Annotated in this window: 39 protein-coding genes and 1 tRNA gene; 21 read left to right on the top strand and 19 right to left on the bottom strand. The window is 61.3% G+C overall.

The genetic code is table 11. From position 1 onward, the window contains the following. Window positions 1–141: 141 nt before the first annotated feature. The 5 genes from DW195_RS08275 to DW195_RS08295 all read right to left on the bottom strand — a co-directional run bounded on the left by DW195_RS08275 (window position 142) and on the right by DW195_RS08295 (window position 5769). A complete protein-coding gene (locus tag DW195_RS08275; protein WP_199576347.1) occupies window positions 142–2094 on the bottom strand; it encodes a heavy metal translocating P-type ATPase in 1953 nt (650 codons plus the stop codon). A 99-nt stretch (window positions 2095–2193) separates the two neighbouring features. Beyond that, the gene (locus DW195_RS08280) at window positions 2194–2412 is read right to left on the bottom strand and encodes a cation transporter (RefSeq protein WP_089572082.1); all 219 of its coding nucleotides are present in this window, start codon (window positions 2410–2412) and stop codon (window positions 2194–2196) included. A gap of 63 nt (window positions 2413–2475) precedes the next feature. Continuing rightward, window positions 2476–2841: a helix-turn-helix transcriptional regulator gene (locus DW195_RS08285; protein WP_117634970.1), complete on the bottom strand. Its 366-nt coding sequence runs from the start codon at window positions 2839–2841 to the stop codon at window positions 2476–2478. Window positions 2842–3260: 419 nt separating this feature from the next. Next, complete coding sequence (locus DW195_RS08290; RefSeq protein WP_118206433.1) at window positions 3261–4451, bottom strand: hypothetical protein; 1191 nt, start codon at window positions 4449–4451, stop codon at window positions 3261–3263. 349 nt (window positions 4452–4800) lie between these two features. Then, on the bottom strand, window positions 4801–5769 hold the full coding sequence (locus DW195_RS08295; RefSeq protein WP_118206434.1) for a 3'-5' exonuclease: 969 nt from the start codon (window positions 5767–5769) through the stop codon (window positions 4801–4803). A gap of 171 nt (window positions 5770–5940) precedes the next feature. Between DW195_RS08295 and DW195_RS08300 the strand changes: the two genes are divergently transcribed. Then, window positions 5941–7029, top strand: coding sequence for a putative manganese transporter (locus DW195_RS08300; protein ID WP_118206435.1), 1089 nt, complete (start codon window positions 5941–5943; stop codon window positions 7027–7029). A 106-nt stretch (window positions 7030–7135) separates the two neighbouring features. Here DW195_RS08300 and DW195_RS08305 read toward each other — a convergent pair whose 3' ends face one another. Then, complete coding sequence (locus tag DW195_RS08305) at window positions 7136–7618, bottom strand: DUF188 domain-containing protein (protein ID WP_118206436.1); 483 nt, start codon at window positions 7616–7618, stop codon at window positions 7136–7138. Next, window positions 7619–8221, bottom strand: coding sequence for an HdeD family acid-resistance protein (locus DW195_RS08310; protein ID WP_118206437.1), 603 nt, complete (start codon window positions 8219–8221; stop codon window positions 7619–7621). 235 nt (window positions 8222–8456) lie between these two features. Between DW195_RS08310 and DW195_RS08315 the strand changes: the two genes are divergently transcribed. The 3 genes from DW195_RS08315 (at window position 8457) to DW195_RS08325 (ending at window position 10406) form a co-directional block, all read left to right on the top strand. Then, window positions 8457–9128 carry a nitroreductase family protein gene (locus tag DW195_RS08315; protein WP_158567926.1) on the top strand — a complete coding sequence of 224 codons (672 nt, stop codon included), beginning with the start codon at window positions 8457–8459 and terminating at the stop codon, window positions 9126–9128. An 82-nt stretch (window positions 9129–9210) separates the two neighbouring features. After that, window positions 9211–9753, top strand: coding sequence for a histidine phosphatase family protein (locus tag DW195_RS08320; RefSeq protein WP_055252053.1), 543 nt, complete (start codon window positions 9211–9213; stop codon window positions 9751–9753). Window positions 9754–9770: 17 nt separating this feature from the next. Then, on the top strand, window positions 9771–10406 hold the full coding sequence (locus DW195_RS08325) for a histidine phosphatase family protein (protein ID WP_117862058.1): 636 nt from the start codon (window positions 9771–9773) through the stop codon (window positions 10404–10406). A gap of 131 nt (window positions 10407–10537) precedes the next feature. On the opposite strand, the gene DW195_RS08330 is transcribed toward DW195_RS08325, so the two are convergent. Continuing rightward, complete coding sequence (locus DW195_RS08330; RefSeq protein ID WP_117758349.1) at window positions 10538–11218, bottom strand: DUF1015 family protein; 681 nt, start codon at window positions 11216–11218, stop codon at window positions 10538–10540. A gap of 39 nt (window positions 11219–11257) precedes the next feature. After that, window positions 11258–12478: a M20 family metallopeptidase gene (locus DW195_RS08335; protein WP_118206439.1), complete on the bottom strand. Its 1221-nt coding sequence runs from the start codon at window positions 12476–12478 to the stop codon at window positions 11258–11260. Window positions 12479–12701: 223 nt separating this feature from the next. Here DW195_RS08335 and DW195_RS08340 point away from each other — a divergent pair, with 223 nt between their 5' ends. Beyond that, window positions 12702–13682 (top strand): hypothetical protein, encoded by a 981-nt coding sequence (locus DW195_RS08340; protein WP_147356504.1) that lies wholly within the window; start codon window positions 12702–12704, stop codon window positions 13680–13682. A gap of 350 nt (window positions 13683–14032) precedes the next feature. On the opposite strand, the gene DW195_RS08345 is transcribed toward DW195_RS08340, so the two are convergent. The 3 genes from DW195_RS08345 to DW195_RS08355 form a co-directional block, all read right to left on the bottom strand. Further along, window positions 14033–15196 carry a phosphoglycerate dehydrogenase gene (locus DW195_RS08345; RefSeq protein WP_118206441.1) on the bottom strand — a complete coding sequence of 388 codons (1164 nt, stop codon included), beginning with the start codon at window positions 15194–15196 and terminating at the stop codon, window positions 14033–14035. 72 nt (window positions 15197–15268) lie between these two features. Next, window positions 15269–16393: a 3-phosphoserine/phosphohydroxythreonine transaminase gene (gene serC, locus DW195_RS08350; protein ID WP_118206442.1), complete on the bottom strand. Its 1125-nt coding sequence runs from the start codon at window positions 16391–16393 to the stop codon at window positions 15269–15271. 227 nt (window positions 16394–16620) lie between these two features. Then, window positions 16621–18222, bottom strand: a complete 1602-nt coding sequence (locus tag DW195_RS08355; RefSeq protein WP_118206443.1) for a potassium/proton antiporter — start codon at window positions 18220–18222, stop codon at window positions 16621–16623. A 253-nt stretch (window positions 18223–18475) separates the two neighbouring features. Here DW195_RS08355 and DW195_RS08360 point away from each other — a divergent pair, with 253 nt between their 5' ends. Then, the gene (locus DW195_RS08360) at window positions 18476–19315 is read left to right on the top strand and encodes a metallophosphoesterase (RefSeq protein WP_117629084.1); all 840 of its coding nucleotides are present in this window, start codon (window positions 18476–18478) and stop codon (window positions 19313–19315) included. Window positions 19316–19510: 195 nt separating this feature from the next. Here DW195_RS08360 and DW195_RS08365 read toward each other — a convergent pair whose 3' ends face one another. Next, window positions 19511–21091 (bottom strand): lipopolysaccharide biosynthesis protein, encoded by a 1581-nt coding sequence (locus DW195_RS08365; RefSeq protein ID WP_233540849.1) that lies wholly within the window; start codon window positions 21089–21091, stop codon window positions 19511–19513. 352 nt (window positions 21092–21443) lie between these two features. Between DW195_RS08365 and pckA the strand changes: the two genes are divergently transcribed. From pckA to DW195_RS08390, 5 genes are all read left to right on the top strand, one after another. Then, window positions 21444–23114, top strand: a complete 1671-nt coding sequence (pckA, locus tag DW195_RS08370; RefSeq protein WP_199576348.1) for a phosphoenolpyruvate carboxykinase (ATP) — start codon at window positions 21444–21446, stop codon at window positions 23112–23114. 227 nt (window positions 23115–23341) lie between these two features. Then, a complete protein-coding gene (locus DW195_RS08375; RefSeq protein WP_117583756.1) occupies window positions 23342–24061 on the top strand; it encodes a B3/4 domain-containing protein in 720 nt (239 codons plus the stop codon). A gap of 173 nt (window positions 24062–24234) precedes the next feature. Next, entirely contained in the window at window positions 24235–24684 is a 450-nt protein-coding gene (locus DW195_RS08380) for a MarR family winged helix-turn-helix transcriptional regulator (protein WP_022093866.1), read from the top strand. 119 nt (window positions 24685–24803) lie between these two features. After that, a complete protein-coding gene (locus DW195_RS08385) occupies window positions 24804–25658 on the top strand; it encodes a DegV family protein (protein ID WP_117641033.1) in 855 nt (284 codons plus the stop codon). 79 nt (window positions 25659–25737) lie between these two features. Then, window positions 25738–26058: an MGMT family protein gene (locus DW195_RS08390; RefSeq protein WP_089572047.1), complete on the top strand. Its 321-nt coding sequence runs from the start codon at window positions 25738–25740 to the stop codon at window positions 26056–26058. Window positions 26059–26389: 331 nt separating this feature from the next. Here DW195_RS08390 and trpS read toward each other — a convergent pair whose 3' ends face one another. Together trpS and DW195_RS08400 are read right to left on the bottom strand one after the other, a co-directional pair. Further along, the gene (gene trpS, locus DW195_RS08395) at window positions 26390–27439 is read right to left on the bottom strand and encodes a tryptophan--tRNA ligase (RefSeq protein ID WP_089572045.1); all 1050 of its coding nucleotides are present in this window, start codon (window positions 27437–27439) and stop codon (window positions 26390–26392) included. Window positions 27440–27600: 161 nt separating this feature from the next. Then, window positions 27601–28800 carry an MraY family glycosyltransferase gene (locus DW195_RS08400; RefSeq protein ID WP_118206444.1) on the bottom strand — a complete coding sequence of 400 codons (1200 nt, stop codon included), beginning with the start codon at window positions 28798–28800 and terminating at the stop codon, window positions 27601–27603. Window positions 28801–29324: 524 nt separating this feature from the next. Here DW195_RS08400 and DW195_RS08405 point away from each other — a divergent pair. The 5 genes from DW195_RS08405 (at window position 29325) to proB (ending at window position 33789) form a co-directional block, all read left to right on the top strand. After that, entirely contained in the window at window positions 29325–30263 is a 939-nt protein-coding gene (locus DW195_RS08405; protein WP_117646361.1) for a radical SAM protein, read from the top strand. Between the two features lie 151 nt (window positions 30264–30414). Further along, window positions 30415–30487, top strand: a tRNA-Ala gene (locus DW195_RS08410). Between the two features lie 64 nt (window positions 30488–30551). Then, window positions 30552–30992, top strand: a complete 441-nt coding sequence (locus DW195_RS08415) for a hypothetical protein (protein ID WP_117646360.1) — start codon at window positions 30552–30554, stop codon at window positions 30990–30992. Between the two features lie 84 nt (window positions 30993–31076). Continuing rightward, on the top strand, window positions 31077–32582 hold the full coding sequence (locus DW195_RS08420) for a nicotinate phosphoribosyltransferase (protein ID WP_118206445.1): 1506 nt from the start codon (window positions 31077–31079) through the stop codon (window positions 32580–32582). A 79-nt stretch (window positions 32583–32661) separates the two neighbouring features. Then, window positions 32662–33789: a glutamate 5-kinase gene (gene proB, locus DW195_RS08425; protein WP_118206446.1), complete on the top strand. Its 1128-nt coding sequence runs from the start codon at window positions 32662–32664 to the stop codon at window positions 33787–33789. Between the two features lie 99 nt (window positions 33790–33888). On the opposite strand, the gene DW195_RS08430 is transcribed toward proB, so the two are convergent. Beyond that, window positions 33889–35307, bottom strand: coding sequence for an alpha/beta fold hydrolase (locus DW195_RS08430; RefSeq protein ID WP_118206447.1), 1419 nt, complete (start codon window positions 35305–35307; stop codon window positions 33889–33891). 112 nt (window positions 35308–35419) lie between these two features. On the opposite strand from DW195_RS08430, the gene DW195_RS08435 reads away from it, so the two are divergent. Continuing rightward, window positions 35420–36706 carry a glutamate-5-semialdehyde dehydrogenase gene (locus tag DW195_RS08435; RefSeq protein WP_118206448.1) on the top strand — a complete coding sequence of 429 codons (1287 nt, stop codon included), beginning with the start codon at window positions 35420–35422 and terminating at the stop codon, window positions 36704–36706. 70 nt (window positions 36707–36776) lie between these two features. On the opposite strand, the gene DW195_RS08440 is transcribed toward DW195_RS08435, so the two are convergent. Further along, window positions 36777–37376 (bottom strand): HD domain-containing protein, encoded by a 600-nt coding sequence (locus tag DW195_RS08440; protein WP_118206449.1) that lies wholly within the window; start codon window positions 37374–37376, stop codon window positions 36777–36779. Between the two features lie 108 nt (window positions 37377–37484). Then, window positions 37485–37970: a CarD family transcriptional regulator gene (locus tag DW195_RS08445; protein WP_006235480.1), complete on the bottom strand. Its 486-nt coding sequence runs from the start codon at window positions 37968–37970 to the stop codon at window positions 37485–37487. 342 nt (window positions 37971–38312) lie between these two features. On the opposite strand from DW195_RS08445, the gene argS reads away from it, so the two are divergent. The 4 genes from argS (at window position 38313) to DW195_RS08465 (ending at window position 45391) form a co-directional block, all read left to right on the top strand. Beyond that, entirely contained in the window at window positions 38313–40166 is a 1854-nt protein-coding gene (argS, locus tag DW195_RS08450; RefSeq protein ID WP_118206450.1) for an arginine--tRNA ligase, read from the top strand. A gap of 528 nt (window positions 40167–40694) precedes the next feature. Then, complete coding sequence (gene rho / locus DW195_RS08455; protein ID WP_233540850.1) at window positions 40695–43238, top strand: transcription termination factor Rho; 2544 nt, start codon at window positions 40695–40697, stop codon at window positions 43236–43238. A gap of 313 nt (window positions 43239–43551) precedes the next feature. Continuing rightward, entirely contained in the window at window positions 43552–44934 is a 1383-nt protein-coding gene (locus DW195_RS08460) for a hypothetical protein (protein ID WP_118206451.1), read from the top strand. 7 nt (window positions 44935–44941) lie between these two features. Further along, window positions 44942–45391, top strand: coding sequence for a VanZ family protein (locus tag DW195_RS08465; protein WP_006235485.1), 450 nt, complete (start codon window positions 44942–44944; stop codon window positions 45389–45391). Window positions 45392–45505: 114 nt separating this feature from the next. Here the strand turns inward: DW195_RS08465 and DW195_RS08470 are convergent, their stop codons facing one another. After that, window positions 45506–46396: an ROK family protein gene (locus DW195_RS08470; RefSeq protein WP_118206452.1), complete on the bottom strand. Its 891-nt coding sequence runs from the start codon at window positions 46394–46396 to the stop codon at window positions 45506–45508. Window positions 46397–46548 lie beyond the last annotated feature (152 nt).

Below are 46548 nucleotides of genomic sequence, written 5' to 3' on the forward strand. Positions count from 1 at the left end.
TCTAAAAAACACCTTGCCAAATAGGAGCGTCAGACCAGAATCGCCCCCGTTCGTAGCTCCGAAGGAGCAGAACGGGGGCGATTCATTGGTCGAGGACGTTTTCAAAACCAAGCCCGGCCCCGGCCGGTGGGACCACAGGCGCTACAGGTTCTTGACACCCATCGCGCGCATGGCGTTCAGGATGGCGATGATCGCCACGCCTACGTCGCCAAAGACGGCAAGCCACATATTGGCGATACCCAGCGCTGCCAGCACAAGGATCAGCAGCTTAATGCCCAGCGCAAAGATTATGTTCTGCCAAACAATCGACATGGTCTTGCGCGCCACGCGGATCGCGCGGGAAATGTTGGACGGCTTGTCGTCCATCAGCACCACGTCGGCGGCCTCGATCGCGGCGTCGGAGCCCATGGCGCCCATGGCAATGCCCACGTCGGCGCGCGTAAGCACAGGCGCGTCGTTGATGCCGTCACCGACAAAGGCGAGCTTGCCCTTGCCACTTTCGGCCGCGAGCAACGCCTCAACGCGCTCGACCTTGTCGCCCGGCAGGAGCTGCGCGTGGAACTCGTCGAGACCGAGTTGCTTGGCCACAGACGCTGCAACCTCCTCGCGGTCGCCCGTGAGCATGACGGTTCGGTTGATACCGGCGGCATGCAGGTCGCGAATCGTTTGCTCGGCATCGGCCTTAACGGTGTCTGCAATCACGATGTGGCCGACATACACGCCGTTCACGAGCACGTGGAGGATTGTGCCGGCAACCTCACAGTCCGGTGCTTCAACGCCGGCAGCGGCGAGCATCTTGGCGTTGCCGACGACGACGTGCTTGCCGTCGATGGTTGCCGTCACGCCGTGGCCCGCGTCGTTGGCGGAGTCGCTCACGCGCTTGGGGTCGACCTCGCCCTGGTAGGCGTCGCGCACGGACTGCGCGATGGGGTGATCAGAGAACGATTCAGCAAGGGCTGCGACTTCGAGCAGCGACTGCTCGGTATAGCCAGCCTCGGGGTGCACCGCGACGACTGAGAACGTGCCGTTGGTGAGGGTGCCCGTTTTGTCGAAGACGACGGTGTCCACGTCGGCGAGCGTCTCGAGGTAGTTGGAGCCCTTGATGAGAACGCCCAGCTTGGACGCGCCGCCGATGCCGCCAAAGAAACTCAACGGTACGCTGATCACGAGGGCGCACGGGCAGCTGACGACCAGGAAGGTCAGGCCGCGCAGGATCCAATCGGACCAAGCGCCAGTCACCAGGCCGCCGCCAAGCGCGAGCACCGCGGCAGCGCCAGTGACGGCGGGCGTGTAGACGCGGGCGAAGCGCGTGATGAAGTTCTCGGTGCGCGCCTTCTTTTCGCTGGCATTCTCTACGAGTTCCAGGACGCGCGCGACGGTGGATTCGCCAAACGGCTTGGTGGTGCGCACGTGGATGAGGCCCGTCATGTTGATGCAGCCGCTGATGATATCGTCGCCGGACTTGGCGGGGCGGGGGACTGACTCGCCCGTGAGTGCGGCGGTGTCGAGCTGCGTCTCGCCCTCGACGATGATGCCGTCGATAGGCACGCGCTCGCCGGGCTTGACCACGATCACGGTGCCGACGGCGATGTCATCGGGGAAGACCTGCTCGAGCGTGCCGTCGGGCTGCTCGACGTTAGCATAGTCGGGCGCGATGTCCATCATGGCACTGATCGACTTGCGGCTCTTGCCCACGGCGTATGCCTGGAACAGCTCGCCGACCTGGTAGAACAGCATGACGGCAGCGCCTTCGGCCATGTGCGGGTCGGTATCGGGGAAGAGCACCATGGCAAACGCGCCGATGGTCGCGACGGCCATGAGGAAGCTCTCGTCGAAGGCCTTGCCGCGTCGGATGTTATTGAATGCCTTTTGCAGTACGTCGTAGCCGGCAATCAAAAACGGCACGAGGAACAGCGCGAAGCTGGCGTAGATGTTGCCGGGCTCCCCAAATGCGATAGTGAGGGCGCCGAGCTCGTCGAGGGCATAAACAACGGCAAAAACGCCCAGTGCTACCAGGATGCGGTTGCGCTTGTGCTCAAGGGACTCTTTCTTCTTGCGCTTCTTCTTTTTCTTTTTGGGATCGGCGGCTGCCATGATTCAAACCTCCCATTTGAGTGTATGAACACTTGCTCATATAATTTCGCGAGCAAAGGCCGCGGCAAGCGCGGCCTTGCAGGTCAACGTATGCGCGGGTTAGAGAATGATTTCGCAGTCCGGCTCGGCGTCGGCGGTGAACTCAACGACGCGATCCAGGACCTCGTCGAACTTGGCGTCGTCGGCCTCGAGCGTCAGCTTCTGGGTCATAAAGTTGACCGAAACGGACTTGACGCCCTCGAGCTTGGCAAGTTCGTCCTGAAGCTCGCGCGCGCAGTTGGCGCAATCGATCTCGTCGAGCTTGAACTGCTTTTTCATGGTGGGTTCCTTTCCCTGTGTTAGCGGTCTGGGTGCCGGCCGCGCTGATACCGTGGTTGATTGCTATTCGCAGATATGGCTCATGCCCTGGTTAAGCATGGTGTAGACGTGATCGTCGGCGAGCGAGTAGAGAATGTTGCGGCCGTCGCGGCGGAACTTGACCAGGTGCGACTGCTTAAGCGTGCGCAGCTGGTGCGATACTGCCGACTGCGAGGTTGCGGTCGCTTCGGCGATGTCAGCCACGCAGAGCTCGCGGCCCATGAGGGCATAGAGGATCTTGATGCGTGTGGTGTCGCTGAAGACCTTGAACAGGTCGGCCAGGTCGTACAACAGCTCCTCGTCGGGAAGGTCCTCGGGCGAGCAGCTGGTGGGGATCACGGGCTCGGTGGCCTCGATGTCGGGTTTCGTTTCATCAACGCGGATGCTCATTGCAATATCCTTTCATATGAACATGCGCTCATATAATTTACTTCCGATTATATGAGCGCATGTTCATATGTCAATGACGTTCAGGTAATTCGTCGCACAAAATGATGGGGAATAGTGGACGAGATTCCGGACTGAGCGGTTTTGATAGCCGATGCCGGGGTGGGTGCCCCCGCGCCGTGCAAAAATTGGAGTATTCTGCAACTATAGGGGGTCCGTTAATCTATTCCAGGCCAAATAAAGCCGCTCAAGAGTTATCCAAGGGCGGTAGACAGACAAGGTCTTCCTCAAATGTTGCCTAACGTTCCCGTTCGATAGCGTTTTTGTTTCTCATTTGGATTAACTTGTGGGTGCTGGAAGGCCGACCCTGCTGAATACTCGCAATTTTGCACATCGCTAGGGTACCCACCTTGTTAGCCGGTCTAGCTTCCGGCCCCGAAGATTCTGCCCTCGGGCGTGAGGCTGCTTATTTGGGCAAATGATGGGCTGTCGGATTCGACAGTCTGCATGTCATCGATTGCCGGAACTTCATTTATTGTCGGGTCATCCAGCGTGATGCCTTCGAGTGTTGCTTTTTCGAGGTCGATTCGTTGACGATCTTCGGAATCCTGGCGAAGCTGCTTCTGAATTCGCTTTTTCTCTTCTATAAACCTTCTGAGCACAAACTGTCTCAGGTCCTCTTGCATGATTTGAAAGTCTTTTGGCAGACGCGAGGGGCGTATGCCCTCTTTCCGTTGGATCACCTCCATGACCCTAACGAAAGCGCTGGCATGCATAAAGGAATAACGACTGACGGTGATGATTCCGTATCCCATGGACGCAAGCGCATTCTTGCGCTCCTCATCGATGGCGCGGTCTTCTTCCGCGTCATGATAAAACCCGTTGTATTCAATGTCTGTGCGAGATTTCTTTAGATACGCATCCATAAAGAACTTTTTGCGTCTCGTGAGATTCTTTGCGGCAGCGGTGACCTGCACCTCGCAATCGGTCTCAATTCCCTTAATACCAAGCCCTCCTTCGCTTTTAGGCAGCGTTAGCATCATGACAAAGGCCGTTTCCATAGGAGACCGGCATCCGTCGCGCACACATTGGATCGCCTTTCGGGCAAGGGCCAGACCGTCGCATCTGGTAATGGAATTAAAGAACTGTTTTAACCTTTCGGTCGAGGTGAGCACGAAACGCTCGTTATACGAGGTGGCAGAGCCGGTTCCAAGGGAGTAAGCGCCGCACAATTCAAAGTAGTACTCCACCAGTTCGCGAAAAGGGAGATAGGTGGCGGCCTGAAGTGCGCAAAGCTCAACGCCAACAATGAAGATGCCATCTTTGAGCTCTATAAAGCGTGAGCTCGAGAATCGTTTTGACGAAACGTGGCATTGACAGTTCATTGCATAGCGCGCATTCCTGCGATCAAACACCATTACTTCGAGGCAATCATTTGCGTCAAGGGAAACATCGTGTTTGGTGAGCCATTCTGCGGCTGCGTCAAGGAGCGTTCCGGTGGGACATGATCCGTAAATCGCGGCAGGGTTACAGGGCTCGGTGTCTTTCGCAGACGCCGAATGCGCGGCCTGGTAGACCGCTTTTGCAGTGGTATGTGACAATACGATACTCATGGTATATATCGTGTCAGCTAATGCCGTGTTGATGGCGCTGAGTGGGAAAGCCGTTTTAGGGGCCTAACCAAATGCTGTCCAAAAGCTTGACGCGATTATGGGCTGGCACGCCTAAAATCAATGTTCTCGCAGCTTAGCTATAGCATATAAAAACTCAATTGCTGCACATTTGATATCGATGCATCACCATCCGACAACGAATTACGTGTCGGGAATTGGCCGAAATCGTTCAAAATGAGGGTTCAGTATTTGTGATGGCAGATCTATCTGTGGAACGTAGGGCGGCCCCGCTGCGGTGTTTCCCGCTGCGAGGCCGCTCGTGAGCAAGTAGTGTTTGTCGCAGGCGTTGCTATTTCGCGAATAGGTTCTTGAGGTTGAACTCGGCCTGTACCGTGCGGAGCATGAGGTCGGTGTCGTCGAGGCCCAGGTGCTGCTCGTTGGCGTCGGGCGCGAGGGTGCCGCGACGGCGTGCCCAGTTCTCGAGCGCGGCGGGGGCGGACTCGCGGGGGAGCGAGCGGACGTCGGCATCCAGGCTGCGGCAGATCTGGCGCGAGTCGATGACGATGATCTTACCGGCGCGGCGTGCCTCGGCGTAGCCGTCCAGGTGGATCTTGAACCAGCTGTCCTCAAACGCGGCGTTGTGTGCCATGTACGGGTACTTCTTCATGAGCTTGAGCAGCTGCTTCTGCAGCTCCTTGTTCTCGCGGAACGGCTTCTTGCCGTCGATGTCGTCCCAGGTGATGTGGTGGATATTCGACAGCGGTACATCCTCGCCGCGGTAGATGTCGGGCAGGCCGCAGTAGTGTGCCTCGGCGTCGTGCGGGACGGCGTCGCTGGTGAGCTCCATGATCTCCCAGCCCACGTTGATGATATAGCCGCGTTCGGGTGCACGGCCGGTGGTCTCGATGTCGACACCGAGCACGGTGCCCTGGATGGGCTTGCGGGCGTAGGCCACGCCGAGCGCGTCGCGGTCACCGCGGATCTCGCGCATAACGGACGCGGCGGTGCGCTTTTGCATTTTGCCGATGGCGGCGCAGGTGTCGGCGTCGGACAGGCCGCGCGAGAGCGTCGCGGGCGTCACATTGCGCAGGCGTGCCTCGCCAATCTGGTCGCAAAGGTCGCGGTTGCGGTCGGCCAGGTCGCGCACGGTGGCAAAGTCGAAGCCGGGGTCGTCCTCGGCAGTAAAATACTCGGTCTCGAGCACCTTGAGGGCCTCTTCGCCCTTCTGGCGCTCGGACTCCATGGCGCCGTGATCGCCATAGATAAACATAGGGATAAACGGTTGGCGTTCGTATTCGAGTGCTTGCGAAACGTTCATAGGCTGCTCCTTGGACGGGCCGCGTCGCGCGGCTCGGGGTTACTGAGTTGTGGCGAGATGATAGTTTACCATGGGCAACTATTGGCACCGCGCCCGGGACAACTACAATACCCTAGTTGACCGCTAGGACTTTTACAATGCTGCCGAAAGACACGAAAGGTTCCATCCTTCATGGATTTGCTGATTGATATTTTGCTCGACGCCGGCAAGGACACGCTGTCGCTGGTGCCGTTTTTGTTGGTGACGTATCTGGCCCTCGAGACCTTGGAGCACGTCGCGGGCGACCGCGTTAACGGGGCCATCAAGCGCGCCGGCGCCACGGGTCCCGTGGTTGGCTCGCTGCTGGGCATGGTGCCGCAGTGCGGCTTTTCGGCAATGGCGGCCACACTGTACGCCGGTCGTGTCGTGACCTTGGGCACGTTGGTGGCGGTGTTCCTTTCGACCTCCGATGAGATGCTGCCGCTGTTGCTCGCCGAGCAGGTGCCCGTGCAGACCATGGCGATGCTTTTGGCTTCGAAGGCACTGATCGCGCTGGTCACGGGCTTTATCGTGGACGCCGCCATTCGCGGCCTGCGTCGTAACGCTCGCGCGCATGCGGCGATTCGCCGCACCGTGCTGGGAACCGCGGCCAACCCGGCCCACGTGAATTGCGCGCACGACGACCACACTGGCGGTGACATCATCGACGAGGTGGCCGAGGCGGGCGTGAGCGCCGACCACATCCACGAGCTGTGCGAGCGCGACCATTGCGGTTGTGATGAAGACGAGGACGAGCACGAACACGGACATGGCCACGATCACGGTCATGAGGGCGAATATGAACACCATGATGGTCACGGTCACTCCCATTCCCACGAAGGGACGCCTGTCCTGTCGATTATCCGCAGCGCCATCTCCCACACCGTGCAGGTATCGGTATTCATTTTCCTGGTGACGCTGATTCTGGTTGCCGTGCTCGAGACGTTCGGCGAGTCCGCAATCGAGCAGTTCCTGCGCGGCAACGAGACGCTTGCGGTCCTGGGCTCGGCACTCGTCGGCCTGATCCCCAACTGCTCGGCCAGCGTCGTCATCACGCAACTGTACCTGGAAGGCGCGCTGCAGCTGGCCCCGATGCTCGCCGGCACGCTCATTTCCGCCGGCGTGGGTTATCTGGTGCTGTTCCGCACCAACCGCAGCGCCCGCGAAAATGCCGTGTTCCTGATCATGATGTACGTCATCGGCGCTGGCTGGGGCCTCATCCTCTCCGCCGTTGGCCTTTAAGTAGATTATTGGGACATGTCTTACGATCTACCTCTGTGACCAGGGCATTCCCCGCCGCCAAAACAAATAGGTAGATTTCCGGACATGTCCCAAAAACCTACCTTGGTTAGTGCAGCAACTCGGTGAGGTTGCGTTTAAAGCGGGCGCGGTCTTCGCTGGTAAATGCCGCCGGTCCGCGAGTGCGTCCGCCGGCGCGGCGCACCTTCTTTTCCTCGTGGCGAATAAACAGCTGCATGTCGATGGTTGCTTTGTCGTAGACGCGCCCGCGCACACCGATAGCGGCGGCATTGCGCCCGAGCACCATGCTCGCCAAGCCAATGTCCTGCGTCACGACCACGTCGCCCGCCTGCAGGCGTTCGACAATGGCAAAGTCGGCGCTGTCGGCGCCCACGCTCACGTCGAGCGTCGTGACCCAAAAGCCGCGTCGCGCGTGCTCGGCATCGCGCGGGTCGTCGCGGCGAATGTGCCGTTCCAGGTTTTGCGTGCTGTTGCCGGCGATAACAACGGCGACGCCCGCCCGCCGCGCGCAGTCAATCGACTCGCGCGTGACCGGGCAGGCGTCTGCATCAATAAAGAGCGTTCGTGGCATCTAGCGCACCAGTTTGCCAAATTGAATAGCGCGAACAATCAGCGTTACGCCAAACACCAGCAGCGCGGCGCCGCTAAAGATGACGAGCATCTTGGCCGACCACAGCGGATAGATAAACACGAACATGCCGGCGATGATGGAAAGTGCGCCGCTCAGGATGGCGAGGGCGCGGTTGGACGAAAGCTCGGACTCCAGAATGGACATGACACCTTCGACAATCCAGCCAAAGCCGGCCACGATAACCACCATCGTGGTGAGCGTCGCGGTCGAGAAGGCCTGGTTGCGCAGGATTATGACGCCGCCCAAGATAATGAGTAGGTTGGAGATGATGCTCGTCACGCGCCAGCCGGTGGGCAGCAGCGGCTCAAAAATGGCAGTGAACAGTCTGATGGCAGCAGTGATTACAAAGTAAAAACCCAGGACGGTCGTCAAAAAGACGAGGGACTTGGCGGGTGCAAAAAGCAGCACGATACCAGCAATGAGTGCTAAGACGCCCGTGATGGCGTAGATCCAGCGTACGGCCTTGACGGCTTTGCCCGCCATGCTTTTCTCGTCAAATCCAAACTGGCTCGATTTTTGGTCATCGTTCTTAAAGATGCCCATAATGTCTCCTTTCCGTGCGGCGTAAGCCTTGATCGTTACAACCAGTATCGCTTAAAGGCGCTGGCGTATGGGTCGGGGAGGGCGAAACGTAACCCAAAGGTCCCGAATTGTTTCCGTTGTTCCCCACGTCGCGATTTTCTATTCAACAGGTGTAGAACATTGCAGCCCTGTTCGTTATTGCCTACGTTTTAGGTTAGATTTTCCTAAAGACAATTGGCTTGAATTGGGGGTCCCTATGAACGAAGCAGTTCCCGCAGCGCCGGTAAGCGCAGAATCGATGGCAAAGCAGGGCTGCGAAAAGCTCGGTCTGGAAGCGTTTGATGCGCTGGTCCGTCGTGCCCGTACGTGCCGTCGCTTTGACGAGTCCATGCGCGTGCCGCGCGAGTTTTTGCTCGAGCTGGCGGAACTGGCGCACCTGGCTCCCTGCGGTGCCAATGCTCAGCGTCTGCGTTTTCATGTGGTAAGCGGTGCAGAGGACTGCGCGCGTGTATTTGACGAGCTTGCATGGGCCGGTGCGCTCAAGGATTGGCCGGGTCCTGCCGAGGGCGAGCGTCCGACCGGCTACATCGCGATTCTTGCCGAGCGCGCTGTTCCGGGTAAGCCCGCCGCGCCCATCACCGAGGTCGACACGGGCATTGCCGCGCAGACGATGATGCTCGCCGCTCGCAGCGCCACGCCCGAGGTGGCAGCCTGCATGTTCAAGGCCTTTACGCCCCACGCGATCGATGCTATGGGGCTCGATAACGACAAGTATGAGCTCAAGCTGATCATGGCTTTTGGCGTGCCGGCCGAGACGCAGATGATCGATGCGATCGATTCCAACCCCGACGGCTCAATTAATTACTGGCGTGACGATGCGCAGGTGCACCACGTACCCAAGCGCCCGCTCGCCGACGTGCTGGTGTAGCTGAGCGTCACCGCGGCGTGATCAGACGGTAAACCACCACAAAGGTGCCTGTCCCCTTTGTGGTGGTACGAGGGGAGAGCGTGTGGCAGATCTGTATTTGGTGCGGCATGGGCAGACTGAGCTCAATGTGCAGAGCATTTTGCAGGGCTGGCACGATTCGCCGCTTACGGCGCGCGGGCGCGAGCAGGCGCTGACGGCGCGTACGGCGTTTGCGGCGCGTGGCGTGGCCTTTGATCATGTGTATTCCTCGCCGTTGGGCCGGGCGCGGCATACGGCCGAGCTTATCGTTGGCGAGGGCCGTTCCATTGAGCTGGTCGATGACCTGCGTGAGTGGCATTTTGGCTCGCTGGAGGGCACATCAAATCGCGAGATGCCGCCGCAGCCCTGGGGCGATTATCCGGTGGCCTTTGGCGGCGAGTCGGAAGTGCAGCTTCAGTCGCGCATGGTCGCGGCGCTGTCCCGTATTATGGCCCGGCCGCAGCACGACTGCGTGCTGGCGGTTTCCCACGGCTCAGCCTGCCAGGAGTTTCTTGAGTATGTGACTGGCGGGGGAGAGCTACCCGACAACGGTGCCGTGCTTCATTTTGGCTATTGCGACGGGGCGTTTTCGCTCTTGGGTTGGTAACGAACGAAAGGACCCCTATGAATAAAGATCTGTATCTGGTCCGTCATGGACAGACGATATTCAACCTTAAGCGTATCATTCAGGGGTGGAGTGACTCGCCGCTTACGCAGTTGGGTTGCGACCAGGCGGCGCGCGCCGGCATGTTTTTACGTGCGCGCGGCATTGAGCCCGATCATGCCTACACCTCCACGCTTCATCGCACCGAGCAGACTATCGCCAACTTGTGGCCGGGCTTGGCGTACGAGCGCCTGGACGGCCTGCGTGAGTGGTTCTTTGGCGACTTTGAGGCCGAGCGCGTGATGCTTATGCCCGAGCGCCCGTGGCGCGATTTCTATCGTCAATTTGGCGGCGAGGGCCAGATCCAGGTGCGCGAGCGCATGGTGGCGACGCTGACCGAACTCATGCAGCGTCCGGACCATACGTGTGTGCTCGCGGTAAGCCATGGCTCGGCTATCAAGGAGTTTATGGATCACGTGAAGGGTGCGGCGGCCGACGAGCGCGATCGCGTGCCGGGCAACTGCTCGGTGCTGCACTTTGCGTTTGACGACGAATCCGACACGTTTGAGTTGGTCGAAGTCTTTACGCAGGAGGATTACGCGCGCGAGCTGGGGCTTGAACCGCTTGTAGCGGCAGTAGGCCCGCAGCGCGGGTAGCGCTGGCGTTGCGGCGCGGTTTGCCGGCGAAATTGTTTGATGCGAAAGGGGCGGGGATGCATGCACGGGCATTGCATCCCCGCCCCTTGTTTGTTTGGATGCTGGGTTTTCCAGCTTCGCGTTTGAGTCCGCTAGAACCGTGAGATCTGGTGAGTGAGCAGACCCGTCGGAACCTGCGGCGCGCCGCCGCTGACCTGCGCGGCGGGGAAGAGCGCAGCTACGGCAAAGTTGAACGGCTCTTTGCCGGTGTACGTTCCGGCGGCACGGGCCTCATCGGCCAGAATCTGCGATGCCCCAGCCAGTGCGGCGGCATAGGCGGAGTCACCGGCGAACACGGGGTCGGGTGCCTGATCGAGCATGGCACGGATGGCAGCAACGGCGTCCTCGCGCTTGACCTCCCACACACGGTGCGTAATGCCGGCGGGGTCGGTGACGGCATAGAGCGACGCGCCTTCTTTGGCGGCGCCGAGGATGATATCCATGACGGGCGAGGCTTCGTAGGCGAGCGTTACAGGGCGAGGCTGCACCTTAAGCTCGGCGATTGCGCGGGCGGCTGCGGCCGCATCTGCGGAGGACGCGTTGTCGTCCGTCAGTACACCAACCGGGCAAATTGCCACAACGCCCGTCACGCGTCCCAGCTCTCCCGAACACTCGTACACGTAATACGCCGCGCCTGGATCCTTGAGCATTAGGCCGTCAGCAATGGCGCCGCGCAGGGCGTCGTTGCCGCTCAGGATACCGCCCATCGCAGGCAGCGCCTCGAGCACGCGGTCCTGAGCTGGGCGGATGCAGGGAAACGGAAGTGCTTTCATGGGCGGTCCTAACGCGCGAGTCGGTTTGTTCGCGGCTTATTATGCCCCAACTTGGCCGCTTGCGTCCCAGAGCGTGTGATCGGCAAGCGCGATGAGCACGTTTTGGCAGCGAACGATATCGGCATGGGGCACATACTCGTTGGGCTTGTGCGCGAGCGCCAACGAGCCGGGGCCGTAGCTCATACAATTGCGGTTGCCTGTCTTGCCGGCAATGACGGCAGTGTCGGTGTAGCCGGTAAAGAAGCCGACGGTCGTGTCTGTGCCCGTCACGTCATCGGCGGCACGCTTGAGTGCAGCCAGAAGGGGAGAGCTTGGATCGCGCTCGATGGCGGGGCGGTCGCCTGTCACGGTATAGCTTCCATGGCAGCCGGGGACCGCGGCTTCGGCGCCGGCGATGGCCTGCTCTACCATGCGCGTCGCGGCGGCCGTATCAGTCGGCGGGGCCAGGCGCATATCGACCCAGACCTTGGCATGGTCGGGCACGACATAGGGGCGGTAGCCGCCCTCGATCTGTCCAAACGTGATGGTCGATGGCCCCAGCTCATCGTGTACGGGCAGCGCCATGAACGCGCGGCGCAACGCGCAGACGACCTCTGCCATGGCGGCGACGGCGTCGGCGCCCTTCCAAGGCTGGCTCGCGTGCGCCGTGACGCCTGCCATCTCAATCTCGAACCATGTGCGCCCCTTGTGCGCCACCTGGATCTGTCCGTCGGTGGGCTCGGTGTCCAGCACCCATTCGCGCGAACCGACCCAGCCGGCATCAATGGCCGCCTCGGAGCCACGCATAAAGTCTTCCTCGTCGACCGAGCAGATGAGCGAAAAGCCACGTCGGGGCAGCTCACCGCTTGCCGTCATGCGCTCGAGCGTATGGAACAGTGCGGAAATGGCGCAGGCCAGGCCACCCTTCATATCGCAGGCACCGCGGCCATAGAGTTTATCGTCACGCACGATTGCTCCGAGCGGCGGAATGCCTGTATCCCAGCCGTCGCCCAAGGTGACGGTATCCATGTGGCAGATATAGACCAGCCGCGGCTCGTCGCTCACGCCCGGTATGGTAATCATAAGGTTGCGGCGTCCGGGGAGCACCTCGAGTTCCTCAACCTGCACGGCATGGAGCACCGGATGACTCAACCGCTCCAGCTGAGCCTCAACCAGCGCTTTGATATACCGCTCAATTTCATCCTCATACGCGCCCGGGTCTGAGCTGTCGATCCGCACGAGCTCCTGCGCAAGCCGCCAGGCAAAGTCCTCATCAACCATATGCAACCTCACAATCAGTCTGCTTTCCAAACCGATTGTAAGCCTCTTGAGAGATCCGCGGCGTGCGCGCAGCGGTATTTACCGTTCGCAGGCCGAGCCAGCGCGTTTGCCGTCCAGGCGGGTTTACAAACGACGCGGTGGGTACGTACCCTTCATGGACGACATGCTGTGCGACATATCTGCCTTTCGGTATCACCGGATACCCCCACAGGTCTTGGCAATAATGCCGGACCTGCCCGATTCTGCGGACGATCCGCGCAGGGAGCACCTATGTGAGCATCCGCTCGTCAAGCATTTCCTGGGCACCCCGTTACACGTGTTGGCGCGGGGCGTCTGCGGGCGCAAGGGCGATCGCATTGTCAGGCATGTTTGGAACGGGGAGAGGCCGTTTGATTCCGTGCGGCAGACGGAGTTTGGCCTCGATGTCGCGTCCCCGCTCTTTACCCTGCTGACCCTGGCTTCCTCGGTCTCAAACGAGCGTCTAATCATGTGCATGTATGAGATGTGCGGCACCTTTGCCGTGTGCAAGATTGCGCCTCAGGTAAAGTCGGCACTTGAGCAGGCATATGGGAGCCGATGGAGTGACGCACGGTCGGGCTGGGAAAACGTAAAGGATGTCTCGGGGAATCCAACGGACTTGTGGAAACGACCTCCCTTGATCGAGCTCTCTGAGCTTACAGAGTTCGTCGATAAGGTCCGGGGGCTCCGCGGCGCTAAATCGTTCATACGAGCCGCGAAATGCATTACGGGGGTGGCAGCATCGCCGCTCGAGGTCCAGGCTTCGATGCTGTTTGGCCTTACGAGGTTGCGCGGCGGCGAAGGGCTGCGCCTTACCAATAACGTTGAGATTCGTATGACGCGCAGCGCCCGCCTGATTTCGGGGCTTGATAGGCGCTATGCCGATATCCTGCTGGCAAATAAGGACGGCAGCAGAGAGTGTCTGGTTGAATGCCAAGGTAAAGCCATTCACGGATCCATAGAATCCAAGATTTCGGACTCCGATCGAACGACGGCGCTGCAAGCGATGGGATATCCCGTCATTCTGATGACCTATGGTCAGCTGGCCGACTCCGATGCCTTCCGCGTGGTGATGGAGCTCATCATGGCCTATCTCGATGTGCCGCTGAAAGACAAGACGCCGCGACAGCAGGAGCTCGAACGGCGGCTTCGTGAGGAGATTTTTATCGATTGGGCAGGAATGTAGCCGCGCGGGTGGAAAACGGTCGCGCGGACTAGAGTTTTGGTCGCAAAAAAGGCTTCGATTTTGCCTTGGAGGGGCCTTAAAAATGCTATCTAGAATAAGTTGTTTCGGAAAATCGACAGTCAACTTACATTCGGCACATAGAGATCGATTTTTACCTACTAAAGTCCCTGATAAAGCTGTTTATCAAAGCGGGTGTGCTTAGCGACTGGAGCCTCACTATCGATTATCTGAAAAAACTTGTTCTGGGTATCATTTTAAAGTCGTCCGGAGCAACAAAATCGCCCCCCCGTTTCGTGAAAACGGGGGGGCGAATGGGCTTCGTGGTCTGTCTGGCAGGCTTGGCACCGGCGCTATTTAATCACGCGCACGCGATACATCGACGGAATCTGCTTGAGCGCCTCGATCGTGCTGCCGTTCAGGTGCTCATCGGTGTCGAACATGGTGTAGGCGTTCTCGCCAGCGGACTCGTTGGTCATGCGCTGCACATTGGCGTTGTCCTTGGCGAGAATGGCCGTGATCTGGCCGATCATGTTGGGCACGTTGGCATGCAGGCAGGCAATACGGCTTGCGGCGCGCGCCTTGCCCATGCTGCAGGCGGGGTAGTTGACGCTGTGCGCGATGTTGCCGTTTTCCAGGTAATCCTTGAGCTCGCTGATGGCCATGTCGGCGCAGTTGGCCTCGGCCTCGCCGGTGCCGGCGCCCGAATGCGTGGTGATAAACGTATTGGGCATCTTGACGGTCTTGGGCGTGGCAAAGTCGCAGCTAAACCAGCTGAGCTTGCCCTCGCGCAGGGCGGCGTCGACGGCGTCCTCGTCAATGATGGTCTCGCGCGCGTAGTTGATGAGCACGGCGTCGGGCGCTAGCAGGTTAATCTGCTCGGTGCTGATCATACCGATGGTGTCGGCCTTGCTGGGCACGTGCACGGTGAGGTAGTCGCAGCCGCGGCACAGATCCTCGAGCGTGCCCACGCGCTGCACCTCGCGGCTCAGCACCCACGCGTGCTCGACGGAAATGAACGGGTCGTAGCCGTAGACGTCCATGCCCAGATCGACACAGGCGTTGGCGACCTTGGAGCCCACGTTGCCCAGGCCGATGACGCCAATGCGCTTGCCCTTGAGCTCGCGACCCACAAAGGCCTTCTTGGCCTTCTCGGCGTCGACTTGGATATCGGGGTCGTCGGCGTTGTCGCGCACCCAGTTCATCGACTGCACGACGCCGCGGCTCGAAAGCACCAGCATGCCCAGGACGAGCTCCTTGACGGCGTTGCTGTTGGCACCGGGGGAGTTAAAGACGACGACGCCCTTCTTGGCGTACTCCTCGACGGGGATGTTGTTGACGCCGGCGCCGCAGCGGGCGATGGCGCGGATGCCCTCGGGCAGCTCGTAGCCGTGCAGGTCGGTGGAGCGCATCAGGATAGCGTCGGCCTCCTCGGCGGTGCCCACAAACTCGTAGCCCTCGCCAAACTCGACTTTGCCGTCTTTAGTGATGTCGTCGATGGTCTTAATCTTACGCATGGAAAAACTCCTTAGCAGGTTTTGATCTAAGCAGGGTGGTTTGAAGTGGCTGGTCGGCCCGCGGGTTGCGGGCTAGTTAGATCGCGGACTCAAACTATGCTGCGCTTCGAAGTCCTTCACGTACGTGGCCAGTGCCTGCACGTCTTCCATGGTGACGGCGTTGTACACGCTGGCGCGCATGCCGCCGACGAGGCGATGACCCTTGACGTTTTGGATCTGGTGCTCTGCCGCGCCCGCAACGAAGGCCGCGTCGAGTTCGGCATCGCCGGTACGGAAGGTGACGTTGGCGATGGAGCGGCTATCGGCCTGCGCGGTGCCATGGAACAGCTCGCTGAGCTCGAGTAGATCATAGAGCAGGTTGGCCTTGGCCCAGTTGCGCTCGGCCATGGCGGCAAGTCCGCCGGTCTCCTCGACCCAGTGGAACACCTTGCCGCACACGTAGATGCCAAAGGTGTTGGGCGTGTTGAGCATGGAGCCCTTGGCGGCTTGGGTCTTAAGGTCCATGTACTGCGGCGTCTGCGCATAGGCCGGGCCTTCGACGATAAGGTCGTCGCGCACGATGACCACGGTCACGCCCGCGGCGCCGGCGTTTTTCTGCGCGCCGGCGTAGATGAGCCCGTAGCGCTCAACGTCGAGCGGCTGCGACAGAAAGCAGCTCGAGACATCGGCGACCAGCGGCACGTCGCCGCAATTGGGCAGCTCGTGGTACATGGTGCCAAAGATGGTGTTGTTCTGGCAGATGTAGACGTAGTCGAGCCCGTCGCCCGCAGCCTCGGCGGCAATACGCGCGTTGATGTCGGCCATGTCGGGGATGCGGTCGAAGTTGGTGTCTTCGGAGCTCGCGAGCAGCACGGCCTCGCCGTACTTGGCGGCCTCCTTGTACGCCTTGTTGGCAAAGTTGCCGGTCACGACGTAGCCGGCGCGGCCGCGGCGCATGAGGTTCATGGGGATGCCCGCAAACTGCAGCGTGGCGCCGCCCTGCAAAAACAGGACGCGGTAGTTGTCGGGGATGCTCAGCAGACGGCGCAGGGTTGCCTCGGCGTCGTTGATAATCTGCTGGTACATGCTAGATCGATGGCTCATCTCGAGCACGGACATGCCGCAACCGCGGTAGTCCATCATCTCGTCGGCGATCTCGGCGAGCACGCTTGTAGGCAGCGCGGCCGGGCCAGCTGAGAAGTTGTGCACACGTGCCATCTTCTAGTTCCCCTCGTAGTCGTTTGAACGTTCGGGATACTTTAGCACAGTGGAGCGTCAGGCGCGACCGAATCACAGCAAAACCCGAGTGCGCCGCTATGATTTACAGGATGGTTATATGGGGGAGGGGTGCTTTACTCCTCGGGCAAATCCAAATCTGCGAGCGAAGGCATGAGGTTCTCTAGGCGCTTGATTTCTTCGTCGCAAATTAGCTACCCCCCTGGCCGCTACGACGCGAGCGTGGCGATGACGGCTTCGTCGCCGGCGTATATTAGGGTGTTGCCATCGGGAATGATCGTTTGGCCGTCGCGCTTGAGCATCACTACAATAAACGGATGCTTGCCTTGCGGCACATCGCGCAGGCGCTGACCGGCCAGGCGACCGTGGGGAGTCACGGTGACCTCGCGCAGGGTAACCTCGGCACGCTCTTCGAACGTTGGGGCGGCCATCACCAGCAGATCGCCTTCCTGGATCACGGTGTCGCCATTGGGCAGTACCGGATGCGCCCCGTCGCGCAGCACCAGGACCACGAGCATGTCCGTCGCGCTGCCAATGTCCGCGAGCGAGCGTCCGGCAAACGGATGGCCAGCGCCCACCTTGAGCTTTACAAACGACATGCCGTCCTCGTCGCGGTAGTCGTTAAAGGTGCGGCGCACGTCGCCGGTCGCATCGATCATATCGAGCTTCTTCGCCACCGCCGGCAGCAGCGAGCCCTGCACCACGATGCTCGACGCGGCAATCACAAACACCAGGTCAAATAGGTCGTGTCCGCCGGGAACGCCGGCCACCACGGCAAAGAGACTAAAGACGACCGAAGCTGCTCCGCGCAGGCCCGCCCAGCTTACGAGCGCGACCTGGCTGGGATTCGTCTTAAAGGGCGCTAGGAGCACGCCGACGGCGATGGGGCGGCTCACGAAGAGCATGAACGCCATGAGCGCCAGGCCCGGCAGCAGCATCTGCGGCAGGCGTGCGGGCGTTACGAGCAGGCCGAGCAAGAAGAAGATGGTCATCTCTGCCATCTCGGTGAGGGTGTCGAAGAAGTGCGCCATCTCGACCTTACCGGTGATGTCGCTTGCGCCCAGCACAATGCCTGCAAGGTATACGGCCAAAAAGCCGTTGCCGCCCAGGTAGCTCGGCAGCGCGTAGGCGACGATGGCCACGGCGAACAAGAAGATGGTCTGCGCGCCTTCGGCCGTTGCGTGTGCGCGCTCAATCAGACGGCTGGATGTCCAGCCGATGGCAAGGCCCAACCCCACGCCCAGGATGATCTGCTTGGTCAGCAGCACGGGAATGTCGATATTGCCGCCCGCCGCGAGGGTCGCGAGCACGGCGGTGAGCATGTAGGCGACGGGGTCGTTGGAGCCCGATTCGACCTCGAGCAGCGAGTCGGTGCCGCCCCTCAGCGAAAGGCTGTGCTCGCGCAGAACGCTAAAGACGCTGGCCGCGTCGGTGGACGCCACGACCGATCCCAGCAGCAGGCCGCCGATCCAGTCGAAGCCCAGCACAAAGTGGGCGAACACGCCGGTGATGCCTGCGGTGATGACGACGCCGAGCGTGCTCAGCAGCACCGCCGGCGCGGCGACGGGCTTGGCGCGGTCTATGTTGGTGTTAAAGCCGCCGTAGAACATGATGAACAATAGCGCCGTGCTGCAGACGGTTTCGGTGAGTGCGTAGTCGCTAAAGTCGATATGCGCCGGGCCGTTGACGCCCAACAGCATGCCGAGCGCGATAAAGATAAGCAGGGTGGGGAAGGGGAGCTTTTTGCCGACGGGTTTGATGGTCAGGCACAAAATGATGACGAGGCCGATAAAAAGAAGAATCTGGTTCATGGATGGTGTCCGCTCCTGGGTGGTTGGCGTGGCACGGTTAGTTGTCTGCGGTTATTTGTACCCAAAGATGGTGGGTTTATGGGGTTGGATTGCGGGCGTGCGCGATATCGTCATAGACGGCTGCCGTCTTTGCCTCTGCTCGGAAACCCTTTCCAGCTTTATTGCAACGGAGTACAATGGGTAACGTTTAAGTTCAACTTGAAGTTTTAGTTGCGGCGCCGGGCTTTGGCCGCAATGCAAGGAGAGGCGTACCATGGCGATCTATGTGACATCTGATGCTCACGGGCACGTGCGTGCGCTTGACGAGGCCCTGTCTAAGATTTCGCTGGCGTCCGACGACACGCTGTACGTGCTGGGCGACATGATCGATCGCGGGCCCGATCCGGTCGGCGTTATTAAGCTCGTGCGCTCGCTGCCCAACGCCCGCGTGCTCAAGGGCAATCACGAGCAGATCATGCTCGATGCCATCATTGGCCAGGATCCGCTCGATGCCGAGACCTGGGATATCAACGGTGGCTGGACGACGCGCGAGCAGCTCAACGACATGGAATTTGACGCATACGAGGAGCTCGTGCGATGGATGGCCGCGCTGCCGCTCTACGCGGTGGCCGAGACCGAGGAGCGCCCGTATCTGCTGGTACATGCTGGAATCGAGATGAAGGCGGCGCGCGCGTTTTTGCTTGAGCATGGCGTCGATTGTGCCGATGGCGTTGGAGCGGTGGGTGCCGATCGCGAGCTGCTGCAGCAGATGCTCGCGGTGCAGTCGGCCGATGACCTGCTGTGGATTCGTCACGGCTATTGGGATGCGCCGACCGGGCTGCTTTCTGCCGAGGGCAAGGGTCCGGTCGTGGTGAGCGGTCACACGCCAACGGTGTCGCTCGGGCGTTATTGCGAGGTCGGTGGTCTTGCGGGGCTCGATGAGGAGTCGGGCCGCGGGCAGATCGTGCGCCTGGGCGGCGAGGATGCCGCCGGTGTGCCCGATCGCATCGACATCGACTGCGCTGCCGCCACCGGCTCCGAGTTCGGTCGCGTGGGCATCCTGCGGCTCGATGATGGGGCGGAGTTCTACGCGAATATTCGCCCCGGGGAATAACTTTGTTCCGCCGTTCTACCGAACGGCGGCCACGTTGATGCTGCGCAGCCCCGAAGCACCCCATCTTGTCGCTCAAACCGTCGTTCGCGTACGGAAGTACGCGTCGCTCCTCTTTCGCGCCAACCTGGGGCACTTTGAGACTGCTCGCTGTCGGTGCCAAAACATCGACGTTTCTTTTCTTCAAATTGATTCGAATTAGGCGCCGTACGGGTTGCGGTCGCGTTCTATGCGCTGGCGAATGTGGGCGTATTCGACAATCAACAGCACCAGGAGTAGGGCCATGATGGCTAGGTAGCTCACCACAGCGCCCATCAGACCCAGTAGCTTAATCAGGATCACCGGCAGCACCACGCTTACGGCGAAGCAGATCAGGTAGATCTTGGTGACGTCTCCAGCGTGGCGCAGCACCGTGATAATGGCGTAGATAAAATCGATGGCCGCGGTTACGCCGCCGGCGACGACCATCAGCAGCGCCGGCGTACGGTAGCGTTCAAAGCTGAGGCCGTACATAAAGCTCATGAGGGGAATACCGGGACCTGCCATAAATGCGGCGCACACGCCGGTGATGACCACGATCAGCGCCATAACGGCAACAATAATCAGGTCAAAGCGACGACGCTTGCGAGGATTAGCCCAAATGCTCGACAAGCGCAGGAGCTGCGGTTTATAGATAAATCCAATGCTCAGCAAAATAGCCTGCGCCGGAAAGAACAGGGCATTAAAGTACAGCTGATATTTGTAGGCCAGCGTGCCTTCCATCACAAACTTGGGCATGCTCTCGATGAGGTTGAACAGGAACAGTGCGCCAAAGAGCGGAGCGCACTGGACAAACAGGTGACCGACCTCGCGTAGGCTCACGCGGCGCGATTTCTCGGTCTCGAGCAGGGCGAGCGGCGCGGTGACCAGCACGAGCGAGGCGATGGCGGTGACACCCATGGCCATGGCCGTGATGGGCATGCTGCGCGTGAGGAACAGCGCCGCGCTAAACACCACGATGACGCCGACGGAGCGTAGCGTTTGGCTCATGCCAGCCAGGTAGAGTTTATCGGCCTGCTGCAGGCGGCCCTCGTATACGTCCGCCACGCCGTCGATCACCTTATACAGGTAGACGCCCAGGCCGATCGTCGCCATCTGCGCGTCGTAGCCGCGGACGCTGCTGTACATGAGGCCGCATGCCAGCGCGAGCGCTCCGCAGATCCAGCGGTTGAGCTGGTAAGAGGCAAAGGACGTCTTTTCGTCGATGTCCGAGACCTGAAAGTTGCGCACGCCGTAGTTGCACGCGATCATGATGAGCGTGCCGGTGACAAAGGCGATGGAGAACTTGCCAGCCTCCTCGGCGCCCGCGAGCTGTGTGGACACGATGGTGAGCAGCGGAAACGCCATGCCCCACACGGCGGTGCCCAGGGTATTCCAAAGGTAGTCGCGACGGGTGGCGTGATCTTCGTACTCGGCTTCTTGCGTGGAGAAGCCGCCGCCGTAGACGGCTCCGAGCAGGCGGTTCCACCAGGCATTGACCATGCGGTGGATGGGGCCGGGCTGGCGATCGCGCTCGCGGCGACGGCGTGTGGCCTGGCTGCTGTCGGGACCGCCGGCGTTACGCTGGCTTAGCTCTTGGATTCGTGCGAGCTCCTCGGCGGTGTGCGATGCGGGGAACAGGCCGTTCTCGATGCGTCCGCCCTGGGCCCTTGCGGTGCCGCTGCCCGCTACGGCGGGGTCGGCGACGCCATTGCGGCGGGCGATGGCGCGGCGAATGCTATCGATGGGCGTGATGCTCAAAGCGGAGTCCTTTCTATTGCTGCGCTCTAGTATAGACGCGACGGTGTTCGTTCGTGTTTTTGAACAGGTTGTTCGATAATTTCGGCGGCGCCATTCAGTAGACGGCATTTGGGGACGTTCCTTATGTGCCGGCACTTTGGGAACGTCCCTAAGTGCCGGCATCCGGGGTCGCTCCTTGGTTGTTGCCTGTTCAAGAGTGTCCCTAACGACTAGGCCGCTTGCGTGCGATTTTTGACCGTTGGGCGGGCGCTTCGCCGTTGCCGCAAAAACGTTTTTGCATATCGGGTACAACGGGCTTTACGTGAGTAAAGTGCGCGCCTCGTCCACGTGTCGCGCTTTTAAAGGAGGCCCCATGCCAGGTGTTACCCCTGCAGAAGTTCTGTCCAACTTTGGCATTACGCTGGTCGAAGATCCTGCCGAGAACCAGCCCCGCCTGCTGGTCGACCTGCCGGCAGCCGAGCTCGTCGAGCACGCCATCCGTCGCAACGAAGGTCGTATGGCCTCCAACGGCGCGCTGGTGATCGAGACGGGGGAGCGCACTGGCCGCTCGCCCAACGACCGCTTTATCGTTGACACCCCCGATGTTCACGACAAGATTGCCTGGGGTGCCGTCAACCGCCCGCTGTCTGTCGAGAGCTACGAGGCCATCAAGGCCGGCATCGTCGACTATCTCAACGAGCGCGACGTGTTCGTCACTCGCGGTATGGCCGGTGCCGACCGCAACCATACGCGTCGTCTGCTTGTCGCCTGCGAGCGTGCCAGCCAGGCGCTCTTTATTAAGCAGATGCTCGCCCGCCCGCTTGCCCGTGAAATCGCACGCACCGGCGAGCCGGACTTCTGCGTGCTCGCCGCGCCGGGCTACCAGTGCGATCCCGCCATCAAGGGCCTCAACTCCAGCGCCGCCGTGGTCATTAACTTCCAGGAGCGCGTGATTCTGGTCGCCGGCACCGGCTACTCCGGCGAGATCAAAAAGTCCATTTTCAGCGTCATGAATTACCTGCTGCCCGTCGAGGACGACGTGCTGCCCATGCATTGCTCGGCCAGTATGGACCCCGTCACGCATGAGACCGCCGTGTTCTTTGGCCTCTCCGGCACCGGCAAGACCACGCTTTCGGCCAACCCCACGCGCCTGCTGATCGGCGACGACGAACACGGTTGGTCCGACATGGGCATCTTCAACATCGAGGGTGGCTGCTACGCCAAATGCGAGGGCCTGGACGCGTTCCACGAGCCTGAGATCTTCAACGCCGTCCGCTTTGGCGCGATCTGCGAAAACGTGGTGCTCGACGAGAACCGCAAGCCCAACTACGACGACATCTCGATCACGCACAACACGCGCGTGGCATACCCTGTGGAGCACATTCCCAACGCGTGGACCAAGGGCATGGGCACCACTCCAAGCGTCGTGCTCTTCCTGACCTGCGATGCCTTTGGCGTGCTGCCGCCCATCTCGCGCCTGACGGCCGACTCCGCCATGTATCACTTTGTGACGGGCTTTACGGCCAAGATCCCCGGCACCGAGGTCGGCGTCACCGAGCCCACGCCCACGTTCTCTTCGCTGTTTGGCGAGCCGTTTATGCCGCTCGACCCCATGGTCTATGCCAAGATGCTCGGTGAGCGCATCGCCGACGGCCGCACGCGTGTGTACCTGGTCAACACCGGCTGGATCGGCGGCGGCTACGGCGTGGGTCATCGCATCGAGCTTGCCTACACGCGCGCCCTGGTGGCCCGCGCCCTCGACGGTACCATCGAGGACAGCGAGTTCGTGCACGACGACATCTTTAACGTCGACATTCCCACCACGTGCCACGGCGTACCCGACGGCATCCTGGTGCCGCGCCAGTATTGGCAGAGCACCGCTCGCTACGACGAGGCCGCGCACAACTTGGCCGTGATGTTCGAGGAGAACTTCGAGAAGAAGTACTCGCACCTGCCCGAATCCGTCAAGGCCGCCGGTCCGCATGCTCAGGTGCACGCCGACGCCCGTCATCGCGGCCACGGCCTGCTGGGACTTCGCCACTAGCGTCGCCTCAGACCCAAAACCACCATAAAGGGGGCAGGCACCTTTGTGGTGGTTTTACTCGCGCGGATGACTCGGGTTACAATACGCCTGACATATCGCTCCCTTCTCCGGATGGGGGCAGCGTAAGCGCTCTTGTGGCGGCACCGTAGGACTTTGAAGGTGGCCGTCGTAAGGGCACTTTTTGTTTAGGCACCCGGGCTCGGGCGCATGCTATGAAGGGAGAGCACATGAAGAGCTTTATTGCCGAGGATTCGTTTTGGGAGCTGTTTCCGCAGGCGGCTGTCGGTGTTGTGGTCGTAAAGGGCATGAAGCCCGCGGCTCAGATTCCTCAAGAGGACGTGGACGCGATTGCGGCGTTGCTCGACCGCGCCAATATCGACGCGGAGCGTCATCTGACCAGCGATACTATCAGCGAGAACGCACCGGTCAAGGCATGGCGCGAGGCTTATCGGCTGTTCAAGACCAAAAAGGGCGCGCGTTGCTCAATTGAGAGCCTGCTCAAGCGCGTGCTCAAGGGCAAACCGGTGGGCCACATTACGCCCGCGGTGGACATCTACAACACGGTGTCGCTGACCTACGCGCTGCCCGTTGGCGGCGAGGACCTGCATGCGATTGAGGGGGATCTTCGCTTGAAGGTGACTGACGGCGGCGATGCGTTCCTGCCACTTGGCGAGGAAACGGATGACCCGACGCTGCCCGGCGAGCTCGCCTACATCGATGATGCGGGCGCCGTATGCCGCTGCTGGAACTGGCGCGATGGCGTTCGCACGGCGCTGTCCGACGATTCGGCCGATGCATTCCTGGCGATTGAGTGCGTGGAGCCCGAGCGGATGGGGGATTGCCAGGCTGCCGTTGATCGTCTCGCCGAGTTGCTCGAGCGCTATCTGGGAGCGACGGTTGTCGTTAAGACGCTTGTGACCCGCGACAATCCCTGCGTGGAACTGTAGCGACGCCTGCGGATCATGTTCGCCGGTCAAAACCACTACAAAGGTGCCTGTCCCCTTTGTGGTGGTTTTTATGTTGATGGGTTAACAAATGGGATATTTGGGTATGGGTGTTGCCTCGTGCGGCTAAGATGTTTACCCGTTAGCATCATGTAAGCGAAAGGCGGTCGTCTCCCATGCAGCAGAACGACGAGACACGTTTCGAGGACTTTGTCGGACTGATCAGCGGGCTCTACAAGGAGATCCAGCGCATTAAGACATCCGAGGGCGCAAGGCTGGGCCTCAAGGGCTCCGACGTTATGTGCCTGTACTATCTTGAGCGCAGCAAGGACGGCCTGACTGGCGCTGACCTGGCTCGCATGGCAGGCGTGACCCGTGCCGCCGTCTCGCGCACGCTCGCGCATCTGGAGGAGGGCGGCTACGTCGAGGTCGACGACTCGGGTGATGCGGCCGTTAAGTATCGTGCCCCGGTGCGCCTGACCGCTCTGGGCGGCGAGAGCATGAGCGAGGCGGACCGCATCATTCGCGAGGTGCTCGACACCACCGGTAAGGCTATGGGTGTGGAGCAGCGCGAGCAGATGTATGCGTCGCTGCGTACGATTCTCAACACCCTGCGTGAGATCTAAGGCCGCCAAGGCATTTGCTTCCCATTAAAAACTGCATAGTCCCGTTTGGGCGCGTATGCCGTGCCGGGGCATTGCTGTCAAAATTCCCCGCGCGGGACCTGCGCAAGAAAGGATTCGTTATGTCCGTCCGCATTATTACCGATTCCGCAAGCGATATGTCGCCGGCGGAGCACCCCGCTCTGCGTGTTCTGCCGCTGTCCGTCACCTTTGGCACCGATGTGTATATGGATGGCGTCGACATCGATCACCAGCGCTTTTACGAGATGCTTGTGGAGCGCGATGAGCTGCCCAAGACCGGTCAGGTCAACCCGTACGCCTTTTCGCAGGCGATTGCCGAAGCGCGTGAGGCCGGCGATGAGGCCGTGATTATTACCGTGGGCGCCAAGCTCTCGGGCACCAACCAGAGTGCTCGTACGGCACTTGCCGAGGCGCCGGGCGGCGACATGTTCGTCGTGGACAGCAATAACGTGACCTTGGGCGAGCGCGTGCTGGTCGAGTATGCGCTGCGCCTGGTGGACGAGGGCCAGGGCGCGGCTCAGGTTGCGGCGGCTGTCGAGGCCGTGCGCGACCGCGTGGTCGTCATCGGCCTGCTCGAGACGCTGGAGTACCTGGTGCGCGGCGGTCGCCTGTCTGCTGCGGCCGGTGCCGTGGGTACGCTGCTCAACGTAAAGCCCGTGGTGGCTGCCGAGGACGGTCTGATCGTGCAGCTGGGCAAGGCGCGCGGTTCCAAGAACGGACGTAACCTGCTCAACCAGAAGGTCGAAAAGGCGGGCGGCATCGACTTTTCCATGCCGCTGGCGCTCGGCTATACGGGCCTTTCGGATGCGGTGCTCAAGAAGTATATCGAGGACAGCGCGGCACTGTGGGCTGGCCACACCGAGGGCGAACTGCCCGTTCACACCATCGGCGCCACCATCGGCACCCATGTAGGCCCCGGCGCCGTAGCCGTAGCCTTCTTCCAGCCCGTTAACTAGCCCACCTGCCAAAACCACCACAAAGGGGACAGGCACCTTTGTGGTGGTTTATGCTATTCCGGGTGGAAGGGAGCGAGCAATGGCGTCTGAGGGCTTTTTTGAGCGGGTGTACGAGGTGGTCGAGCAGATTCCCGAGGGGATGGTCGCCACGTATGGTCAGGTGGCGCTGCTTGCTGGACGTCCACGAAGTGCGCGGTACGTGGGGTATGCCCTGCATGGCAATCCGCGCCCCGGCGAGATTCCCTGTCACCGCGTGGTGTTTGCCGATGGCCGCATATGCGATGGTTTTGCTTTTGGCGGTCCCGATGCTCAACGTGAGCTTTTGCTAGGGGAGGGTGTGGCGTTTAAGGACGACATGCACGTCGACTTGGCCGCCTGTCGCTGGCCTGCAGGGCTCTAGCGGCTCTGCCGTGGCTTAAACCACCACAAAGGTGCCTATCCCCTTTGTGGTGGTTTTGGCAGGTTTACCGAGGTTAACTTATGGAGAAGGTATGGCGGCGCGGTTTGTCGCAGCAAAGTAAACCACGGTGAACTATATTGTTTTCAGCAACGAAGCAGGCAATAGGCGATGAAAAAGCCTGCCCTGTTGAGTTTGATTCGCATTCCTCCCCTCTGTGCGATTCAACGGTGTACTTCGGGAACAGGCCCGCTGGCAACTATCTGCCAGCGGGCCTGTTCCTGTTTCGGTGAGGATTCAGCCTCACCGTCTATGTTGTGCGAAGGCGCTTTGCCTAGTACACCATGCCCATGGCGTCCTGAACCTCGGCCAGGGTCTGCTCGGCAATCTCGTTGGCGCGACGGTTGCCCTCGTGCAGCACGTCCTTCACATAGTCCAGATCGTTCTCATAGCGCTGACGACGCTCGCGGATCGGCGCGAAGTACTCGTTGACGGCCTCGGTCACGTACTTCTTGAGCTGGCCGGAGCCGCCCATGCCAATCTCCTCGGCAATCTCGACCTCGGAACGGCCGGTGCAGATGGCGGCGGTTGAAAGCAGGCCGGACACGCCGGGGCGATTCTCGGGATCGAACGTGATCATGCGCTCGGAGTCGGTCTGGCTCTTCTTGATGCGCTTGGCCGTCTCCTCGGCGGTCATCGAGATGTTAATGGCGTTGCCGTAGCTCTTGCTCATCTTGCGCCCGTCCAGGCCGGGCAGCAGCGGGGTCTCGGACAGCAGCGCGTCGACCTCGGGGAACACCTTGCCGTAACGGTTGTTAAAGCGGCGGGCGATGGTGCGGGTGAGCTCGATGTGCGGCAGCTGGTCGCGACCGACGGGCACCACATTGCCCTTGCAGAACAGGATGTCGCAGGCCTGGTGCACCGGGTAGGTGAGCAGAAGGCCGGTGAGCTCGTGGCCCGAGGCCTCCATCTCGGCCTTGACCGTGGGGTTGCGCGCCAGCTCGGCCTCGGAGACCAGCGACAGGAACGGCAGCATGAGCTGGTTTGCGGCGGGTACGGCGGAGTGCGCGTAGATCATGGTCTTGTCGGGGTCGATGCCGCAGGCAAGGTAGTCCATGACCATGTTGTACACGTTGTCCTGGATGTGCTCGGTCGTATCGCGGTCAGTGATGACTTGGTAGTCGGCGATGAGCACGTTGGTCTTGGCGCCCATGTTCTGCAGCTCAACACGGCCCTTGAGGGTGCCGAAGTAGTGACCCAGGTGCAGACGGCCGGTGGGGCGGTCGCCGGTGAGCATGGTGAACTTCTCGGGCGTTTTGGCCAGGCCCTCGCGAATGGCGTTGCTCTTTTGCAGCGCGACTTCGTAGCTGTTCTCGTTTGGCATGATTGCTCCTAACGTATGTTCATGGGTCAAGATGATAACGCGTTTATTGGAGGGTCGGGGCGTAAGTACGCGAGGGGCGGGAGAGCGGCGGCATGTGCGATGGGCGCGGCGTGGCTGCGCGTTTGGCCGGCGGCGCCTGGGCGCAGCCTCGGCAGCTTACCCTAGCGCCTGTGGTGGCGCTCCTCCCTGCGTTCTTCTGCCGCCTGCTCCTCCTGCTTAAAGGCGGGATCGTCGGGGGTGACGAGCTCGTTCTCGTGCGTGCGCTTGTTGTAATGGTGGCGCAGCACGGGCTCAAACAGGTGCAGGTGCTTGGCAAAGGCCGCCGAGCCAATGGCGAGTACGGTAAAGATGAGCACGCGCATGGGCACCTCGACCTGGTTAATCGCGGCGGCGCCGGCCGAAAGCATGATGCACCAGGCGTAGATGAGGAGCACTGCCTGCTTTTGGTTGTAGCCCTCTTGGATCAGGCGGTGGTGGATGTGGCCCTTGTCGGCCTGCCCGATGCTAATGTGGGCGCGCTTGCGGCGCACGATGGCGCTAAACGTGTCGATGATGGGCACGCCGGCAACGATGAGCGGGATGATAAGCGAGGTGAGCGCGGCGGTGCGGCTCACGTTGAGCAGCGAGATGGAGCCCAGTGCAAAGCCCAGAAGCAACGACCCCGAGTCGCCCAAGAAGATGCTTGCGGGGTTGAAGTTGTAGCGCAAAAAGGCCAGGCAAGCGCCAAAGAGCGCAATGGAGAGCGCGGCGGCGTCGATGCGGCCCGAGAGAACGGCCATCGAAAACATGGTGAACGACGCGATGCCGCAGATGCCCGTGGCCAAGCCGTCGAGGCCGTCGATGAGGTTAATGATGTTGGTGAATGCCACCAGATAGATCACGGTGATGGGGTAGGCGAGCCATCCGAGCATGATCTCGCCGGGGGCAAACGGGTTGACGATGACGCCGATCCGCAGGCCGCCGATACAGGCGATAAGCGCGGCGAGGACCTGTCCGGCTAGCTTTTGCTTGGGCTTGAGCTGGAAGACGTCGTCGATAGCGCCGGTCGCAAAGATGACGGTAAAAGAAAGCGCAAGTATGGGGTAGCTGATGTGCAGACGGGGGTGGGGCACCAAAACGGGCGGCCAACCCAGGTACCAGGTGCCTAGGATTTGCACAATACAGGCAACGACCAGGCCCAAAAACACCGCCGTTCCGCCCAAACGCGGGATGGGCTTGGTGTTGATGCGGCGCTTAGAAGGATAGTCGACGGCGTCGAGCTTAATTGCCAAGCGCTTGACCAGGGGCACCGTGAGGAAGGTCGTGATAAAGGCCGCCGCTGCCACGCATAGATACGGTATGTAGCTCGGGGATGAAGCCATGAATCTAAAAACCGCCAAGCGTCGAAGGAAAAGGTCAAAGGTTGCTAAGCGCAAAGGGCATAGCCGAACCATGATACTCGACCAAGGGGGGTGCATGGAATTGCACGCAGCGATAATCACGCGCTTACCAGATATTGGGATGTTGTCGATGGATTGTCGGGATACCGGCGGGGATCCATATGGGCTGTAATGGTGGTTTTCGGCAAATAAAAACCACCCCCCACGTTACGAAAATGAACCCACCTAAAACAGGTGGGTGCCCTCATCGACTGTTCCAGCGTCCTTAACAACGAAGGATACCTGTACTAGGTACGACTGTGTGGGCTCCCTAAATAAACGCGACGGTTCACCCAGTTGCTCCGCGGGGGGCGGAATACCTACATCATAAAGCGGCACTTTATCGATTCCAGTCTTGACATTACAAAAATCGTGTCGGACGATTACGGCGCCTTGGGCTCGAGCCGTCTGTGCGGTTGGTCCCTTTACGTTTGAGCTGCTGAATCGTTGTTTTGGAGCATGTTTTTATGCCGACGCCGTTGACCGAACTTTTTTCGCCCGCCTGCCATTTGTGTCCGCGCCGTTGCGGTGCGGTGCGCGACGAGGGTGCGCACGGCGTATGCGGTGCCGATGACACGCTCAAGGTGGCCCGCGCGGCGCTTCATATGTGGGAGGAGCCGCCTATCTCGGGCGAGGCCGGTTCGGGCACGATCTTCTTTAGCGGCTGCTCGCTCAAATGTATCTATTGCCAGAACCACGAGATCTCGACGGGCAATTTTGGGCTTGAGATTTCGCCCGAGCGCCTGGTCGAGATTATGCTGGAGCTGCAGGACCAAGGTGCCAATAACATCAATCTGGTGACGGCGACGCATTATGCTCACCTGCTGCCGGCCGCGATTGCCGCAGCTCGGGAGCGCGGACTGGTCATCCCAATTGTCTACAACACGAGTGGTTACGAGCGCGCGAGTGCCGTGGCAGCGCTGGGCGACCTGGTCGACGTGTGGCTTACGGACTTTAAATATGCCGATGCCGGGCTTGCGCAGTCGCTTTCTCATATTAAGGACTACCCGCGCGTGGCCGTGTCGGGTCTGGCCCAGATGGCGCGCGAGATTGAGCGCCGCGGGGGAGAGCTGGTAGACAAGGACGGGCTCATGAGGCGCGGCATAATCGTGCGTCATCTGGTGCTGCCGGGGCATGCGGACGATTCGTGCCGCGTGTTGGACCTGGTGTGGCAGACGGTGGGCGACGTGCCGATCTCGGTCATGAACCAGTACACGCCCAATGCCCTCATGTGCGAACAAGGCGGCGACCTGGCGCGCGCCGTGACGCGCGAGGAGTACGAGCAGGTGCTCGACCATGCCGACGACCTGGGCTTTACGACGATGTTTTGGCAAGAAGGCGGAGCGGTAGACGAGAGCTTCACCCCGGCGTTCGACACCACCGGCGTCCTCACCAGCGCAAAGTAGTGCGCTCGCCGATGATTTTTCTGGGACGGGGATTAAAAAATCATCGAGAGGATCGCCTGCTCGAAAAGTTGTCAAAATAGCCGCGTCCCAAAAAGACTGGGTATTGGGCGTTGACAGTTGGCGAGCCGTAGGTAAAATATCAACTTGTCTTGGGGACGTAGCTCAGTTGGGAGAGCGCTGCCGTCGCATGGCAGAGGCCGAGGGTTCGACTCCCTTCGTCTCCACCCTTGGATTTGATAAGCCGCTGACATTGTGTCGGCGGCTTTTTTTAAAAGAAAGGGCTGTACCATGGCCAAGCTTGAGTCCCAACCACTGTCTGCCGAGGAACGCGCCGAGTTGGAAGAGCTCCGCGCCGAGAAAGCTCGTCGCGAGGCCCAGGAAGAGGCACGCCGCGAGCGTGAGGAGCTGGCCGCCCTGCGTGCCGAGCGTGCGAAGGCCGAGGAGGCCGCCGCGAACGTCGCCCCCGCGCCCAAGCCCGCCGCCGCGAAGCCCGCGCCCACCGCACCTAAACCTCAGCCTAAAAAGGTCGCTCGTTCCAAGTCCGTCGAGCCCAAGCCGAGCCGTGACGAGATGACCTTTGCCAAGCGCATGGTTACCTCCAAGGAGCCTACGGGCGAGAACGAGATCCCTGGCATGGCGCCGGCTCAAAAAATCATCATTGTCCTTGCCCTCATCGCGTTTGTCATCTTTATGGGCTACACGATCCTGACCAGCATGGGCCTGCTCTAGCCCATTCGCGCTGGGTGCCATGCCCGAACACTCTGCCCTTTTCCAACCCTCAACCTCTGCACAACGCATCCGAAAGGTCGCCCCATGGCTTTGACCGACATCTCGCATCCCACCGACATTGCAATGCTCACCGATCTGTACGAGCTCACTATGGCCCAGGGCCTGTGGGAGAGCGGCAAGGCCAATGAGCAGGGTTGTTTTACCGCGTTTTACCGCGACCATCCTTTTGGCAGCGCCTATGCCGTCATGTGCGGCACCGCCGAACTGCCCGAGCTGGTCGAGAATCTGCGCTTTACGCCCGAGGATATCGACTACCTCGCCTCGCTCCAGGCCCCGGCCGGCGGCGCGATGTTCAAGCCTGGATTCCTCGACTACCTGCGCGATTTTCGTGCGCATGTAAACATCGACGCCGTGCCCGAGGGCGAGCTCGTCTTTTCGCGCGAGCCCATGGTTCGCGTCACCGGCCCCGCGCTGGAGTGCCAGCTGCTTGAGACGGCGCTGCTCAACATCGTTGGGTTCCAGACGCTTGTCGCCACCAAGACGGCGCGCGTGGTGCTGGCGGCGGACGGCCGTCCCGTTGCCGAGTTTGGCCTGCGCCGCGCTCAGGGTCCCGATGGCGGCTTGGCCGTCGCGCGCGCGAGCTACGTTGCCGGCTGCTCCTCTACGTCCAATGTGCTCGCCGGCCGCCGCTACGGTATTCCCGTCTTTGGCACGCATGCGCACAGCTGGGTGATGAGCTTCGATTCCGAGCTCGAGGCCTTCCGCGCCTTTGCCAAGTCGAGCCCCAAGAACTGTACGCTGCTCATCGACACCTATGACGTGCGCGAGGGCTGTGAACATGCCATTACGGTTGCCAAGGAGATGGAGGCGGTGGGCGAGCGCCTGTCGGCCATTCGCATCGACTCCGGCGACCTCGCCAAGCTCTCCAAGTATGTGCGCGGCCGTTTTGATGCCGAGGACCTGCCCTATGTGGGGATTTCGGTTTCCAACGATCTGGATGAGTACACGATTCAGTCGCTGCTCGACCAGGGCGCGCCCATCGACAGCTTTGGCGTGGGTACCAAGCTTGCGACCTGTTACGACCAGCCGGCGCTGGGCGGCGTGTACAAGCTTTCCGCCCGCCGTGCGAGCGAGGCAGATCCATGGACGCCGGTTGTCAAGCTCTCCGAGCAGCCCTACAAGCGCACGATCCCGGGTGTGCAACGCGTGCGCCGTTATTACGACGGCTTTGGCGGCCCGGTCTGCGACATGATCTACGACGAGGACCATCTGGCGGGGGAGGGCGCCGCGCGCGGCAATACCCTCGTGGCCGTGAACGATGCCGCCCTGGTGACCGACGTGTCCGAACTTGAGTATCGCGAGCTGTTGGTGCCGATCGTGCGCGATGGCAGTGCGGTGGCTCCGCGTGAGAGCATCCAGGACGCGCGCGAGCGCTGTGCTTGGGCGCTCGATCATCTGGACGCAGCTTTCAAGCGCTTCCTGTACCCGCAGACCTATGTGGTGGGCATGGAGCAGGGCCTGGCTCAGGTGCGCGACGAGCTCGTGCGTAAGAACATGGCCGCGGCTTCTGCCTTTCCCTGGGCTCACTAATTCCTTGGGCGGTAGGGGCGAGTCACGCTCCCTTGGCCGCCAGCTCGGCCGTTCGCTGAACAGTTGATTGGTTTGACGTATGACGACTTCTTATAAAACGATGGTGGTAAAGATCGGTTCGTCCACGGTGGTGGGCGCCGACGGCAAGGTCAACCGCGCCTTTATCGGCGGACTTGCCGACCAGGCCGCAGCGCTGCGCGAGCTTGGCTGGCGCCTGGTCGTGGTGAGCTCGGGCGCTATCGCCTGTGGCTATCCCGTGTTGGGCTTCGGCCGCAAGCCGGTCGGCGACCTGCCGAGCCTGCAGGCCTGCGCCTCGGCTGGTCAGTGCATCATCTCGTCGGCCTACGACGAGGAGTTTCATGCGCGTGACCTGCTCACCTCGCTCGTACTGCTCACGCGCCACGACACGGCCCGTCGCACGTCCTACCTGCATGCGCGCGACGCCCTGTTGCGCCTCGTGGAGCTTGGCGTGGTGCCGGTCGTCAACGAGAACGATACCGTTACCGTCGATGAGATCAAGTTTGGCGACAACGACACACTGGCGGCGCTTGTGAGCTGCCTGGTTTCTGCCGATCTGTGCGTGACGCTCTCGGACATCGATGGCCTTTATACTGCCAATCCGCATGAGGACCCCACGGCCGAGTTTGTTCCTGTCGTGCATAAGATCGATGCCAAGATTATCGCCTCGGCGGGCGATTCTTCGACCTCGGTGGGCACGGGCGGCATGATCACCAAGATTCGCGCGAGCCGCATCCTGATGACGGCGGGCATTCAGAGCGTGATTTGCTCGGGTGAGGAGCCCGATGCACTCGTGCGCCTCGCCCGCGGCGAGAGCGTGGGCACGCTGTTCGATCCGCCGGCGGAGCGCCTGGACATTGCGCCGCGCAAGCTGTGGATTGCGCTGGGTGACAAGGCACATGGCTCGGTGACGGTCGATGATGGTGCTGCGAAGGCGCTGGTAAGCCGTGGCTCTTCCTTGCTTACGGTGGGTATTCACGAGGTCGATGGCGTGTTTTCCGAGGGCGATGTGCTCGACGTGTGCGACCCGAGCGGTATGGTCGTCGCCCGCGGTATCGCCGAGGCCGATTCGGACGTGCTGGAGCTTGCCGCCGGCCGCCGCCAGGACCAGATCGCCAGCAACCGCCTGCTCGCTAACCTGGCCGAGAAGCCGGCGATACACAGGGATAACTTGATCGTATTTGCATAAAGAAAGACAGCGCTGCGGATCGTTTCCCGCAGCGCTGTCTTTCTCGTGCCGGCACTTGGGGACGTTCCTTATGTGCCGGCAGGTGGGGACACTCCTTTGCTAGAAGATCTGGCGCAGGTCTCCGCGGTCGAGGGCTTCGTCGAAGAGGTGCTTGAACACCACGCTGCCGTGCAGGCCATCGTGCTCAAACTCGTTGGTCACCCAGGCATGCGAGTTGCCCACGCGGCTGAGCGTGTCGAGCTGCATGCCCGAGTCCACGTACATGTCGTCGAAGTACGCTGCGGCCTGGAGTGGCACCTCGTTGCATGCTAGGCGCTGCGGGTCGTAGATCTTGTCCCAGCTGGTGTCCTCCATCAGCAGGTCCATCGCGGGCTTGAAGGGCTTGAGCTCGGGCATCTGCTCGAACATCCACGGGAACATGGCCTCGCCGGTAAACATGAGCGGGCGCGCGAGTGTGTCGAACTCGGCACGATGGGCCTTCTCCTCTGCGGCCGCCCAGTGAATGGGCATGGTGTCGCCGTCGGCGTAGATGAACTCCTGCAGCGTCCAGTACAGCGGGTTTGTACGCGTGTTGGTGCGCTCGAAGGCGCGCATCAAAAAGCCGTCGGATACCGAGGAGCCACAGCTCAGCGTACCGTCGCCATCAACAAACGCGTGGTCGATAATCCAGTGCATGCGCTCAAAGCTCGGCTTCATGCCAAAGTCGCTGCCCATGAGCTGCAGGCGTTCGACCGTCATCGGCGAGCCGTCGGGCAGTGCGGGCTTTTGCTCCTCGAGGGCATCTGCCAGGGCCGCCACGCGCTCGACATCGGCGGGGTAGCGGTCGTAATACTGCTGGGTCTTGGCCGCCATGCGCGGGAAGGTGTGCGCGTAGACCTCGCTGGCGCTCGCCGGCACGTGTGGAATGCCGCCGCAGGTAAAGCTTGCCGCCACGCCTTCGGGGAAGAGCGACAGATAGCTCAGCGTCAAAAAGCCGCCGTAGCTCTGCCCGAGTGTGGCCCAGGGCTTGCCGCCAAAGCCCACCAGGCGCAGGTACTCAAAATCGCGCACGATGGAGCTGGCGAGGTGGCGCTTGAGGAAGTCCGCCTGCGAGCGGGCCGCATCGGCGCCGGCGGCCGTTGCGCGATCACCCAGTGCCTTGATCGTGCGTCCGTCCACGCAGCTGCTGCGTCCGGTGCCGCGCTGGTCGGGAAGGACCACGCGGAAGTGCTTGACGGCCTCCTCGATCCAGCCGTCGCTTGTGGGCGACAGCGGACGCGGGCTCTCGCCGCCGGGGCCGCCCTGCAAAAACAGGAGCAGTGGCAGATCGTCGTTGATGCGGTCGGGCGCGCAAACCACGCGGTAGAAGAGCTTGATGCTCTCGGGCGCGCCGGCGATGGGTGCCGGCATAGCGCCGCGGCGCATGGTGCTGCCGACGGCCAGGAGCATCGGCTCCAGGCCGCGCCAGTCAAGGGGGACGTCGATGCTGTGGTCCTCGACGTAAAGGCCGGGGACGTGGTACGAAGTGATGAGGGCCATGTGAGTCTTCCGTTCGTTGCGGTGTTTCGGGTTGACCAATTCTACCGCCGCGGGCGAGGCCATGCGCAAATCGGCTACCATGGTTGCAAACTTCTAGGAGAAAGGGCCGCCCATGTCGGTCGATATAGTCACGTATGTCCACGATCTTGCCGTTGCCGCCAAGGCAGCGTCGGCCTCGCTTGCTACGGCGAGCGATGAGCAGCGCCAGGAGGCCGCGCGCGCGATGGCCGCAGCACTGCGCAACGGTGTCGACTCCATCGTCGCCGCCAACGAGCTCGATATGTCCGCTGCGCGCGATGCGGGTACCTCGGCCGGACTGCTCGATCGCCTGCTGCTGACGCCCGAGCGCGTCGAGGGCATGGCCGCCGGCCTGGAAAAGCTCGCCGAGCTGCCCGATCCCGTGGGCCGCGTGCTCGACCACCGCGTGCTTGCAAGCGGCGTGGACCTGACCCGTGTGAGTGTGCCGCTGGGCCTGGTCGCTATGGTCTACGAGGCGCGCCCCAACGTGACGGCCGACGCCGCGGGCATCTGCATCCGCACCGGCAACGCCTGCATTCTGCGCGGCGGCTCGCTGGCCTATCACTCGTGTGCCATGATCGCCGAGCTGCTGGCCGATGCGCTCGAGGCCAAGGGCTTCCCGCGCGAGGCCGTGTCGATGATCGAGTCCACCGACCGCGAGGCCACTGGCGAGCTCATGAAGCTCCGCGGTATTGTCGACGTACTCATTCCGCGCGGCGGTGCAGGCCTGATCCAGCGCTGCGTGCGCGAGTCGCTTGTGCCGGTGATCGAGACGGGCACGGGCAACTGCCACATCTACGTGCATGAATCCGCCGACTTTGATAAGGCGCTCAACATTATCGTTAATGCCAAGACCCAGCGCGTAGGCGTGTGCAATGCCGCCGAGTCGCTGCTGGTCGACCGTGCTGTGGCCGATGCGTTTTTGCCCGCAGTCGTGGCCGTGCTGCATGACCACGGCGTGCTCATTCACGGCGACGAGGCAACCTGCGCCGCATGCGCCGATGCCGGGCTTGCCGAGGGTGATGACTACGTCGCCGCGACTGAGGAGGACTGGGGTCGCGAGTACCTGGCGCTCGAGATGAGCGTGAAGGTCGTGGCAAGCGAGGACGAGGCCATCGCACACATCAACCGCTACGGCACGATGCACTCCGAGGCCATCGTTGCCGAGGACACGGATGCTTGCGAGCGCTTCCTGGATGCGGTCGATGCCTCGGCCGTGTACGCCAACGCCAGCACGCGCTTCACCGACGGCGGCGAGTTTGGCCTGGGCGCCGAGATCGGCATCTCGACCCAAAAGCTCCACGCCCGCGGCCCCTTCGCCGCCGAGGCCCTCACCACTTACAAATACAAGCTCCGAGGCACCGGCCAGGTCCGCCCCTAACGCCCGCGCAAACAAAAACCACCACAAAGGTGCCTGTCCCCTTTGTGGTGGTTTTAGGTGGCGTGGGCGATTAAGCCTGGAAGGTATCGCGGTCGGGGGCGAAGGACTGCATGGCCGCGATGGTGCGGTCAAAGAGCTCGGGGAGCTCCCAGCCCAACATCTCGGCGCCCTGCGAAATCACGTCGCGCGAGCAGCCGGCGGCAAAGCGCTTGTCCTTGAACTTCTTCTTGAGCGACTTGGTCGTAAAGTCCATAACGCTCTTGCTCGGGCGCATGATGACTGCAGCGCCGATCAGGCCGGTGAGCTCATCGCAGGCAAACAGGATCTTTTCCATCTGCAGCTCGGGCTCGGGCAGCGAGGTGTTGAAGTCGGAGGTGTGCGTCTGGATGGCGCGAATGAGCTCGGGAGACGCACCTTCGCCCTCAAGAATCTCGGCAGCATAGATGGTGTGGTTCATGGGGTCGTCCTCATGCTCCTCCCAATCCAGGTCGTGCAGCAGACCGACGATGCCCCAAAACTCCTCGTTCTCGGGGTCGAACTCGCGCGCAAAGTAGCGCATAGTGCCCTCGACCGTCTCGCCATGGGTGATGTGGAACGGGTCCTTGTTGTGCTCGTTGAGCAGTTCGAACGCGCGGTCGCGGGTGATTCCGGCGGTAAGCGGCTCTGCCATAGGAGACTCCTTGTGCTCGTGGGTATCGATAAGAATGAATACTACTAGAACAAGAAAACCACCACAAAGGTGCCTGTTCCCTTTGTGGTGGTTTTTGGCGCGGATTGGTTAGTTGAGGGCGGCTTGGGCTAGGCGGGCTTCGGCGGCCTCCTCGGTGACGCCCAAGGCCACAGCGAACTCCTCGATGGAGCGGCGCTTGGCTTCCTTGAGTACGCGCATGTAGTAGGAGCTGGGTTTTTTATCAGCTTCTTCGGCCTGGCGAATGCGGTGCATCATGGTTTTTGCCACGCGGACCGTCTCGGGCGCGCCCAGCTTGAGCTGCTGCTTAAAGTGCGTCTCCTCAAGTGAGCTGTTGCGCTCGGTAAAAGTGTCGCACTCCAGCTCGTCATAGTGGCTCAGCAGGTGCTCGGCATCTTGCTGCGAGATGGCGGCGTGCAAACGGTCGGCCTGCGCCACGGGGTACATGAGGATCGTCTGCGCATGTCCCTGCTTGGTCTCGAGCAGTAGCATGGGCTGCGGTGTGTCGTCCCTAAAACCGACGACGGTGCAGACTCCCTGACCCGGATGAATGACGTGTTGACCGATTGAGAACATGCTACCTCCAACTTATACGAATTTACGTATGTCTAGAATAACACGCTGACGTGCGCAAACCCTTACTTTATGCAGGAAAAGCACACAACTCTGATAGGTAAGAGTATTCGATAACAGACGCAGCTCATTCACACCTTTATGCATTTTCAACGCGTGCATAATTTGCAGGCAGACTGGCATCTTTGAGTGACACCATACAAGCTGTAGTCAATTTTGTGCATATGCAATATCTATTAGCTTTACCCTGCGACAGTAGCTACCGCTTGTGATAGAGTGCTACAAACTCTGGCTTTTGCCCTACGAGTGACCAAGAGCTCGGGGGCTTTAACACAAGGAGGACCTATGCCCGAGAAGATTGAAGAGCTGGTACGCGCTGCGCTTGCTGCGGCCCAGGAGGCCGGCGACCTTTCCGCATTTGAACTTGACGATTGCGCCATCGAGCGACCGGCTGACACTTCTCATGGCGAGTGGACCTCTACCATGGCCCTGAAGTCCGCCAAGCTGGCCCATTGCGCCCCGCGCAAGATCGCCGAGGCCATCGTTGCCCATATGCCCGAGGACCCCGCGATCGAGAAGGTCGAGATCGCAGGCCCCGGCTTCATCAACTTCTACCTCTCCGTTGCCGTCAAGAATGCCATCTTTGGCGAGGCTCGCGAGAAGGGCATGGACTTCGCTAAGTCCAACGTCGGTGGTGGCCTGAAGACCCAGGTCGAGTTCGTTTCCGCTAACCCTGTTGGCCCCATGCACATCGGCCACGGCCGCTGGGCCGCTCTGGGCGACTCGCTCTGCCGCGTCATGGACCACGCCGGTTACGACATCCAGCGTGAGTTCTACATCAACGACCACGGCTCTCAGATGAACACCTTCGGCAACTCCATCAGCACGCGCTATATGCAGCTTGCCGACATCATCGCCAAGCAGGGCGTGGATATCGACGAGGCTCACAAGCTGCTGATCGCCGACCGCGACGCCTTTGTTGCCGACGAGAACGACGAGCACCCCGAGACCCATCCGTATCAGGACAACTTTGCCGAGACCCTGGGCAAGGATTCCTACGGCGGCGACTACATCATCGACGAGGCTGCCGAGTTCTGGCGCACCGACGGCGACAAGTGGGTCGAGGCCGATCCGCAGGAGCGCATGGAGAGCTTCCGTGAGCGCGGCTACGTGAAGATGGTCGACAACATGCGCGACCTCTGCCATGCCGTCAACTGCGACTTCGATCGTTGGTACTCCGAGCGTTCGCTGTACGTGAAGGACACCGAGGGCGAGACCGCCGGCACCTCCGCCGTCGACCGCGCTTTTGAGAAGCTCGACAAGATGGGCTATCTCTACACCAAGGACGGCGCTCTGTGGTTCCGTTCCACCGATCTGGGCGACGACAAGGACCGCGTGCTGATCAAGTCCGACGGCGAGTACACCTACTTTGCCTCCGACGTCGCCTATCACTGGGATAAGTTCCAGCGCGTCGACCACGTCATCGACATCTGGGGTGCCGACCACCACGGTTACATCGAGCGCGTCCGCTGCGTCTGCGACGCTCTTGGTTACCCCGGCAAGTTTGAGGTTCTGCTGGGCCAGCTCGTCAACCTGCTGCGCAACGGCAAGCCCGTCCGTATGTCCAAGCGCAAGGGCACCATGGTGACCCTGCAGGAGCTCGTCGACGAGGTTGGCTCCGACGCCGCTCGTTACACGCTCATCTCCAAGAGCTCCAACCAGATGGTCGACTTCGATATCGAGGCTGTTAAGAAGCGCGACAACTCCAACCCGGTCTATTACGTGCAGTATGCTCACGCCCGCGTGTGCTCCATCCTGCGCCGTGCCGCTGACGTTACGCCCGAGCAGGCTGACGAGATGGGCATGAAGGCCGTTGCCGCCAAGGCCATCGGTGAGAACGTTGATTACTCGCTGCTGACCGACCCGACCGAGCTCGCTCTTTCGCGTAAGCTCAACGAGCTCACCGACCTCATCGCCAGCTGCGCTCGCGATCGCGCCCCGTTCCGCCTGACGCACTTTGCCGAGGAGCTCGCCGGCGACTTCCACAGCTTCTACGCCGCCTGCCAGGTCCTGCCGAGCGAGGGCCGTCCCGTCGACCCCGAGCTCTCGCGCGCCCGTCTGGCCGCTTGCGACGCCGTCCGCGTGACGCTCGCCCTGGTGCTCACCCTCGTTGGCGTTTCTGCGCCCGAGCAGATGTAGTCTGCGAGTCATTTGACCGTACAGACTTGGTTTAACTAAGCCTTGAAAGCCCGATCTCCTACGGAGGTCGGGCTTTTTTGCAAACGCCGACGTGTTGACGAATTTGGAACTGCTGGAAATACGAAACTATGCCGGTTTACTACGATGAATTGAGATATTCCAACCACGCCGGCTTTTCACTAAAAAATGCAAGGCATCTACCTGCGGTTTTAGTTCAACAAGTTTCGGAGTGGTCGCGGTTGAGCGATTCATCGTAGTAAACCGCCATAGTTTTGGCGGAGGCAGTCAGATTTGTGGGTGTTAAACCAAAGAGTGTCCCTTTTGACTAGTCGTTTAAGAACGTCCCCAATGACTAAGTTGCAGGTGGCGGCGGTTGTGTTACACTAACGCTGCGTATATGACGCAATCATCTCGATACAGATCAATGATGTCCGTCGTTTTGAACGGAACTAGACTGTTTAGCCGCCCTGAAGGTTTATGCAGGGAGCATGTGATCACAGGGCTTGAAAAGAAAGTTGAGCAAACACTGTGTCTGATCAACAGCAAGAAAACGAAATAACGACGACGCAGACCGCTCCCGCTGCACCGGTTGCGTCGGACCAGGTCGCGGCGCCCGCGCAAGCCTCGGCTCCTGAGACGCCTAAGGCTGCTTCGACGCCTACGCCTGCAGCGGCTGAGAAGGCCGTGCCTGCAACTGGTGAGGAGGCTGCTCCGGCAAAGCCCAAGCGTACGCGCCGCACGACCAAGCCTGCTGCTGACGGCGAGGAGGTCACCAAGCCCAAGCGCCGTACCACGCGCACGACGCGCGCCAAGCGCACCGTTGCAGCTGACTCCTCGGCGCCGATTTCCGATAAGGTCGCGCAGGCACGTGCGTTGGCGCAGATTAGCGAGGCTCAGGTGGTGCGCGCCCGCCGTCGTGCTGCTGAGCGCGAGGCCGCGGCTCTGACCGAGTTTGCAGCCCCGTCTGTGCCCGAGACCCCTGCCGCCGACCAACCGACCGAGAAGCCGGCACCGCGCACACGCCGTCGCACGGCTGCTAAGGCCGAGCAGGTTGCTGAACAGGTAACCCCCGAGCTCACTGAGGCTTCGGTCCGTTCCGCGGCAGGGGAGGGCGCATCGCCAACTGAGCCCGCTGCGCCTGTCGAGGCCAGCGAAGTTCCCGTTGTCGATCCGGCTTTGCGCCCGCACCGTCGCGGTCGCAAGCCCAAGGCCTTCGTCGAGGCAGAGAAGGCCGCAGCCGCAGCCGCAGCTGCTCGGGATGCTGCGGCGACCGCCGAGTCTGCAACCGCTGCCGATGCACCCGTTCAGGATGCTGCGACTTCCGAGGCCGCTCCCGCCGATGCCGAGCCCGCCGACGTCCGCCCCGGTCGCAGCCGTCGCACTGCTGTTAAGCGCACGTCCAAGGCTAAGGCTGCCAAGAAGGGTGCGTCCGAGGATTCCGACGAGACGACCGCCGATGCATCGACTGATGCCGCCGAGCCCCAAGACGTCGAACAGCCTGCGTCCGAGAAGCCCAAGCGCGGTCGTAAGAAGTCCGCTAAGGCCAAGGCGTCCGAGCATCAGGCTGATGTCGAAGCGCAGGTCGATTCTGGCGCCGAGGCCAATGAAGCCGCTGCGGTCAATGCCGACGCCGCCGCAACCGATGCTGCCGCGCCCGCCGAGGCCGAAGACGGCACTCGTTCCAACCGTCGCCAGCACAAGCGCAACGAGGAACGCAACGAGCGCAACAACGACCGTCGCAACCGTCAGCGCGACCGCAAACAGCGCAATAAGGAGCGCAATGCCGCTCCGACTGAGCCCACGCTTTCGCGCGAGGAGCTCGCGGCCATGAAGGTCGCCGAGCTGCGCGAGAAGGCCAAGGAGTTCGAGATTGAGACGACCGGCAAGAAGAAGGCCGAACTCGTCGAAGAGATCTACACCACCGCCGCGAAGGCCGAGGGCTTCCGCGACATCAAGGGCATTCTGCAGATTCGCCCGGACAGCTCCGGCATCATCCACGCCCATGGCTACATGAAGTCCAACGACGACGCCTTCGTGCCCGCCTACCTCATCCGCTCCGCGCGCCTGCGCACGGGCGACGTCATCGAGGGCTCGCTGCGTCCTTCGCGCGGCGGCGACAAGCGCGCCGGCCTCGCCAAAATCACGACCGTCAACGGTCTGGACCCCGAGCAGATTCGCAACCGTCCCAAGTTCGGCGACCTCACCCCGGTCTATCCCAACGAGCCGCTGCGCATGGAGCACGGCAAAGACTCCATTACCGGTCGCGCCATCGACATCGTGTCGCCGATCGGCAAGGGTCAGCGTGGCCTGATCGTGTCCCCGCCCAAGGCCGGCAAGACCACGATCCTCAAGAAGATCTGCCAGTCTATCTCGATTAACAACCCCGAGGTGCACCTCATCTGCCTGCTCGTCGACGAGCGCCCCGAAGAGGTCACCGATATGCAGCGTTCCATCAAGGGTGAGGTTGTGGCGTCGACCTTCGATATGCCCGCCGACAACCACACTCGCGTGGCAGAGCTCGTCATCGAGCGCGCCAAGCGCATCGTGGAGCTGGGCGGCGATGTCGTGGTGGTGCTCGACTCCATTACGCGTCTTGCCCGCGCCTACAACTTGGCGGCGCCCGCCTCGGGCCGCATCCTTTCGGGCGGCGTCGATTCGGCGGCCCTGTATCCTCCCAAGCGCTTCCTGGGCGCAGCCCGTAATATCGAGAACGGTGGCTCGCTCACCATCCTGGCCTCTGCCCTCATCGACACCGGTTCCAAGATGGACGAGGTCATCTTCGAGGAGTTCAAGGGTACCGGCAACATGGAGCTTAAGCTCGACCGCGACCTGGCCGACCGCCGCATCTTCCCGGCTATCGACCCCGTTGCCTCCGGTACGCGCAACGAAGACCTGTTGGTCGACGAGCAGATGCGTCCGTTTGTCTTTGGTCTGCGTCGCATTCTTGCCGGCATGAACAACACCGAGCGCGCAGCCGCGTCGTTTATCAAGGGTCTTAAGGGCACCAACACCAACCAGGAGTTCCTGGTGCGTTCGGCCAAAAAGCACAGCGACTACGAGCAGACGTTCTAGGTTGTCATCCACGCGCAGCGATAGTCATCAATGCGATAAAGGGTCGGGGCTTTGAGCCTCGGCCCTTTTCCATATCGCCGCTCCGCGCTTATTTTTGACCATAAGACTGGCAAGCAGCAGGTTTCCCGTTTCAATCCGACATCGTCGCTTGCAATCGACAGGGCGGTTTCGCATAATAGCTTTTAAGCTTCGCGACGGAAAACGCAGATGAAACGAACCATATACCGTTGCTTTGGGGCATAGCCCCGCTTCATCTTCTCTCGCGCAGCCAACTGAATGATGCGATTTGGGTGCTGGAAGATGGGGAGAGCTCATGGCTTCTTCTGATGCAACACAACGAGCAGTCCTTGCCGGACTTTCGTGCGGGATCGGCCTTGCCGCTCCCGTGGTTATGTATGCCGCGACGCTGCCGTTTTCGTCGGTGAACGAGACGGTCGTGGCGGGTGCGGTTCCCTTCGCCGTGGGCGCGGTGGCGGGCGTGGGTATCTATGCCGCCTCGCTGGGTATCTCCGAGTACCGTGCGCAGCGTGAAGAGCGTCTGTTCCAGCCTGATGCCATGGGCGGTGCCGCCAATCTCAATCAGCATCAAAGCGAGTTCAAGACCGCCTCGATTCCAGCTCAGCAGCAGGATGCGACTCCTTACGCTGCGGCTTTTGCTTCTCAGGCTCAGGCGGAGCAGTCTACCTCGGCATTCCTTTCCGGCCTGACTGGTGCGTTCCAGCGCCGTCATGCCGATGATGGTGTCCCTACCATCGCTCGAGCCGCAGATGCTATGGACGAGGACGAGGCTTGGTCCATGATCGACAGTATGCTCGACGACGATTCGCCGGTGAGCTGCGACCCTGCACACTCGCGCGACGTCTATCAAGTCGCCATCGACGAGCTCACCAACGGCGGGCAGACCGGCTCCTTCAATCGCGACGACATCGCCGCCGCGGCACGCGCCGTGTCTGGCTCCCAGGCCGCCCCTGCGGGCAGTACGGCGGCTTTCGTGGCACTCGTCGCCAACGCGGCAGCCAATAACGCCTACAGCGCTACCTCGGCTGACGCGAACGCTTCTGCCGATAATTCGTACGTTGATGAAGCCATGACCGCGGACGAGGAGGCCGTTGCCGCCCGCCGTGCCGCCGAAAGCTCGCTTTGGGGCGCTCCTGCCCAGCAGCAGGCGGCTGAGGCTGCGCCGTATAACGCAAACCTCGCCAGCATGCCTATCATCTCCGGTGCCGCGGACATTGATCTCGATGACCTCGATGAGCCTGCAGCCATCACCGCATCGTTTGATGCCCAAGCTCGCATCGACACCGGCGACCTTCCGGACGCCTCGCTCGAGGTTGATGTCCCCATGGCCGATTACTCGGGCCACGAGGACATGTGGGCCGCCGCCACCGCGATTCTGGATGAGATTGACGAGCCCGCTCCCGTCGCTGCCCCTCAGCCTGCTGCCCCCGCCTATGTCGGCCGTCACAGCGCTGTATTCCCCGAGGATACCGCCCGTATCTCGCGCGAGAGCATCGAGCGAGCCGAGGCTATTGCCGCCGGCATTATGGAAAATCGTCGTCACGAGCGCGTCAATCAGATCCTCGAAGAAGAGATCGAGCGCTTGCAGTCCTCTACCGCCAAGCGTACGGGCCGTGCCTATCTGAGCGTTATCGAGGGCGGTACCGCCAGCTTCGCGCCGCTCCGCGCGGAGGCATAACTTCTGCATGGTTAAGATCAATCGAAAATGGGCGGTCGTGACCTGCCTGATGGCGCTCTTGATCTGGGGCAATTCGCTGGTTCCCGGCTCGGGGTCGGGCTCGCTGAGCTTAACGGTCATGGAAGCTATCCGCGGTTTCCTGCACGGCGTGGGACTTCCATATGAATGGGTGACCAACTTTGTTGTTCGCAAGTGTGCGCATTTTACCGAGTATATGGTGCTCGGCATCCTGGCAACGCACGCTTTTGATTTTGAGGGCCGGCGCACCTTTGACGTGCTGCTGCCCACGGCGGTGTTCCTGCTGCTGATTCCCTCGATCGACGAGACGATTCAGCTCTTTGTGCCGGGACGCGCCGGCATGATCACCGATGTGATGATCGACTGCTGTGGAGCGGCAACGGGCGTTGTGCTCCGATATCTCTTACGGTCGCTGATGTGCGCCAAAAAGGCCGCCTAGGACGTATTGTTTGGTCCTAGGCGGCCTTTTTTATTTGAGGGCTTATATGAGGCGTGGTGGCGTCGTTCCATTGGTCGGATTTGCCGGGCGCGCCACGCCCCGTGGGTGCGTCTGTTACTGAAGCGCTTGTGCGCCCAGGGCAAGGCAACCCATGATGCCCTGCTTGCCCTCGAGGCTGTTGTTGACAATGTAGGTATCGATGTCGTTAACCTCGGGCGTGACGATATAGCCGTTGAGCATTTCGGCACACTTCTTGCGTGCGAGCGGCACGATGGGGGTGTGGTCGGCCACGCCGCCGCCGATGATGATCTTTTGCGGCGCGTAGCACAGCGTGTAGGTCATGAGCGCCTGCGCCAGATAGCCGGCGAGCAGGTCCATGGCCTCCGGGTCATCGGCCATCTCTCCGGCGCTCTTGCCACCCCAGCGCTTTTTGACGCCGGGACCGGCGATGAGGCCTTCAAGGCAGTTGTCGTGGAAGGGGCAGGCGCTGTGCTCGCCAATGGTGTCGCGCGGGTCGCGCGTGACCAGGATGTGGCCAGCCTCGGGATGCATCATGCCGTGCACGAGCTTACCGCCCGAGAGCACGCCGGCGCCCACGCCGGTACCGATGGTCAGGTAGACCACGTCGGTGAGGCCCTTGGCGCAACCAAACGTGACCTCGCCCAGGCAGGCGACGTTGACGTCGGTATCGTAGCCGCAGGGGATATTGAGCTCGTTTTGGATAGTGCCCAGCAGGTCAAAGTAGCGCCATGCCGTTTTGGGCGTCTCCAGGATCTTGCCGTATTGGGGCGAGGCGGGGTTGACTGCGGTGGGGCCAAAGGCGCCGATGCCCAGTGCGGCGATGCCCTTGTCGGCAAACCATGCGTTGACGGCTTCAACGGTCTCCTGCGGGGTCGTGGTCGCGATCTGCTCACGCTCCAGGACCGTACCGTCTGCATAGCCCGTGGCGCAGACCATCTTGGTGCCGCCGGCCTCGAGCGCTCCGATAAGCTGCTGCTCTGCCATAATATTCCTCTCACTGGGACGAGTTGCTCCATGACTAAAGTATAGAGCTCTAAATCATTTAAGAAAGCGCTATAAAAAGAAGCCTCGCAACGCGGCGGGTGAACTGCGCCCCAATTCTTGGACGGGCTAATAAGCGGCCTACGCCGCACATA

The sequence above is a fragment of the Collinsella sp. AM17-1 genome (assembly GCF_003470665.1).
In the GTDB taxonomy this organism is placed as follows: domain Bacteria; phylum Actinomycetota; class Coriobacteriia; order Coriobacteriales; family Coriobacteriaceae; genus Collinsella.

Bases quoted from the DNA above. Each gene is read 5' to 3' on its own strand.
- DW195_RS08275 (WP_199576347.1), bottom strand. From the start codon at position 2,094: ATGGCAGCCGCCGATCCCAAAAAGAAAAAGAAGAAGCGCAAGAAGAAA.
- DW195_RS08280 (WP_089572082.1), bottom strand. From the start codon at position 2,412: ATGAAAAAGCAGTTCAAGCTCGACGAGATCGATTGCGCCAACTGCGCG.
- DW195_RS08285 (WP_117634970.1), bottom strand. From the start codon at position 2,841: ATGAGCATCCGCGTTGATGAAACGAAACCCGACATCGAGGCCACCGAG.
- DW195_RS08290 (WP_118206433.1), bottom strand. From the start codon at position 4,451: ATGAGTATCGTATTGTCACATACCACTGCAAAAGCGGTCTACCAGGCC.
- DW195_RS08295 (WP_118206434.1), bottom strand. From the start codon at position 5,769: ATGAACGTTTCGCAAGCACTCGAATACGAACGCCAACCGTTTATCCCT.
- DW195_RS08300 (WP_118206435.1), top strand. From the start codon at position 5,941: ATGGATTTGCTGATTGATATTTTGCTCGACGCCGGCAAGGACACGCTG.
- DW195_RS08305 (WP_118206436.1), bottom strand. From the start codon at position 7,618: ATGCCACGAACGCTCTTTATTGATGCAGACGCCTGCCCGGTCACGCGC.
- DW195_RS08310 (WP_118206437.1), bottom strand. From the start codon at position 8,221: ATGGGCATCTTTAAGAACGATGACCAAAAATCGAGCCAGTTTGGATTT.
- DW195_RS08315 (WP_158567926.1), top strand. From the start codon at position 8,457: ATGAACGAAGCAGTTCCCGCAGCGCCGGTAAGCGCAGAATCGATGGCA.
- DW195_RS08325 (WP_117862058.1), top strand. From the start codon at position 9,771: ATGAATAAAGATCTGTATCTGGTCCGTCATGGACAGACGATATTCAAC.
- DW195_RS08330 (WP_117758349.1), bottom strand. From the start codon at position 11,218: ATGAAAGCACTTCCGTTTCCCTGCATCCGCCCAGCTCAGGACCGCGTG.
- DW195_RS08335 (WP_118206439.1), bottom strand. From the start codon at position 12,478: ATGGTTGATGAGGACTTTGCCTGGCGGCTTGCGCAGGAGCTCGTGCGG.
- DW195_RS08340 (WP_147356504.1), top strand. From the start codon at position 12,702: ATGCCGGACCTGCCCGATTCTGCGGACGATCCGCGCAGGGAGCACCTA.
- DW195_RS08345 (WP_118206441.1), bottom strand. From the start codon at position 15,196: ATGCGTAAGATTAAGACCATCGACGACATCACTAAAGACGGCAAAGTC.
- serC (WP_118206442.1), bottom strand. From the start codon at position 16,393: ATGGCACGTGTGCACAACTTCTCAGCTGGCCCGGCCGCGCTGCCTACA.
- DW195_RS08355 (WP_118206443.1), bottom strand. From the start codon at position 18,222: ATGAACCAGATTCTTCTTTTTATCGGCCTCGTCATCATTTTGTGCCTG.
- DW195_RS08360 (WP_117629084.1), top strand. From the start codon at position 18,476: ATGGCGATCTATGTGACATCTGATGCTCACGGGCACGTGCGTGCGCTT.
- pckA (WP_199576348.1), top strand. From the start codon at position 21,444: ATGCCAGGTGTTACCCCTGCAGAAGTTCTGTCCAACTTTGGCATTACG.
- DW195_RS08375 (WP_117583756.1), top strand. From the start codon at position 23,342: ATGAAGAGCTTTATTGCCGAGGATTCGTTTTGGGAGCTGTTTCCGCAG.
- DW195_RS08380 (WP_022093866.1), top strand. From the start codon at position 24,235: ATGCAGCAGAACGACGAGACACGTTTCGAGGACTTTGTCGGACTGATC.
- DW195_RS08385 (WP_117641033.1), top strand. From the start codon at position 24,804: ATGTCCGTCCGCATTATTACCGATTCCGCAAGCGATATGTCGCCGGCG.
- DW195_RS08390 (WP_089572047.1), top strand. From the start codon at position 25,738: ATGGCGTCTGAGGGCTTTTTTGAGCGGGTGTACGAGGTGGTCGAGCAG.
- trpS (WP_089572045.1), bottom strand. From the start codon at position 27,439: ATGCCAAACGAGAACAGCTACGAAGTCGCGCTGCAAAAGAGCAACGCC.
- DW195_RS08400 (WP_118206444.1), bottom strand. From the start codon at position 28,800: ATGGCTTCATCCCCGAGCTACATACCGTATCTATGCGTGGCAGCGGCG.
- DW195_RS08405 (WP_117646361.1), top strand. From the start codon at position 29,325: ATGCCGACGCCGTTGACCGAACTTTTTTCGCCCGCCTGCCATTTGTGT.
- DW195_RS08415 (WP_117646360.1), top strand. From the start codon at position 30,552: ATGGCCAAGCTTGAGTCCCAACCACTGTCTGCCGAGGAACGCGCCGAG.
- DW195_RS08420 (WP_118206445.1), top strand. From the start codon at position 31,077: ATGGCTTTGACCGACATCTCGCATCCCACCGACATTGCAATGCTCACC.
- proB (WP_118206446.1), top strand. From the start codon at position 32,662: ATGACGACTTCTTATAAAACGATGGTGGTAAAGATCGGTTCGTCCACG.
- DW195_RS08430 (WP_118206447.1), bottom strand. From the start codon at position 35,307: ATGGCCCTCATCACTTCGTACCACGTCCCCGGCCTTTACGTCGAGGAC.
- DW195_RS08435 (WP_118206448.1), top strand. From the start codon at position 35,420: ATGTCGGTCGATATAGTCACGTATGTCCACGATCTTGCCGTTGCCGCC.
- DW195_RS08440 (WP_118206449.1), bottom strand. From the start codon at position 37,376: ATGGCAGAGCCGCTTACCGCCGGAATCACCCGCGACCGCGCGTTCGAA.
- DW195_RS08445 (WP_006235480.1), bottom strand. From the start codon at position 37,970: ATGTTCTCAATCGGTCAACACGTCATTCATCCGGGTCAGGGAGTCTGC.
- argS (WP_118206450.1), top strand. From the start codon at position 38,313: ATGCCCGAGAAGATTGAAGAGCTGGTACGCGCTGCGCTTGCTGCGGCC.
- DW195_RS08460 (WP_118206451.1), top strand. From the start codon at position 43,552: ATGGCTTCTTCTGATGCAACACAACGAGCAGTCCTTGCCGGACTTTCG.
- DW195_RS08465 (WP_006235485.1), top strand. From the start codon at position 44,942: ATGGTTAAGATCAATCGAAAATGGGCGGTCGTGACCTGCCTGATGGCG.
- DW195_RS08470 (WP_118206452.1), bottom strand. From the start codon at position 46,396: ATGGCAGAGCAGCAGCTTATCGGAGCGCTCGAGGCCGGCGGCACCAAG.